58 protein-coding genes and 2 pseudogenes (1 of these 60 cut by a window edge) are annotated in these 57,088 nt (G+C 43.2%); 44 read left to right on the plus strand and 16 right to left on the minus strand.

The features are described 5' to 3' along the window. Nucleotides 1-92: 92 nt before the first annotated feature. The 3 genes from F6K63_RS18240 to F6K63_RS18250 all read right to left on the minus strand — a co-directional run bounded on the left by F6K63_RS18240 (nucleotide 93) and on the right by F6K63_RS18250 (nucleotide 2,963). On the minus strand, nucleotides 93-1,295 hold the full coding sequence (locus F6K63_RS18240) for an RNA-guided endonuclease InsQ/TnpB family protein (protein WP_287312819.1): 1,203 nt from the start codon (nucleotides 1,293-1,295) through the stop codon (nucleotides 93-95). A 140-nt stretch (nucleotides 1,296-1,435) separates the two neighbouring features. Then, nucleotides 1,436-1,711: a hypothetical protein gene (locus tag F6K63_RS18245; protein ID WP_287312820.1), complete on the minus strand. Its 276-nt coding sequence runs from the start codon at nucleotides 1,709-1,711 to the stop codon at nucleotides 1,436-1,438. A 184-nt stretch (nucleotides 1,712-1,895) separates the two neighbouring features. Further along, a complete protein-coding gene (locus F6K63_RS18250; protein WP_502708327.1) occupies nucleotides 1,896-2,963 on the minus strand; it encodes an Mrp/NBP35 family ATP-binding protein in 1,068 nt (355 codons plus the stop codon). Between the two features lie 266 nt (nucleotides 2,964-3,229). Here F6K63_RS18250 and F6K63_RS18255 point away from each other — a divergent pair, with 266 nt between their 5' ends. The 13 genes and pseudogenes from F6K63_RS18255 to F6K63_RS18320 all read left to right on the plus strand — a co-directional run bounded on the left by F6K63_RS18255 (nucleotide 3,230) and on the right by F6K63_RS18320 (nucleotide 15,319). Beyond that, on the plus strand, nucleotides 3,230-3,361 hold the full coding sequence (locus tag F6K63_RS18255) for a hypothetical protein (protein WP_287312821.1): 132 nt from the start codon (nucleotides 3,230-3,232) through the stop codon (nucleotides 3,359-3,361). Between the two features lie 214 nt (nucleotides 3,362-3,575). Next, a complete protein-coding gene (locus tag F6K63_RS18260; protein WP_287312822.1) occupies nucleotides 3,576-3,710 on the plus strand; it encodes a hypothetical protein in 135 nt (44 codons plus the stop codon). Nucleotides 3,711-4,068: 358 nt separating this feature from the next. Then, on the plus strand, nucleotides 4,069-4,248 hold the full coding sequence (locus F6K63_RS18265) for a methyltransferase domain-containing protein (RefSeq protein ID WP_287312823.1): 180 nt from the start codon (nucleotides 4,069-4,071) through the stop codon (nucleotides 4,246-4,248). Between the two features lie 30 nt (nucleotides 4,249-4,278). Beyond that, nucleotides 4,279-4,572, plus strand: a complete 294-nt coding sequence (locus tag F6K63_RS18270; protein WP_287312824.1) for a class I SAM-dependent methyltransferase — start codon at nucleotides 4,279-4,281, stop codon at nucleotides 4,570-4,572. Between the two features lie 94 nt (nucleotides 4,573-4,666). Beyond that, nucleotides 4,667-4,921: a hypothetical protein gene (locus F6K63_RS18275; RefSeq protein ID WP_287312825.1), complete on the plus strand. Its 255-nt coding sequence runs from the start codon at nucleotides 4,667-4,669 to the stop codon at nucleotides 4,919-4,921. Nucleotides 4,922-4,979: 58 nt separating this feature from the next. Next, complete coding sequence (locus F6K63_RS18280; RefSeq protein ID WP_287312826.1) at nucleotides 4,980-5,231, plus strand: 2-oxoglutarate and iron-dependent oxygenase domain-containing protein; 252 nt, start codon at nucleotides 4,980-4,982, stop codon at nucleotides 5,229-5,231. A gap of 42 nt (nucleotides 5,232-5,273) precedes the next feature. After that, nucleotides 5,274-6,761 (plus strand): MurL C-terminal domain-containing protein, encoded by a 1,488-nt coding sequence (locus tag F6K63_RS18285; protein ID WP_287312827.1) that lies wholly within the window; start codon nucleotides 5,274-5,276, stop codon nucleotides 6,759-6,761. Nucleotides 6,762-6,984: 223 nt separating this feature from the next. Then, complete coding sequence (locus tag F6K63_RS18290) at nucleotides 6,985-7,200, plus strand: 2-oxoglutarate and iron-dependent oxygenase domain-containing protein (RefSeq protein ID WP_287312828.1); 216 nt, start codon at nucleotides 6,985-6,987, stop codon at nucleotides 7,198-7,200. Further along, complete coding sequence (locus F6K63_RS18295; RefSeq protein WP_287312829.1) at nucleotides 7,184-7,852, plus strand: 2OG-Fe(II) oxygenase family protein; 669 nt, start codon at nucleotides 7,184-7,186, stop codon at nucleotides 7,850-7,852. Before F6K63_RS18290 ends, F6K63_RS18295 begins: the two co-directional genes overlap by 17 nt. A gap of 205 nt (nucleotides 7,853-8,057) precedes the next feature. Then, nucleotides 8,058-9,827, plus strand: coding sequence for a S8 family peptidase (locus F6K63_RS18300; RefSeq protein WP_008186187.1), 1,770 nt, complete (start codon nucleotides 8,058-8,060; stop codon nucleotides 9,825-9,827). Beyond that, entirely contained in the window at nucleotides 9,824-10,048 is a 225-nt protein-coding gene (locus F6K63_RS18305; protein WP_008186190.1) for a hypothetical protein, read from the plus strand. Before F6K63_RS18300 ends, F6K63_RS18305 begins: the two co-directional genes overlap by 4 nt. A gap of 425 nt (nucleotides 10,049-10,473) precedes the next feature. Next, a pseudogene (locus tag F6K63_RS18315) lies at nucleotides 10,474-11,783 on the plus strand (RNA-guided endonuclease InsQ/TnpB family protein). Nucleotides 11,784-12,790: 1,007 nt separating this feature from the next. Then, entirely contained in the window at nucleotides 12,791-15,319 is a 2,529-nt protein-coding gene (locus tag F6K63_RS18320; protein WP_008186198.1) for a CHAT domain-containing protein, read from the plus strand. A gap of 79 nt (nucleotides 15,320-15,398) precedes the next feature. Here F6K63_RS18320 and F6K63_RS18325 read toward each other — a convergent pair whose 3' ends face one another. Continuing rightward, on the minus strand, nucleotides 15,399-15,983 hold the full coding sequence (locus F6K63_RS18325) for a hypothetical protein (RefSeq protein WP_008186201.1): 585 nt from the start codon (nucleotides 15,981-15,983) through the stop codon (nucleotides 15,399-15,401). 64 nt (nucleotides 15,984-16,047) lie between these two features. Between F6K63_RS18325 and speA the strand changes: the two genes are divergently transcribed. Then, nucleotides 16,048-18,195, plus strand: coding sequence for a biosynthetic arginine decarboxylase (speA, locus tag F6K63_RS18330; RefSeq protein ID WP_008186202.1), 2,148 nt, complete (start codon nucleotides 16,048-16,050; stop codon nucleotides 18,193-18,195). Here the strand turns inward: speA and F6K63_RS18335 are convergent. Further along, nucleotides 18,195-18,419 (minus strand): annotated as a pseudogene (locus F6K63_RS18335) (helix-turn-helix domain-containing protein); the annotation flags it as partial. The gene speA and the pseudogene F6K63_RS18335 overlap by 1 nt on opposite strands. A 282-nt stretch (nucleotides 18,420-18,701) precedes the next feature. On the opposite strand from F6K63_RS18335, the gene F6K63_RS18340 reads away from it, so the two are divergent. Then, a complete protein-coding gene (locus tag F6K63_RS18340; protein ID WP_287312830.1) occupies nucleotides 18,702-19,811 on the plus strand; it encodes a homospermidine biosynthesis protein in 1,110 nt (369 codons plus the stop codon). A gap of 25 nt (nucleotides 19,812-19,836) precedes the next feature. Here F6K63_RS18340 and F6K63_RS18345 read toward each other — a convergent pair whose 3' ends face one another. Beyond that, nucleotides 19,837-20,874 carry an agmatinase family protein gene (locus F6K63_RS18345; RefSeq protein WP_287264934.1) on the minus strand — a complete coding sequence of 346 codons (1,038 nt, stop codon included), beginning with the start codon at nucleotides 20,872-20,874 and terminating at the stop codon, nucleotides 19,837-19,839. 205 nt (nucleotides 20,875-21,079) lie between these two features. Here F6K63_RS18345 and F6K63_RS18350 point away from each other — a divergent pair, with 205 nt between their 5' ends. Both F6K63_RS18350 and F6K63_RS18355 read left to right on the plus strand, forming a co-directional pair. Beyond that, the gene (locus tag F6K63_RS18350; RefSeq protein WP_287264935.1) at nucleotides 21,080-21,343 is read left to right on the plus strand and encodes a ParB N-terminal domain-containing protein; all 264 of its coding nucleotides are present in this window, start codon (nucleotides 21,080-21,082) and stop codon (nucleotides 21,341-21,343) included. Nucleotides 21,344-21,480: 137 nt separating this feature from the next. After that, nucleotides 21,481-21,960: a Dps family protein gene (locus F6K63_RS18355; RefSeq protein ID WP_287312831.1), complete on the plus strand. Its 480-nt coding sequence runs from the start codon at nucleotides 21,481-21,483 to the stop codon at nucleotides 21,958-21,960. 171 nt (nucleotides 21,961-22,131) lie between these two features. Here F6K63_RS18355 and rppB read toward each other — a convergent pair whose 3' ends face one another. Both rppB and rppA read right to left on the minus strand, forming a co-directional pair. Next, nucleotides 22,132-23,526, minus strand: coding sequence for a two-component system sensor histidine kinase RppB (gene rppB, locus F6K63_RS18360; protein ID WP_287312832.1), 1,395 nt, complete (start codon nucleotides 23,524-23,526; stop codon nucleotides 22,132-22,134). Further along, nucleotides 23,526-24,221, minus strand: coding sequence for a two-component system response regulator RppA (gene rppA / locus F6K63_RS18365; protein WP_287312833.1), 696 nt, complete (start codon nucleotides 24,219-24,221; stop codon nucleotides 23,526-23,528). Before rppA ends, rppB begins: the two co-directional genes overlap by 1 nt. 487 nt (nucleotides 24,222-24,708) lie before the next feature. On the opposite strand from rppA, the gene F6K63_RS18370 reads away from it, so the two are divergent. The 6 genes from F6K63_RS18370 to F6K63_RS18395 all read left to right on the plus strand — a co-directional run bounded on the left by F6K63_RS18370 (nucleotide 24,709) and on the right by F6K63_RS18395 (nucleotide 33,325). Next, a complete protein-coding gene (locus F6K63_RS18370) occupies nucleotides 24,709-26,373 on the plus strand; it encodes an efflux RND transporter periplasmic adaptor subunit (protein WP_287312834.1) in 1,665 nt (554 codons plus the stop codon). Between the two features lie 23 nt (nucleotides 26,374-26,396). Next, nucleotides 26,397-29,567, plus strand: coding sequence for an efflux RND transporter permease subunit (locus F6K63_RS18375; protein WP_287312835.1), 3,171 nt, complete (start codon nucleotides 26,397-26,399; stop codon nucleotides 29,565-29,567). 98 nt (nucleotides 29,568-29,665) lie between these two features. Beyond that, nucleotides 29,666-30,139 carry a hypothetical protein gene (locus F6K63_RS18380; RefSeq protein WP_008186218.1) on the plus strand — a complete coding sequence of 158 codons (474 nt, stop codon included), beginning with the start codon at nucleotides 29,666-29,668 and terminating at the stop codon, nucleotides 30,137-30,139. Nucleotides 30,140-30,155: 16 nt separating this feature from the next. Next, nucleotides 30,156-31,043, plus strand: a complete 888-nt coding sequence (locus F6K63_RS18385; protein ID WP_287312836.1) for a DUF8832 domain-containing protein — start codon at nucleotides 30,156-30,158, stop codon at nucleotides 31,041-31,043. Between the two features lie 163 nt (nucleotides 31,044-31,206). Then, a complete protein-coding gene (grpE, locus tag F6K63_RS18390; RefSeq protein ID WP_287312837.1) occupies nucleotides 31,207-31,842 on the plus strand; it encodes a nucleotide exchange factor GrpE in 636 nt (211 codons plus the stop codon). 130 nt (nucleotides 31,843-31,972) lie between these two features. Continuing rightward, the gene (locus F6K63_RS18395) at nucleotides 31,973-33,325 is read left to right on the plus strand and encodes an RNA-guided endonuclease InsQ/TnpB family protein (protein ID WP_287312838.1); all 1,353 of its coding nucleotides are present in this window, start codon (nucleotides 31,973-31,975) and stop codon (nucleotides 33,323-33,325) included. Here the strand turns inward: F6K63_RS18395 and F6K63_RS18400 are convergent. The 5 genes from F6K63_RS18400 to F6K63_RS18420 all read right to left on the minus strand — a co-directional run bounded on the left by F6K63_RS18400 (nucleotide 33,230) and on the right by F6K63_RS18420 (nucleotide 38,328). Further along, nucleotides 33,230-33,925: a DevA family ABC transporter ATP-binding protein gene (locus F6K63_RS18400; RefSeq protein WP_287312839.1), complete on the minus strand. Its 696-nt coding sequence runs from the start codon at nucleotides 33,923-33,925 to the stop codon at nucleotides 33,230-33,232. The two genes, F6K63_RS18395 and F6K63_RS18400, sit on opposite strands and share 96 nt — an antisense overlap. A gap of 50 nt (nucleotides 33,926-33,975) precedes the next feature. After that, nucleotides 33,976-35,124, minus strand: a complete 1,149-nt coding sequence (gene devC / locus F6K63_RS18405; RefSeq protein WP_287312840.1) for an ABC transporter permease DevC — start codon at nucleotides 35,122-35,124, stop codon at nucleotides 33,976-33,978. Between the two features lie 167 nt (nucleotides 35,125-35,291). After that, nucleotides 35,292-36,611, minus strand: a complete 1,320-nt coding sequence (locus F6K63_RS18410) for an ABC exporter membrane fusion protein (protein ID WP_071102355.1) — start codon at nucleotides 36,609-36,611, stop codon at nucleotides 35,292-35,294. A 216-nt stretch (nucleotides 36,612-36,827) separates the two neighbouring features. After that, nucleotides 36,828-37,355: a MarR family winged helix-turn-helix transcriptional regulator gene (locus F6K63_RS18415; protein ID WP_071102356.1), complete on the minus strand. Its 528-nt coding sequence runs from the start codon at nucleotides 37,353-37,355 to the stop codon at nucleotides 36,828-36,830. 232 nt (nucleotides 37,356-37,587) lie between these two features. Then, nucleotides 37,588-38,328: a phycocyanobilin:ferredoxin oxidoreductase gene (locus F6K63_RS18420; protein WP_071102357.1), complete on the minus strand. Its 741-nt coding sequence runs from the start codon at nucleotides 38,326-38,328 to the stop codon at nucleotides 37,588-37,590. Between the two features lie 637 nt (nucleotides 38,329-38,965). Between F6K63_RS18420 and F6K63_RS18425 the strand changes: the two genes are divergently transcribed. The 4 genes from F6K63_RS18425 to F6K63_RS18440 all read left to right on the plus strand — a co-directional run bounded on the left by F6K63_RS18425 (nucleotide 38,966) and on the right by F6K63_RS18440 (nucleotide 41,179). Next, entirely contained in the window at nucleotides 38,966-39,550 is a 585-nt protein-coding gene (locus tag F6K63_RS18425) for an IS607 family transposase (protein ID WP_287312841.1), read from the plus strand. After that, nucleotides 39,531-40,682 (plus strand): RNA-guided endonuclease InsQ/TnpB family protein, encoded by a 1,152-nt coding sequence (locus F6K63_RS18430; protein ID WP_287312901.1) that lies wholly within the window; start codon nucleotides 39,531-39,533, stop codon nucleotides 40,680-40,682. The genes F6K63_RS18425 and F6K63_RS18430 overlap by 20 nt, the downstream gene beginning before the upstream one ends. 47 nt (nucleotides 40,683-40,729) lie before the next feature. Then, on the plus strand, nucleotides 40,730-40,912 hold the full coding sequence (locus F6K63_RS18435) for a Sec-independent protein translocase subunit TatA/TatB (RefSeq protein WP_287312842.1): 183 nt from the start codon (nucleotides 40,730-40,732) through the stop codon (nucleotides 40,910-40,912). 69 nt (nucleotides 40,913-40,981) lie between these two features. Beyond that, nucleotides 40,982-41,179 carry a hypothetical protein gene (locus F6K63_RS18440; protein WP_287312843.1) on the plus strand — a complete coding sequence of 66 codons (198 nt, stop codon included), beginning with the start codon at nucleotides 40,982-40,984 and terminating at the stop codon, nucleotides 41,177-41,179. Here the strand turns inward: F6K63_RS18440 and F6K63_RS18445 are convergent. Beyond that, entirely contained in the window at nucleotides 41,150-41,854 is a 705-nt protein-coding gene (locus tag F6K63_RS18445; RefSeq protein ID WP_287312844.1) for a Crp/Fnr family transcriptional regulator, read from the minus strand. The genes F6K63_RS18440 and F6K63_RS18445 overlap by 30 nt on opposite strands. Here F6K63_RS18445 and F6K63_RS18450 point away from each other — a divergent pair. Further along, a complete protein-coding gene (locus tag F6K63_RS18450; RefSeq protein WP_287312845.1) occupies nucleotides 41,853-42,038 on the plus strand; it encodes a hypothetical protein in 186 nt (61 codons plus the stop codon). The genes F6K63_RS18445 and F6K63_RS18450 overlap by 2 nt on opposite strands. A 299-nt stretch (nucleotides 42,039-42,337) precedes the next feature. Continuing rightward, a complete protein-coding gene (locus F6K63_RS37305) occupies nucleotides 42,338-43,120 on the plus strand; it encodes a globin domain-containing protein (RefSeq protein ID WP_353813050.1) in 783 nt (260 codons plus the stop codon). 119 nt (nucleotides 43,121-43,239) lie between these two features. On the opposite strand, the gene F6K63_RS18465 is transcribed toward F6K63_RS37305, so the two are convergent. Continuing rightward, a complete protein-coding gene (locus tag F6K63_RS18465) occupies nucleotides 43,240-43,815 on the minus strand; it encodes a Uma2 family endonuclease (protein ID WP_287312903.1) in 576 nt (191 codons plus the stop codon). A 457-nt stretch (nucleotides 43,816-44,272) separates the two neighbouring features. Here F6K63_RS18465 and F6K63_RS18470 point away from each other — a divergent pair, with 457 nt between their 5' ends. From F6K63_RS18470 to F6K63_RS18535, 14 genes are all read left to right on the plus strand, one after another. Beyond that, nucleotides 44,273-44,896: a hypothetical protein gene (locus tag F6K63_RS18470; protein WP_287312846.1), complete on the plus strand. Its 624-nt coding sequence runs from the start codon at nucleotides 44,273-44,275 to the stop codon at nucleotides 44,894-44,896. A gap of 630 nt (nucleotides 44,897-45,526) precedes the next feature. Next, on the plus strand, nucleotides 45,527-46,096 hold the full coding sequence (locus F6K63_RS18475; RefSeq protein ID WP_287264945.1) for a Pvc16 family protein: 570 nt from the start codon (nucleotides 45,527-45,529) through the stop codon (nucleotides 46,094-46,096). Nucleotides 46,097-46,134: 38 nt separating this feature from the next. After that, entirely contained in the window at nucleotides 46,135-47,001 is an 867-nt protein-coding gene (locus F6K63_RS18480; protein WP_287312847.1) for a hypothetical protein, read from the plus strand. 24 nt (nucleotides 47,002-47,025) lie between these two features. Next, nucleotides 47,026-48,393: a phage tail sheath family protein gene (locus tag F6K63_RS18485; protein ID WP_287312848.1), complete on the plus strand. Its 1,368-nt coding sequence runs from the start codon at nucleotides 47,026-47,028 to the stop codon at nucleotides 48,391-48,393. A gap of 61 nt (nucleotides 48,394-48,454) precedes the next feature. After that, nucleotides 48,455-48,589 (plus strand): hypothetical protein, encoded by a 135-nt coding sequence (locus F6K63_RS18490; RefSeq protein ID WP_287312849.1) that lies wholly within the window; start codon nucleotides 48,455-48,457, stop codon nucleotides 48,587-48,589. Nucleotides 48,590-48,656: 67 nt separating this feature from the next. After that, the gene (locus F6K63_RS18495; protein ID WP_287312850.1) at nucleotides 48,657-49,121 is read left to right on the plus strand and encodes a phage tail protein; all 465 of its coding nucleotides are present in this window, start codon (nucleotides 48,657-48,659) and stop codon (nucleotides 49,119-49,121) included. Nucleotides 49,122-49,242: 121 nt separating this feature from the next. Beyond that, the gene (locus tag F6K63_RS18500) at nucleotides 49,243-49,725 is read left to right on the plus strand and encodes a phage tail protein (protein ID WP_287312851.1); all 483 of its coding nucleotides are present in this window, start codon (nucleotides 49,243-49,245) and stop codon (nucleotides 49,723-49,725) included. 2 nt (nucleotides 49,726-49,727) lie between these two features. Continuing rightward, the gene (locus F6K63_RS18505; protein WP_287312852.1) at nucleotides 49,728-49,931 is read left to right on the plus strand and encodes a DUF5908 family protein; all 204 of its coding nucleotides are present in this window, start codon (nucleotides 49,728-49,730) and stop codon (nucleotides 49,929-49,931) included. A gap of 9 nt (nucleotides 49,932-49,940) precedes the next feature. Beyond that, complete coding sequence (locus F6K63_RS18510; RefSeq protein ID WP_287312853.1) at nucleotides 49,941-50,660, plus strand: CIS tube protein; 720 nt, start codon at nucleotides 49,941-49,943, stop codon at nucleotides 50,658-50,660. Nucleotides 50,661-50,667: 7 nt separating this feature from the next. Next, nucleotides 50,668-52,308, plus strand: coding sequence for a type VI secretion system tip protein VgrG (gene vgrG, locus F6K63_RS18515; RefSeq protein ID WP_287312854.1), 1,641 nt, complete (start codon nucleotides 50,668-50,670; stop codon nucleotides 52,306-52,308). Continuing rightward, a complete protein-coding gene (locus F6K63_RS18520; protein ID WP_287312855.1) occupies nucleotides 52,305-52,457 on the plus strand; it encodes a hypothetical protein in 153 nt (50 codons plus the stop codon). Before vgrG ends, F6K63_RS18520 begins: the two co-directional genes overlap by 4 nt. A gap of 169 nt (nucleotides 52,458-52,626) precedes the next feature. Continuing rightward, on the plus strand, nucleotides 52,627-53,322 hold the full coding sequence (locus F6K63_RS18525) for a Uma2 family endonuclease (RefSeq protein ID WP_287312856.1): 696 nt from the start codon (nucleotides 52,627-52,629) through the stop codon (nucleotides 53,320-53,322). Between the two features lie 255 nt (nucleotides 53,323-53,577). Further along, nucleotides 53,578-53,985 carry a GPW/gp25 family protein gene (locus F6K63_RS18530; RefSeq protein ID WP_287264957.1) on the plus strand — a complete coding sequence of 136 codons (408 nt, stop codon included), beginning with the start codon at nucleotides 53,578-53,580 and terminating at the stop codon, nucleotides 53,983-53,985. Nucleotides 53,986-54,040: 55 nt separating this feature from the next. Next, nucleotides 54,041-54,355, plus strand: coding sequence for a hypothetical protein (locus tag F6K63_RS18535; protein ID WP_287312857.1), 315 nt, complete (start codon nucleotides 54,041-54,043; stop codon nucleotides 54,353-54,355). Here F6K63_RS18535 and F6K63_RS18540 read toward each other — a convergent pair. After that, nucleotides 54,352-56,496, minus strand: coding sequence for an ATP-binding protein (locus tag F6K63_RS18540; RefSeq protein WP_287312858.1), 2,145 nt, complete (start codon nucleotides 56,494-56,496; stop codon nucleotides 54,352-54,354). The genes F6K63_RS18535 and F6K63_RS18540 overlap by 4 nt on opposite strands. Nucleotides 56,497-56,617: 121 nt before the next feature. Between F6K63_RS18540 and F6K63_RS18545 the strand changes: the two genes are divergently transcribed. Next, nucleotides 56,618-57,088: the 5' portion of an eCIS core domain-containing protein gene (locus F6K63_RS18545; RefSeq protein WP_287312859.1), read on the plus strand. Its footprint extends 807 nt past the window's final position; 471 of the gene's 1,278 nt are visible here — the first part of the coding sequence; it begins with the start codon at nucleotides 56,618-56,620; its stop codon lies off the right edge, out of view.

Consider the following 57,088-nt stretch of genomic DNA (forward strand, 5'->3'; position numbering starts at 1 on the left):
TGTCACTCGGATTTCACGAGGGATGGATTTTCACCATCATGGTTATCAAGTTGTCATGGTTCTATAACCAAGCAGCTAATCCCCCAAATCCTTTATAGAATATGGTTTCTAGCTAACGAATCACACCTGGCTCCGTTGCAATCGGCGTTGACAATTTCATTATTGGCTGACCGATACAAGCCACGCCTAACCCGCTTCCCAGATTGCTTCCACCCTTGCGCTTTGGCGCACGCTACGCGAACGGGTTTTTCACCAAATGTAGGTAGAAAGTCATTATCTAGAAAACTAGCTTTGCTGGTATAGCTTTCTTCGGTCTCAATGAATTTGATGCCGTGCTGGATGCACAACTGTTCTAGCCGACCCCTTAATCTTGCTGTTGGAATCTGAACATACTGCTGAGTGTTCTTTTTTCCAATTTGGATACCGTCTTTATTGCCTTTGTTCCACCCAAATACTACGGTATCAATTCCGTTCCTTAAACACCAGTTAACAACAAACCTGGAAGCTTTATTGATATTGTCACGCATTTGCCTGTTACGCTTTTCAGTCAGAAAAGCTAACTGTTCGTCCCAGTAATCTTGATGCTTACTTTTTTTTAGTTTTGCGACCTTTTTGTTGTACCACTGGTTTTGAGATTTTACCTTTCTTCCGTCAACGATAAACGATTTTCCGGTCGTTGAGACGCAAGTTAACCAGTTACTTAGTCCCGGGTCAATGCCCAAGGTATTGTTGGTAGGCGAAACAGTTGGCAGATCTGGCTGTTTGTATACGAATTCCAAGTAGAAGTAATTGTTTCTCGGAACAAAACGAAATTCCCTAACTGATTTAAAATCAATATTAGAGGGCATAGGAAGGATGAAGTGGTCAATCCCAAACCATGCTTTAACCTGTTTCCCCAAGGGAAATTTAAGTTGACCATTGACTAGCTTTACCCATCGAGCAGGGTAACTAACTATGGCCATCCCACCTTTCCTTCTGTAGTTAGGAACTCTTGGCTTATTGGTCAACTTGCCTTTTTTATACAGCTTATTTAAGGCTTTGTAAGATTTGAAAGACTCAACAACTCCGTGCAAGGTTTGTTGAGCACAGGCAGACCTCATTGCTTTGAAGTGGACGTTAGTTTTCATTATTTTGTCCAGCTCTGCGTTGTTGAGATACTTACCTGCTTTAAATAAGATTTGCCGACAGTAATAAAGGCCGCAGTTCGTTAGCTTATTGGACTCAGAGCAAATAAACTCTATTACGGCTTTATTATCAGGAGTAGTAGTTATTAGGTGTTGCTGACAACCGTACATTTTGCATCGACCTTTTGCTGTGTTAATTTAATTGTATACCGCAATAATTAGGATGTCAAGTAAATGTCTAAACAAAATGTCAGAAAAGGAAGGCCAAGCCTCCACGGTGAACGAAAAAAATCGTACAGTGTATCAGTTACTCAGGAAGGCTGGAGCAAACTTAAAAAAATGGCAAAGGAATCCGGATTAAGTCTCTCAGAGTATTTTGAAATATTAGCAAGAACTGAACGACTTCCTTGATAGAACACGATAGCCGGGATGAATCCCGGCTCGCTCCACGTCCACTCAATGAATTGAGTGGCTAACTCTCGCTTAATACTTTCCTGTTTTAGCAATGGCTTTAGGCCAAAGGCCAAAGGCAAAAAGCCAAAGGCGTAAGCTGATAACTGAATGCTTACCAAAAGGCAAAAGGCCAAAGGGAACTGGTCTCTATCTTTTTTATTTTATTTCACTAATATACAGTTTAAATCTACAATAGTTTATTAGCCATTAGCGATTAAAAAATTGTTAATGGTGATTTTCCATTTTCTATTTTCGAGTTGCATCCCTTTTGCCTTTTGCCTACAAGCCTTTGTTAATTAGACAGGGCAGCAATGGAAGTTAATTAGACAGGGCAGCAATGGAAACTTTGGCAGCAATCTGAGATGCGATCGCTATCAGTGCTTTAGCCGAGGCTGACTCTGGATTGCCAACAGCGATGGGCAATCCTTGATCCCCTCCCTGCCGTAGGGAAATTTCTAGGGGAATACAACCGAGCAAGGGAATCCCTAGTTCTTTTGAGGTTTTTTCACCTCCTCCAGAGCCAAACAGGTCATACTGACGATCGGGCAAGTCTGGTGGGATAAAGTAACTCATATTTTCTATGATTCCCAACACCGGGACTCCCATTTGCTCAAACATTTTCAACCCTCGGCGGGAGTCTAACAGAGCGACATTTTGGGGTGTTGTCACAATGACCGCTCCTGCCATCGGTACTGCTTGGGCTAAGGTTAGCTGAGCATCCCCAGTGCCTGGTGGCATATCCACAATCAGATAGTCCAATTCACCCCACTCTACTTGATAGAGGAACTGGCGAATAATTCCATTTAACATCGGTCCGCGCCAAATCACTGGCTGGTCTGGATCAATTAGAAATCCCATGGACACTAGCTTGATACCGTGGTTGAAGGCTGGCTCGATCACATCCCCCTGTTTTCCTTTCTGAACCATGACTTTGGCATCAGCTAATCCCAGCATGGCTGGAGCATTGGGACCATAGATATCAGCGTCTAGGAGACCGACTTTAGCCCCCAACTGAGCCAAAGCAACTGCCACATTTACCGCAACAGTACTCTTACCGACGCCCCCCTTACCACTGGAAATGGCTAAAATATTTTTCACGCCCTCAATACCAGTGCGGTCAGGTAAGGATTTTTGCTGAGGTGTTTCAGCGGTAACATCGACTACTACATTTTCTACTCCCGATAGCTGTTTCACTGCCTTCTGGCAATCCTCTACAATAAATTCCCGCAAGGGACAAGCTGGGGTGGTCAACACTAGGGTAAAACTCACTATACCGTTGTCAACCTTGACATTGCGGATCATATTTAACTCCACCAAACTCTTCTGGAGTTCGGGGTCTTGTACCGGTCGTAATACGTCTAAAACTGAATTTGTATCAAGCATCACAGATAGGCGGGCATAGCGTGTGTTATATAAGGCCACGAGGAATGGGGCTACGGTTAGATTGTAGAGCTTTTACGAGGCGAAGTGATTCCCAATCAGACTAAGAAAACAGACCATTGAGGCGATCGTTAGCAACTGTCTCGAACTATTTTTGATTATTTTTATATTTGACTCACAGCCTAACACCTAAGGGGGGTTAGAGGTAATTCCTACTCCGTGAAAACTGAAAACTATGTACTTCAGGAAATCGCAAACCCCTATCAAATATCATGTCTATCGACACTATAGGGTTAATTATACTTATTAAGTACATTCAAGTTTATTATCCCTGTCTTGATGTAGTCGGTGATGGGTTAACCCCCTTTATGTCGGCGCACCCGTCACTACTCCCTACTCCCTAAAACCCACCGGGTTAAGTACCTCATGGGATTGATAAATGCTATAGGTGTTGCCTCCTGGTTGATAGTGAATAGCAACTATCGCCGAGGCCGACGTAAAATTTCGTAACACTAAAACTATCCCTTGTGATAGCTAGATTACAGCGCGATCGAAATTGCAAAATTGCTCAAAAATTTGGTCACTTGCACAAACTATGTTATTCTACGAGAGGCATAAATGCTAGGGAAAAATACGGGCTTAACGAGAGACCCCTTAAAGGAAGTTGTCTGGTGGAGCTATGCTACCAGTTGGGTCTGTGATCACGATGATTCCGATTATCCTGATCAACCATCCCTAGCCAAGATTAAGTAGTTCGACTTTGGAAAACAATGTTGTCATGGGGTTTATCAACCGATGATGACTAAAATTTTTGCAACTCTTCCGCACTAGAGGTTTCTCTTGATAGGAGTTGGGCTGATAACTACTTTCTAGCCCTCTAGACATCAGAGATGTCAAAAGTTGTCAACAACAAGAGGTATTTATTTTTAAGATAACCATTGCTGAACCCAAAAGTGCCAATACAGTTAATAGTTTTGATGCGATCAAGGAAGCCCAAAAGTTTTCTGGAAAGGCTGAAGATCTCAAGCAATACTATGATTAATGGTCAAGGGCTTATGACCAAGATGTTGAGAATGAAGACTATTGTGGCCCGGATTACATTGCTACCTATTTGGATTTGTTACCCAAGCAGGATGGCAAGTTTTTGAATTTACGGAATCCCAAAATCGAAATTTTAGATGCAGGCTGTGGGACAGGCCTTGTCGGTATTGCTTTACGTCGCAAAGACTATCAAAATGTTGATGGGTTTGATTTGTCCCATGGCATGGTTGAAGAAGCTGAAAAAACCTAGGTTTATCGCAATTTAACCGAAGGATGCGATATGACTAAAGCCATCGAAGCCTACCCGGATAATCGCTATGATGCTGCGATTAGTTGCGGAGTTTTCACCCTCGGTCATGTGCCTCCCACAGCCCTCGAAGAAATGATTCGCTTTACTAAGCCGGGGGGATTAGTGGTTGTGAGTACTCGTAAAAGTTATTACGACAGCACAGATTTTCAAGAGGTTTGCGATCAACTCCAAGCTGAAAACAAGGTCAAGCTTGTCAGCTCCATTATTGACGGCCCCTACCTTGCTGAACAAGGTGCTCACTACTGGGCTTTTAGGGTTTGGTGAAGGCTTAATGGTGAACACAGCAGCATAGGTGGCGAAGCCCGTAGGTTGGGTTGAAGAATGAAACCCAACATGATCCCCTTAGCTGGTGTATCTGTTGAGTTTTTTTAGTTCAATCCATCCTACGCAAAAGGGTAGTATAATTGCAGATATCGCAGCTGTACATCTGGCTCAAAGTACCTCAGAAACCCACTTGCGGGCAACTTGGTTATGCCATGATATGCTCACGGTTGACACAGCTACAGGTGGTGCCTGCAATCAAGGGGGTAAGACTTTTGCGCCAGAAGCTCGAGGGCTTGGTGTAGAGCCAAAACTTGATGTTTTGGGTGAGGCGATCGCGGTGTATCAATAACAGGTTTGTATGCAATCAAAAAGTCTACGAGATTAGGAGTAAAATTTTTAGTAATTTTATGGAAAACTTGCCAATTATTTACCTCAAAAAGTTAGGACAAGGAGAGCTGCACGAGATCGAACGATTGTATCTTGCTTGCGACCATCGCGGTTTTTTATATTTGAATGATTATGGTATTGCCAAAGAAGTTATAGAATACACTATCGCTGCTTCTAGGCAATTTGTTAACGCTATCGAGGTAATGCTGAAAGATTACCAATCAATTTGGAAAACCAATGAAGGAGCCGGTCGAGCAAAAGAAATAAGTTAAAATTTCAAGATTCAGGTAAGGTTTGTATAAAATAAAAGCAAAATGCAAATATTAGAAAATAAAAATCATTTCGACTGCCAAGAATTTGATGACTTTCTGATCGAAGAAGTGTACCTAGAAAAGGTTTTAGTGAAACCTGATGAAATATGGTTCCGCTATCTCCTAGACGGGGAAGAAATTGATTGTTCTATAAAGTATGACTCCATCAGTTTAGAAGATAAAAATTTAGGTTATTCTTCTCAGGTACAATGTTGGGCTGTCATTATTGCTGTACTATCTATCCTACGTTTTTCTTCTGTAGTTCCCCAAAAACTTGACTTCAGTAAATATAGTCAATTCATTGACAAAGAATTGCTTGATTTCCTGAAGAATATAATTCCTAAATGCTGGAGTGAAAAGCGCTATCAAGTCGGCAAACTTGCATTCCAAAGTCCAGAAATAAAAGTTAACGAATCAGTACTAGGTCAAGATATAACTTATCCTATTTTCAAGTTAAAAACCGAACAAGGCGCTGTAGATGCAATTATAGGTTCTGGTTCAGGTAAAGATAGTTTACTATGCAGTCTAATTTTACAAAAAGCTGGAATTAATTACGATATTTTAACTTGCTTATACAATGTCTATGGCGATCTTGAAGAACAAAAAGAACTTTTTACTCAAGCAAGTCAACATTTAAACTACAGAAAGCAACATTATATCTACTTTCAGGACTTTTATTACCCTTGGCTTGAACAAAGAGTTAATAATTTTAACATATCTGCTCGCACTCAAGACTATTTTGAGTACAAAAAACTTTTTGGGACTGCTGCTACTGGAGAATGTATCGTTTTACCTTTTATTCTAGCACCCATTCAGGCAATTCATAAAATTCCTCTGCTGCTAGTTGGTCACGAAAAAAGTGCTGATGCTCATAATTTAATTGATAAACATTCAGGAGAAGCAGTCAGACATCAATGGGAAAAAAGCTTAGAAGGTAGTGAAAAAACCGAAGAACAGATGGCAAGACTGTTTACCAATATTAATCATACCAGTTTAATCAAAGCCATTCACGATGTCAAAATATTTGAATTAGTTTTTAAATTAGGAGACCAGCTTCCTTACGCAACAAATTCCTGTAATATCCAAAAACCTTGGTGTTGCCGTTGTGAAAAATGCTGCTATGTCTTTGCTGGTTTCTGCGCTTATGGAGATAGGGAAAAGGTAATCAAAGCTTTTGGAAAAGACCTCTTCACCATGGAAGAAAATTTAGATATTTGGTCAGAATTACTAGGGCTAAAGGGTTACATTCCATGGGAATGCGTAGGAATGAACGAGGAAACTCAACTTTATTTTTACAAGCTTTATCAACAAGGTGTTACAAACCAAGCAATGGATCTCTTTGAAAGGGAAATTTTGACACCCTTACAGAATAGTGGTAAATCGGTAGAAAATTATTTTCAGCAAATTCAGAATCAATTTGGTAAAGTTTATGAAGACCACCATACAATACCAGAATGGTTGTGGAAAAAAATTAGTCCAGTTCTAGGTTAGGACTTGGTTCTCAGCTTTGTGTGCTTTCATAACGTTTGAGAATTTGCTCTAGTTGCGATCGCGTAGCGTATCGCGCTAATTGCTACATGAATCAGGAGATTTATAAATGAATACCTTACCCGTAATCTCGTTAACAAAATTAAAAGACCTCAATGGGTCTAAATCAGGCAACGAAGAACATAAGCGCCTCTACAACATCTGCTTATAACATGGTTTTTTCTATTTGAAAGATCATGGCATTTATGCCGATTTAGTTCAACAAACCATCGACAGCTCTCGTAACTTTTTCCAGTTGCCAGAGCAAATCAAAAAAGCCTACGGCCAAAACAAACAAACCGTTTATCCCAATACGTCTAGGGGCTACTTTCCCGTTTACGGCGAAATCCTCCATGAAGACGTTGGTCCTGATTCCAAGGAACTGTTTGACCAAGGCAATTGAACATCCACCTTCAGACAAGCCATTTACTGGCCCGACCTTGATTCCTGATGATACTGTAGCGCCTGGTTTTGCTGCATCCCACTATCAGCTTCAAGGGGAAATTATGACTAAAATTGTTCCCCACCTTCTCAGGGCACTGGCTGTTGCTTTGAACCTTGACCCGGATTGGTTTGACCCTTATTTTGACGATCCAATCCTGATCTATCGAGCCAATTACTATCCTCCTGAGTATGGCATTGCCGGAAAACACACAGATACCGGCATCTTCACCGTGTTAATCCAAGAGTATTTCCCAACCCCTTCCCTACGGGTTTATGCCAAAAATGCCTGGATTGATGCGGTTTGTTTAGAAGATGCTTTTGTGATTAATTTGGGGGATATGTTGCAATACTGGACGAATGGCTTATTTGTCAGCACTGCCCATGAAGTGATTCATACAAGCCCCAATAGTCGGGTTTCTATCCCTGTTTTTGTCTTCCCTAATTCCAATACAATTATTGAGCCAATGGGAACCAATGAAAAGATTAACTCTACCAACATTATGCTGGAAAACTTTAATTCAGTTTGGGTGACTAAAACAGGGGCAGGTCGAGCTCGGGAATTAAAGTATTCTGAACATGAAAAAACCAAACTAGCAAGGTTACCAAAGTAGCATGATTGGGATTTTGTAAATAAATTACAAAGATTCTAGCTGACCTGTTGCCCCTTCAGCCTTGGTTAACTGCTTTTGGCCGCGCTGCATCGCTACTCCCTACTCCCTACTCCCTACTCCCTACTCCCTACTCCCTACTCCCTACTCCCTTTGCTATATAAGTTATCGTGGTGATTAAAGACTCGCGAACCAGCGACAGATTGCCATGAGAAAATTTTTGATACTGTGTCTGTTTGTAGTAGGGCTGGGTTTTGCCCTGTTTAACTTTAAAGGATTGGCAAATCAGGGGAATTTTGAGTCGATTGTAATCGACTTCCGGGAAGATATCCCAGCTGCTCAACTTAATGAGCAATTGCAAGCGATCGCACAACAATACGAGGTTAATCCCCAACTCAATAGTGAATTTTCAGCAGCGGATCACATTTATATCCTAAAAGGAGATAAACAACTGCTGAATACCCTGAAACAATCAGGACTATCCCAAGCAACAGAATATATTGAACCGAACTATACCTATAGTGCCTTCGAGGTTCCCAATGACCCTGACTATAGTAAGCAGTGGAACCTGCGCAGCATTAATGTAGAATCTGCCTGGGATGAAACCAAGGGTAGTGGGGTAACAGTAGCAGTGATTGACACTGGGGTCAGCGCAGTCCCAGATTTGAAAGATACTGAATTTGTTGAAGGCTACGACTTTGTCAATGACCGGATTGAAGCATGGGATGATCAAGGTCACGGTACTCACGTAGCCGGTACTATTGCCCAATCTACCAACAATGGTTACGGTGTTGCCGGAATTGCTTACGAAGCTAGCCTGATGCCCCTGAAGGTATTGGCAGCCAATGGTGGTGGTACAGTGGCTGATATTGCGGAAGCGATTCGCTTTGCCGCTGATCATGAGGTAGATGTGATCAACATGAGTTTAGGGGGGGCTGGTGAAAGCAATCTGATGGCAGAGGCAATCGACTATGCCTACCACAAAGGTGTTGTCCTAGTGGCTGCTGCTGGTAACTCTAACCAAAATGCTGCCGCTTATCCCGCCCGCTATCCCCATGTTATTGGTGTTTCTGCCCTTGATTCCGCAGGTCTGAAAGCTCCCTACTCTAACTTTGGTGCTGGGGTAGATATCTCAGCCCCTGGTGGCAGTGAAAATGGTAAGATTTTGCAAGAGACGATTGATGGAGAAACAAGCACCCCTGTATTTGCTGGCTTCCAAGGCACCAGTATGGCATCGCCTCATGTTGCTGGTGTGGCAGCTTTAATCAAAGCTAGTGGGATTCAAGACCCTGCTGATGTATTGAATGTACTCAAGCAGTCCACCCGAGCTATAGAAGATGACCCCCTAAACCACTATGGTGCTGGACAATTAGATGCTGGTGCTGCCGTTCAACTCGCTCTGAAAGGACAAATTACCTTCCAAGACTTCTTCCGCTGGTTACGGGATAACGGCTATCTCAATCCTCGCTTTTGGATTGACGGTGGTGTGATCGCCCTGTGGCCAAAGATTGCTATGGTACTAGGTTCCTACCTGTTGGCCTGGTTCTTGCGCAATTATTTTCCCTTTACTTGGAGTTGGTCTCTTGCCACTGGCTTAGTAGCCGGGAGTTCAGGATTATTCTTCCTGAAAGGTTTGTATATCTTTGACTTACCCCAATGGCCCTTCCGAGTCATGGGCAGTTCGATTCCAGAATTGGGTAGCGCTATTGGCAGCAGCAGTTTTCTCAACCCTCTATTTGCCAGTGTTGTGATTCCATTTATTTTAATCGCCCTACTGTTAGGACATCCACAATGGAAGTGGTTAGCAGTTGGTTCAGCTCTCGGTGTGGCCAGTTGCCTAGCCGTGAGTGCTGTGGTTTCACCTGAGCTAATCTGGCTTGGAGGCGGGGTTTTGTCTCGGGTGTTCCTGATTGCCAATGCCTTGCTCTGTTTTGGACTAGCTTATTTAGCCGTTCAAGGGGAGAAACAATCAGCATGACGATCAGCATCACAGGCGTGATTGAGCGCAAAGAGATGGGGTCAGGAGCCTGGGCACTGGTTTCTGACTCAGGGGAAACCTATGAACTCAAGGACACTCCCCCAGAGTTAAAGCAATCGGGAATAAAGGTCACGGTTACAGGAGAGGTGCGAGAGGATGTGATGAGCTTTGCGATGATTGGTCCGGTGTTAGAGATCAAGTCCTTTGAGTTACTCGATTGAGGATCTTACCTCTTAAAGCAAGATAATCAGGACTTACCCATCAAGACCGTTAAAACCAGGTTTATAGTTGTCTTGATGCAGCCGCTCAAAGCTATCCTCAAAATTCACCTACGGATGGGGTGAAACCCCAAGACTCAGTAATTACCAAAAAACTGGGTCTAAAGCCCCGTCCTTGTAGGACGGGAGCATGTCAAATTCGTAGAATAAATGTACTAAAACGACTGATAACTGGTACTCAATCCCGGAAAACACTATAGTTCAAGAGTTTGTAGTTCAAGTGTTCTTACAAAATTGACCTGCTCCCTTCTAGGATTCTAGGACGGGTTTTTACTGAAAATTATCCTGACGATTTTCGCGCTCGTGTGGTATAATAAAATGTTACAGGTAAAGGTGGATATACCTTCGCGGAGCGTGACCTTAGGTAAATGATTATTTTAGAGTTTAAAGCCAAAGGTAAAAAGCACCAATACCAAGCCATTGATGAAGCTATTCGGACAATGAAATTTATCCGAAATAGTTGCATTAGGCTATGGATGGACAAGAAAGGGACTGGTAAATATGACTTAAGCAAATACTGCAAAGTTTTAGCTAAGCAGTTCCCTTTTGCCAATGAATTAAACTCTACTGCCCGCCAAGCTGCGGCTGAAAGGGCATGGTTAGAAGTTACCGTAAGAATAGTGGAGCCTTATTTCATGAGTTTTAACCCTTTTCTGCATAGCCTATCGCCTATAAAGGCTCCACTATTCTAAGGTTTCATCTCCGGTCATCGATATCCCGTTTCTACGATAATTGCCAGAAAAAAGTACCTGGAAAAAAGGGTTTTCCGAAGTTCCAAAAACACTGCCGCTCTGTTGAATACAAGCAGTCCGGATGGAAATTGTCCCCTGACAAAAAGTCGATAACGTTTAGGGACAATAAGGGTATTGGGAAACTAAAACTCAAAGGTACTTGGGACTTGTGGCGCTTCGACAAAAAACAAATTAAGAGGGTTAGGATAGTTCGACGGGCTGACGGGTACTACGTCCAGTTCTGTGTTTCAGTTGATATCAACGAAAAATTAAAACCAACTGGAAACACTGTCGGGCTAGATCTAGGACTGAAGGATTTCTATACGGATTCCGACGCCAATACACAACCCAACCCTCGGTTTTATAGAACGGGTGAAAAGCGTCTCAAGTTTTATCAACGTCGGGTTTACCGAAAAAATAAAGGCTCTGCTAACCGTCGAAAAGCCATTAACAAACTAGGTAGGGCACACCTAAGGATAAGTAGGCAACGTGAAGAACACTGCGCGAGCAATCCCTCGCACGTTGCGTAGCTCAGTCTAACGATTTGATCGCCTACGTTCGCGCAGCGTGCCGAAGGCAAGACCTAAGGGTAAAAAATCTGGTCAAAAACCACTGCCTTGCTAAGTCTATTAATGATGCAGGTTGGTATCAGTTTAGAAAATGGTTGGAGCATTTTGGCGATAAATATGGCAGGATAACTGTTGCAGTAAACCCTGCCTATACTAGCCAGAATTGTTCTAGTTGTGGTGAGGTGGTCACGAAGTCACTATTAACTCGAACCCATACCTGCAAGTGTGGTTGTCAGCTAGATAGAGACCACAGTGCCGCCATCAACATACTCGCGCATAGCCTTGGGTACGGTGGGGCACACCGGAACCTGGGTCGTAGACCCGAACACTTGTGGAGATTTGGCCTCTATTCCTTCTGGTTCCGACCAGATTGAGTAAGTCGAATCGTTGTTCGCGTAGCGTGGCCTACGGCCAAGCAAGAATCCCCAAGCCTTTCGGCAAAGCCGACGCTACGCGAACAGGCCGGGGAGTGTCAACGAGTCTTGTCAAAATCTTTACAAAAACCATAATAAAGCTCAAAGAATACCCCTAGAGCTTCTGCCTAAGACTGAAAAACTGCTTAATACCAAGGATTAGGCACTCTTGACCTGAATTAGCAAAGTTGAGGATCAGGCTGACTAAAATGCTCTGCAGACAGTGATGAAACCCCAAAAGAGTATCTTGGGCAAAATTTCAGATGTTAAGCTAGTTGATAACACGCTTATCATAGTATGGATAAACCTACACCCTAATCCTTCCTCCTGGAAACCTTACTGATTCAGTACATCCAAGGCTGGGTATGAGTACCAATTCCCGAGGGGGAAATTAGCTGCTTGCCAAAGCAATTTCACCTGTTTTAAGTGCTTAAAACCGTGTCTTGATGCAAAGCGCGAGTGGGGGAAACCACGGCAGTTGCTCATGGGTGGAACCCCCAAGACCGCACTGCCTCCCCAAGACCGCCCTGCATCGCTTAATCAGTTCGTGTTTAGAGGAAAAGGAGCAAGCAAACTAATCTATAGAGATGGCTACATATAGTGGGTAACACCTTACCACCCAGTGAAAAAAAATCCCCAGCTCACCAAAGTGAACCGGGGGTGTCAATCAGGGTGCATCTACCATTTCACTTTTCCGAGATTGGTGATAGCAATCCGGAAAAATCTGGGTAAAGTGGCACCCAAATGCTGGAATTAGGAAATTTTCTGATTCAAAACAATTAACAGAGTATGCCTTGGAAACCTTAAATAAAAAACGGCATCAATACCATGAGCCAACAAGAATTTTCCCCTAAAGGAATACTCCTCAATAAGCAAATACTAAACAAATATTCAAGAATTTTTAAACCTTCAGCCAAAGCTCGTCACTATGAGCAAAATTGATCCCTTGAAATTGAGCAAAATTGGGCAACAGTGGCACAGGAATTCCATATCTCCGTAACCCCCTTAGGAAAACATGATGATTATCTGGTGCGCATCGAACGAGTGGCACCGGGAGTCTCATTGGCAGAAGAACAAGTCAGTTGGCCGGTAGAAGAATGGTTAACCCAGGCCAAGCAACTGATGAATGACCCCCTATTTAGTGTCCTGCAGGGTAGGGCAGCTGGGGTGGATGGCAGTTTTGCCATGCCATCTTGGGGAGAACCGTACTCTCAATCCTCTTTAAACTTAGTTGCCTTGGGTCAGGAGCTATACAATGCCCTATTTAAAGGAAGCTTGCGCGATAGCTGGATGATGGCGCAAGCGATCGCTCAAAATCAACGGTCGGTTTTGCGGCTGCGTCTGGGATTGAAAGGTACAGAATTACCCCGCCTACCTTGGGAAGTACTCCATGCTGGGGATCGTCCCCTAGCCACAGGAACTGATGTGGCTTTCTCCCGCTACCAGATGACCAAAGGCTTGATTAGACCAGTTCCGAAGCCTTTGTCTCCACCGAATCAACCTCTGAAAATTTTGATGGTGATCGCGGGTCCAAGTGATCAAGAAAGTTTAGAACTCTTACAAGAAGCATCTCACCTGAAAGAAGAACTCCGCCATCGTTCACCCAATGGACCCCCAGCGATTCATCTGACAATTCTGGAACAGCCAGGACGGGAACAGTTAACCCAAGCCCTGGAACAAGGAAAATATCAAGTCTTCCACTATGCTGGTCACTCTAACCTAGGGGAATCAGGTGGTGATGTCTACCTGGTTAGTAAAAAAACTGGTTTGACAGAGACCGTAAGGGGTGATGATCTAGCGGGATTGTTAGTTAATAATGGTGTCCAGCTGGCTGTATTCAACTCCTGTCGTGGTGCTCATACAGCTGCTTCACATACCCAAGAAAACGGTAACGATCAAAATCTCGCCCAAGCACTGGTTAAGCGCGGTATTCCTGGTGTTCTAGCCATGGCAGAGCGTATTCCCGATGAGGTAGCCCTGACCCTAACCCGACTATTATACCGTAACATCAATCAGGGTTATCCCATTGACCTAAGCCTCTCGCGAGCTAGACAAGGACTCATTTCTGCTTATGGCTCGAACCAGCTTTATTGGGCATTACCTGTTCTCTATCTGCATCCGGAATTTGATGGTTTCCTGACCAATGATGACCACAGTTATGACCGAACTCAAATATTTAGTCTGCCCGATCCTCCTGGAATGTCTGTAGGGTTAGACCCAGAAGAGGCGTTTTTTACACCACCAGCAGATAATAATTCTACCACATTCTCAGAATTTGAGGAAGAGTCAGCTCTTGTCTCTAGGGGAGAAGCTGAGTATGACCATGAAAGTCTCACTGGTGTAACACCGGGTTTAGAATCCCATGAACTAGAAGCAGACGATCCCGCTGCTTTCATTAAGGGATTGCTGGATCAGCTCAATACAGAGGCTCAGGGTGGGGAATCACAAATAGCAGCATCGAATTTAGAGGGGTTATCCCAAAACCCTTACTCAGAGGCTGCTCAGAAGAACTTACCAGTCCATACCCCAAGTCAACTACCTGCTGCTTCGAAAGCTTCAGCTGCAACCCTGACAGCGGCTTTGTCTAGCGAGGGCTCAACCCAATCAGCTCCAAACCTTGAGGATTCTACAGCAGAACTTGAGGGGAAAAAGGTCACTAATCCTAAACAGAAGGGTTCAAGGTTACCACGTTCACCAGTGTGGATCGGACTAGGAGCAACGGGAACTCTGGCCTTGGTACTTTTGGGGGTTTGGTTTTTCCAGAACCCTCCTAGTCCTGGGCTAGGCAGACAATTACCACCAGGTCTCTCCAAACCTGTTGATTACTCAAATGTGAATTTGACAAAGGCTAAGACTAAGACCGTCACAGCGATCGCAATTCAAGCATTCAGTGAGGGGAATATTATTCGAGGAACCGAAGCTGTCAGGGCATTGCTAGACCGGGGTGCATTACCCCAGGCTTCTGCTGCCCTTCAGGAAGTTCCCTCAGAACAATTGAATAAGTCAATGGTGAGTTTTTTAAGAGGGCGTCTGGCATGGCAGTCGATCCAGACAGGCTCGGATGAATACAGTTTCGATGATGTCAGACGTTATTGGGAAAGAGCAGTCAAACAAGAACCTGACTCTTGGACTTACCGCAATGCCCTAGGGTTTGCCTATTACGCTGAAGGCAAATACGAGCGAGCTAACCAAGCTTGGTATGATGCATTGTACAGGAGTAGCAACAAGAAACCTACAACAGTTGGATCTGGAAAATCCAGCAATTCCCAAAAATGGAATACCTATGCTGGCTTAGGGCTAGGCTTGTGGAAATCGGCTCAAGAACAAAACGGATCTAAGCGGGCGAGCTTGTCCCAACGATCCCTCAAGCTACGGCAACTGGTGCTCACCAATGACCCCATTAACTTCAAACCTGATGCCTTGAGCAAGAACTGGCTTTGGTCACAGCAAGCGATTAAAGATTGGCAATCCCTGTTAGAGGTTAGAACTTCTAACAATTGACGGTTAACCGTCAAGCGTCAAGAGTGAACAAAGGGCAAATTAAGGGCACATTAAATAAATCACCACTAGCATCAGCTGATTATTGATCCCGCATCAAGGAAGACAGAGAGCGGCGCTTACGCATATCCATCATGTTGGCAAGAGTCTCGTCTTGAGGATTGGTCTGATCAGTAGGCTCTGGTGGCAAAACCGTTACCTCGGTCTGTTGGTCATCACTCTTGTTTTGTGATGGTAATAATGGTAATGATTTGACTGGTTGTTGTTTGCTAGTAGCCTTACGGCGTCTAGAATTACGGCGTCGCCTTCTACTGCTGACACTAGATGTTATCGGTCTTTTCGGTTTCGTTTTCCGGCTTGGAAATTTTAGAGCCTGAGTAAGCAATAAGCAACCGCTGGCGCAGCCTACAGCAACAACACCAAACAAAGACAGAGGCACAGCCTCTTTGGCCGCTGATGCCCGCAGTTGAGCCAGAGCTGGTTGTGGATTATTGGCTTCTTCCTCAATCGGTCCAGGATCAATCAGACCAATAGTTGCTATGCTACCGGCTAAGACCATAACAACCCAAAGCCCAACCCAAACAGCAATCTGATAATTGTATATTAGCTTTTGGATGGACTGGAAATAATCTTGCTTTTGAGCCTGATGACCAGATGGTTTAGACATCGACGCTCACGATTAGTTAAAAAACACGCTGACGGCATTTTAGCATGGCTTGTCAGTTCGACCAATGTCTTTAAGGAGGTTATTGGTGACACTACAGCGTAAATCCCAGTTTCAAGAGTATTTAACCCCTGAGACGACTACTGAGACTACTAATGAGACTACTACAGGGTTCTCGACTCAAAATCCTACAGATTATGGTGTTAAGTTGATAGACTCATCCTGTTCTCAAATCCCTAACCAGAACCAAGATCAGAAGACCTCTAAATCTTGGACAATTGAGAAAAGTGAGGAGCTTTATCAGATCCAAGGCTGGGGAGAACCCTACTTTGCCATTAACACTGCTGGTCATATCATGGTTTCCCCTAAAGGCAATGGGGGCGGCTCGTTGGATTTGTTGGAACTGGTAGAATCCCTGAAGCAGCGCAACTTGGGACTACCATTATTAATCCATTTTTCAGATATCTTGGCAGACCAGATAGCGCAATTAAACGCCTGTTTTGCCCAAGCCATTACTCGCTACAAATACCCTGGTCGTTACCAAGGAGTCTTTCCGGTTAAATGCAACCAGCATCGACATGTGGTAGAGGATGTCGTGTATTTTGGTCAACCTTATCAATTTGGTTTAGAAGTCGGTTCTAAACCTGAATTGATGATTGCTCTAGCAACATTGCTCACTCCGGATTCCCTAATTATTTGTAACGGCTACAAAGACCGGGAATATCTTGAAACTGCCCTTTTAGCTAGGCGATTGGGACATAATCCGATAATTGTCCTAGAACAGCTAGAAGAAGTGCAGCTAATTATCGAGGTAGCTGCTGAGTTAGGAGGCATCACACCAGTGCTGGGGGTGCGAGCCAAACTGAGTACACAAAGCATGGGTCGTTGGGGAAACTCTGTAGGAGATAGAGCTAAATTTGGTCTGAAAATTCCAGAAATACTCCAAACCATTGACCAGCTACGAGAGGCTGGAATGCTTGAGTCATTGCAGCTGTTGCACTTCCACATCGGCTCTCAAATCTCTGCCATTAGCGCAATTAAAGATGCTATTCGCGAAGCCAGCCAAATTTATGCTGAGCTCAAGGGATTAGGGGTGAATATGCAGTATCTAGATGTAGGTGGTGGGTTGGCAGTGGATTACGATGGCTCCAAAACAAACTTCCATGCCTCCAAAAACTACAACATGCAGAACTATGCCAATGACATTGTGGCTGCGGTGAAGGAAGCTTGTGAGGAACATCAAATTCCGGCACCAACACTCATTAGTGAAAGTGGTCGTGCGATCGCATCCCATCAATCAGTCCTGATCTTTGATGTTTTGAGTACCAGTGATGTCGAATCTCAATCCCCTCCACTGGCAACGGAACAAGACCATCTAATTATCCGAAATCTTTGGGAAACTTACTGTACTATCGACCTTGAGAATTACCAGGAAGCTTATCATGATGCCATCGAGCTTAACCAAGAAGCAAAAAGCCTGTTTAGTTTAGGCTATCTGAGCATTACCGAGCGGGCTAAAGCCGAGCAGCTTTATTGGGCGTGCTGTCAAAAGATTCGGGAAATTATCAGAACACAAGACTATGTTCCTGAGGATCTAGCAGACCTGGAAACGATCATGGCATCAATTTATTATGTCAACCTATCAGTCTTCCAATCAGTGCCAGATTGCTGGGGAATTAACCAGCTATTTCCGATTATGCCCATCCATCGGCTGGATGAAGAACCAACTCAAAGGGGGATCCTGGCTGACCTTACCTGCGATAGTGATGGTAAGATTGACCAATTTATTGACCTGCGGGATGTTAAATCGTTGCTGGAACTACATCCTTTGCGCAAAGCCGAGGAGCCAGAGAGAATTTCTAATTCCAAATCCCAAATCCCAAATCCCAAATCCAAAGAACCCTACTATTTGGGTTTCTTCCTAGTCGGTGCCTACCAAGAGATTATGGGGAATTTACACAATCTTTTTGGTGATAGTAACGCAGTTCACATCAAATTAAGCCCCAGAGGGTATGAAATTGAACACGTGGTTAAGGGAGATACAATCACGGAAGTTTTGGGTTATGTGCAGTATGATGCTGAAGATTTGGTGGAAGGTATGCGCCGCCGCACAGAACAGGCGTTGCAAGAGAACCGAATTACTTTGGCAGAATCTCAACGGCTGCTGGAAAATTATGAGCGGAGTTTGAGGAGTTATACCTATTTGAGTTCGTGACTATTTTGTTGAAGATGGTAGCTAGGGAACGGAGTATCAGCTGGGATGATGTATTCCTTTGACAAAGAACATCTATCCACATCACACTTTCGACTTGCCAACCAGTCTTTCAACTCCCTCAGAGCGTAGTTGTAGACGCCGCGACAAGTCTCTAACCACTCAAGTATTTGAACTTGCTGGCTCGCACTTGGATAGATTCGGTAGCGATAGTTCATCATCAACATACATTACAGTCTACCATCAATACACAAATTCGTAGATGTATTTTTCTCACCCCTTGAAGGGGTGAGAAAAATACTGGGGGAGTCGATGTATCCCCCAAACCCCCTCGCAAGTTAAGCTCAGGACTTACCTAGTAACTCTAATTGTAGGGAAAGCTAAAAAAAATTATAGAGTTTGGTGCTCAGTTTCATGAATCATGAACCATCAATCTTGAGATTACAGAATGTTGCTCATTAAGTTATAACGGTCGTTAAGCGCAAGTTTTCTCCAGTGATTTGACTAACATGCCCACCAAAGAAAATCGCTTTTTGCAAGGGCGTAAAATCGCTCCCCGTCCGATTACGGCACAAATCCCAATCACAGAGTTGATCGACCAGACGTTTCTAGCCTACAATTCTGGTCGATTACGAGAAGGCTGCCAATTATTGGTAGAGCGGATGTTGCAGCCCAACGTAACGGTGGGTTTAAGTTTGACAGGAGCATTAACCCCCGCAGGCTTAGGAATGGCCGCAGTGATCCCACTGATGGAGGCAGGGTTTGTCGATTGGATAGTATCTACGGGAGCCAATCTCTACCACGACACTCACTTTGGCATCGGATTGGAACTCCATCAAGGGCGGCACGATATCAGTGATGTGGTATTGCAGAAAGAAGGGGTTGTTCGGATCTATGACATTTTCTTCGATTATGACGTGCTGCTATCAACGGATAAGTTCTTTCGTCAGATCATTGAACAGCCTGAGTTTAAGGGTCGAATGGGAACGGCAGAGTTTCACTACCTCTGCGGTAAGTACATTGCTGCACGGGAGCAGACATTGGGACTGAAAAACCAATCCCTGCTGGCGGCAGCTTATCGGTTAGGAGTCCCCATCTATACCTCCAGCCCTGGAGATAGTTCGATTGGGATGAATTTAGCAGCGCTAGGGTTGCAGGGAACCGGACCAGTCATTGATGTGTCCTTGGATGTGAATGAAACGGCAGCAATTGTACTGGCAGCTAAAAACCATGGGGGAGCCAGTGGAATTTGGATCTTGGGAGGTGGCTCGCCGAAAAATTTTATGTTGCAGACGGAACCGTATCTTCAAGAAGTCTTGGGTATTGATGAGAAGGGGCATGATTACTTTCTTCAGGTAACTGATGCCCGTCCAGACACAGGGGGTTTGTCAGGAGCAACCCCATCGGAGGCGGTCTCTTGGTGCAAGCTTGATCCACAGAAGTTATCAGAAACAGTAGTGGTTTATTGCGACTCGACTATTGCTATGCCCCTACTGACAGCTTACTGCCTAGCAAAGGTAGCGCCTCTTCCTCTAAAACGCCTCTATGACCAACGAGAAGCTTTACTGGAGCAGTTGAAAGAGGCACATTTGACTACCCAGGCGACAGGAGTCAGATAAAAATTTAGTGATGGTGATTTTTTGATTAATTAGTCCTATACCTCGTCAAACAGGCAAGCTTGTACAAAATTCTAGCCCCAACATTGCCATCCCACTCATCCCCAGAGTCTCCGGGAGCAACTTCGCACAGATCAAAACCAATAATAGTTTTTCCAGCTTTGACTAGCGATCGCACTAAATACATTGCCTGATTAAATTCTAATCCTCCCGGCACAGGAGTACCTGTATTGGGACAATAGGCGGGGTTCAATCCGTCAATATCAAAGCTAATATAAACTTTATTCGGTAAATTAGCAATAATTTCCTGACACTGGGCTGCCCAGGTTATACCTTCGTAAGTGTTAGCTTTGAGCTGCCAGTCATCAAACACTACAATCCGGCGATCGCTGTTTGCCCAAGACATTTCCTCTTCACAAACATCTCGGATGCCAACCTGAACTAAACGATTAATCTGAGGTAGGGTCAGGGCATTGTACATGATCGAGGCATGGGAGTAAGTAAACCCCTCATAGGCTTGCCGGAGATCGGCATGGGCATCAATTTGTAAAATCCCGTATTCATCGTGTTGCTGTGTTAGGGCTTGCATTAACCCAAGAGGAACACTGTGATCGCCACCGACGATGGCAACCAGCTTGCCTTGCTCCAGCAGTTCCAGTGCCTGAGTGTAAACCCAGTTGTTGAGACCAGCACAGGCTTGATTAACGATTGCTAACTGTTTTGCGATCGCATCATCATCCACATTGCCACCAGCTTCTAAATACTGAATAATCTCTTTAGCTATCAACCTCATGGCACGATTTTGGTCAAGGAGAGCTGAGTTAATCGGTATAGTTCCACACCTCGTTTCCCAAGCTTGGGGTACATCAAAGTCGTACCAATCTAACTGTACCGAAGCATCTAAAATTCCTTGGGGACCGTTTGCTGCGCCCTCTCGGTAAGATGTGGTCACGTCCCAAGGAACAGGCAGGAAAACGATTGAAGCCTCCTCAACCGAATAGGGCAAGCCAAAGAAGCAGCCATTGGGCACAGTAATCTCATTAGGATTAAAACTGGCTTGATTCATTAGCCCTTGGTAAATTTTTCCTATTCTACCCAACCCTTGTCCCTACGGGCATCCTTGTATTAGGGATTAGGCACGCTTACATTAGGGACACTTACATTAGGCACGCTTACATTAGGTACTAAAACCCTTAACCCAACCCCTAACCCCTAACCCCTAACCCGCAACCCCATTACCATCAAAACTAAATTGACAAATTACTAGCACTATGATATACATCAAAGAAATTCCCCTAGAGCAAATCCGCCGTCCCCTACCACCACAAAATGATCCAAACAAGGTGGCGGCGCTAATGGAATCAATTGCCAAAGAAGGTTTGCTCGAACCCATTGATGTGTTAGAAGTAGATGGGCAATACTATGGTTTTTCCGGTTGCCACCGTTACGAAGCACACCAGCGTTTAGGAAAAAAAACCATTAAATGCCGCGTGCGTCGCGCTCCTCGGTCGGTCTTAAAACGGCATTTAGCCTGAAAATTAGCAATTTTGGGACAAAAATAGCTTCATCCCTTGGGTGTATTCCCAAGGAAACCAGAATTGCTTAAAGTTAAGCTGTTTAAAGCTTACCGTCGCTACTATTAGTTTTGAGTAGGAACCTTTAGGAGAGTACTATGGCAACGATTGTACCTGTCAATATTGGTATTGATGAACAAGACCGCAAAGAGATTGCTGAGGGACTGTCTCGTCTGCTAGCGGACACTTATACCCTATACCTGAAGACCCATTACTTCCACTGGAATGTTACTGGACCAATGTTCAACTCCCTACACCTGATGTTTGAGCAACAGTACAATGAGTTGGCTTTAGCAGTAGATGCGGTAGCAGAGCGGATTCGTACCCTAGGCTATCCTGCTCCTGGCAGCTACAGTCAGTATGCGCAATTATCCTCCATCCCCGAAACCAGCGATGTTCCGGATGCTGAGGAAATGGTGCGCTTGCTAGTGGAAGCTAATGAGGCAGTGGTACGAACTGCACGGTCTGTTTTCCCAGCCGCTGAACGTGCTAACGATGAGTCCACAGCTGACCTGTTGACCGAACGGATGAGCATACACGAGAAAACGGCTTGGATGCTGCGCAGTATTTTAAAATAAGCTTATGAAGGATTAAGTATGAAGGATGAAGTATTAGGTATTAGGTATTAGGTATTAATCATGAAGGATGAAATAGTCTAATTTATTGGTTGTTAAATAACTGGTATGCTTTGACATATATCTATTTATCCCTCAATATTTTCCTTTCTTCCTTTATCTTTCATGCTTCACTTAGGAGTTTGATTGGAAAAAAACTGGAGCACTAAAGTGTTCCTTATCGAAGGAAGTAACTGGCTTGGGCAATCGAAGAGTAAACCTACTACCAACACCTCGTTCGCTGTATACTTGCAAGCTACCGTGGTGGGCAATAGCGATCGCATTAGCAATTGCCAGCCCTAATCCAGAACCTCCTGTGTGACGAGAGCGATCGCTATTGACTCGATAAAACCGATCAAAAATTCGCCCTTGGTCTTCTTGGGCAATACCAATCCCCGTATCTTCTACCTGGATCACCGCCTGTTGGTCGCTCTTGTCTAAAATAACAGTTACTTTACCACCCACAGGGGTGTATTGGATACCATTAATAATTAAATTAGAAACTAGGCGATAAAGCTGCTCAGAATCACCCACAACCTCCAGAGGAGTTGGCACTCGCACCGAAGATGTCAGTGTAATTTCGGAAGCGATTGCCAAGGCTGCCAATTCCTCAACTAAATCGCTAACCAGGTCATTGAGACAGCATGTCTGGTGACGTACAGATGCTGGTTGTCTATCTAAGCGAGACAACAACAACAAATCCGCAACTAACTGAGTCAGCCGCTGATTTTGACGTTCAACAATTTCAAGAATGTTTCGTGCTTCTTGTTGATCCAAGCTAGGCATCAAAAGTGCCGACTCAACCGTTGCCAGTGTCGCAGCTATCGGTGTCCGTAGCTCGTGGGCAGCATCAGCGGTAAACTGTTGAATCTGTCTGTAGGATTGGTAAATAGGTTGCATCGCCAACCCTGCTAACCACCAACTGCCACTGCCGACTAAGATCATTGCCATTGGCAGCCCCAATACCAAGATTAATTTTACCGTATTGAGGTACTCCTTGAGGTATTGGAAAGAGTGCCCCACCTGCAAATACCCCCAATCCCGCTGATCTTGAGTATGTAGCGATAGAGAAATTTGGTGATAGGAGTTGCCCTTACCATCGGACAGGGTTTGCCAAGGTGCTTGATTAAACACGTGGGGTAATCCCTCTGGGTAAGTTCCTGCAATGGCAATTAAACGTCCTGAGGTATCAAATAGCCGGATGTAGTAGTGAGCTTGGCTAACAGCACTGAGGATGTGGCGTTGGGGACTAACCAGTGGTTTAGAACAGTTAACTCCAACGATACACAGATTAGGTAAAAGTTCCCCAATTATTGGCTCTACCCGTCCCGGTTCCTTGAGTTTCCATTCCAGACTATCATGGAGTGTCCCCGCAACGGATTTTAACTCCCGGTCTGAAGTGACTAAATGGGTATGAGCGATCCCTCTGTAAACACCAAATCCCAACAAGCTCAAAATAAACCCCATGACAATGGCATAGGAAAGTGCTAATTTTCCACGAGTCTGGTTAAATAGCTTATTTTGATTCATTATTTTTTCAGATTGAGACGATACCCCAAACCATGCACAGTTTCAATGGGAATGCTGGAGTTGATTGATTCGAGTTTCCGACGTAGCAGGCGCATTTGAGCCGCCACTACGTTACTAATTGGTTCTGCATTCACTTCCCAAAGTTGATTGCGAATTTGGTTGGTGGTCATCACCTGATTGGGATGCTTCATAAAATACTCTAAGAGCTGGAATTCTTTATTCGTGAGTGGAACGTGGAGTTTCTCACCGTTAGCAGCAAGACGATAAACCGTTCGGTTACCATAATCTAGAATAAGGTCACCCACCTGAAGTTGTTGGGGCTGGAGTAGGGGTGTTCGCCGGTGCAAGGCTCTAACTCTTGCTAGCAACTCTGCCATTAGGAACGGTTTCACTAAATAGTCATCGGCTCCCGTATCCAAACCCATCACTCTATCTTCTAAGCAGTCTTTTGCCGTTAGCATCAAAATAGGTAAGGGATTATTACGATAGCGTAACTGACGCAGTAACTCTAGTCCGGATAGCCCTGGTAGCAACCAGTCGAAGATAGCTAAGGTATATTGGGTTTCGTGGTTGTTTAAATAACCCCAAGCTTCAGTACCGTTAACAACCAAGTCCACCACATACTTCTCTATATTCAACGCTCGCTTAATTGCAGCACCCAAGTCTGGCTCATCTTCAACTAGCAGTACTCTCATCTTTCTTTTCCCGCTGGATACTTTGTCTATAGTAGCGATATGCGGGAAAGAAAGCGGCGCAACGCTTAACTTTCCTTGGATAAATTAGCTTAAAGCTGCACGCACCTATAGTCAATGTATGTAATAGCAAAGGGAATTTCGGAGCAGGGAATAGCGAGTAGCAATTCTAGAATATGGCATCAAAAAGTATCACAATTACTACACGTAGCCTAAACCATTAATTCTAAAACATAGAATTAAATTGTGACATTAATTAAAAAAATTAATTAACAAATCAATTTCCTACTCTCAGAAGCTGAAGGCTTACCAAAGTCCTAAAAAAAATAATTTCATTGATACCTAAAATTTCATCCTGATTTCATATTTGCTTGTGATACTTAATCAAGACGACAGCAAATGACCATCTGGATGCAAACCTTAGGTATCTGGGTGGAGGCTATGGTGACTACTTGCACCCTCTGCTGAGCATCAAAAGCACTGATCCATTATGCACAAGACAGAAAAAATCCTGGCTTCAACGTTTACCTTTTTGCTGGTGATAGCGATCGCACCAGTTGCTGTTTTCGCCCATGCCGGGCATGGAAATGAGTTCCAAAGCGGAACCGAAGCCACCAGCAATCCCGAAGGAATTAAGGTAGATGCCACAACCGCTAGTCAAATTGGGATTAAACTCCAATCCGTCTCTAGGCAGTTTTTGGATATTGGTATTCAAACCACGGGGCAAATTGAAACCCAGCCCAACCAACAGGCGCAAGTAACAGCACCGATTCCCGGTACAGTTGCTAAACTTTTGGTCAAACCAGGTCAGAGGGTCAATAAAGGTCAAGCGGTTGCTGTCATCTCTAGCTTGGAGTTAATTGAATTGCGGGTTGAGTCTCTCGACAGACTGACTGAAGCTAAGGCAACATTGGGAGAAGCTCAGGCAAATCTGGAACTAGCTAGGGAAAATTTAGAACGTCAGCGTCAAATTGCTGCTGCTGAAATCGATGAAGCTGAAACTCAGCTAGCAGTAGCCCAAGAAGAGTACGATAAAGACCTAGCATTAGCGATCGAAGGTGCTCTGGCTCGACGTCAGATGCTAGAGTCGAAAACTAAACTAGCAGAGGCTAAAACGTTACTGAAAAGAGCATTTAGCCGTCGGGAGGTTCTGGAAGCAGAAGCAGAACTAAAACGGGCTCAAACAGCGGTTAAGGCTGCCAAATCTCGGGTTCAACTGAGCGATACTACCTACAAAACCCGACTACAACAACTTAGTAATTCTGCTAATGAGCAAGGAAGGGTAACGGTGCTTGCTCCAATTTCCGGTACAGTAGCGCAGTGGAAAGTAACCTTGGGTGAATCTTTTGAAGACGCAGGTGGGCAATTGATGACGATTGTTAACAATAATCAAGTCTGGGCAACTGCTAATATTTATGAAAAAGATTTATACAAGGTAAAAATAGGTCAAAAGGTTAGATTAGAAGTTTCTAGTCTGCCTAATCAGACTTTTACAGGTCAAGTTAGCCAAATCGACCCGATAGTGGCAGGTCAGACACGAGTAGTGCCAGTCAGGGTAAGGTTGGATAATCCTGGAGGGCAACTAAAACCAGGAATGTTTGCTCAATTAAATATTCTTACTGATAAAACCAGTGTAGCTACTTTAGCGATTCCTCAAGATGCTTTGGTTGATGCTAATGGTAAACAACTGATTTATGTACAAAATGGTCAGAACTTCTATGAACCTGTAGAACTTACTCTCGGTTCAACTTTTGGGGATTTGGTGGAAGTCAAGAATGGTTTATTTGAAGGTGACCAGATTGTGGCTGAAGGGGGGGTGATGTTGTATGCCCAATCCTTAAGGGGTGGCTCTAAAGCTGATCACCATGAACATGAGCAAGAAGAACATAATCATCAGGCAACATCGACTAACCTTAATGTTGCTAGCCTACCCTGGTGGTGGGTTTTTCCTGTAGGAGGGGTGATTACAGCTGGTGCTTTTATGCTGGGACGCCGCACTGCTTCACAACCAAGACCAGCACCTATAGAAATTTCCTATGAACCGACCAATAATAGCTATCATTCCACTGCTGATGTAAAAGCAAATGGGCAGAGCAATGGAGATGGCTATTTAGATTCCGCCATTCCTAATAGTTTCGCAAACAAGCAATCATAAGCAAGGGTATAGGTAAGACCAAAATGCTTAACTCCATCCTGAAGTGGTCTATTGCTCGACGCTGGCTAGTTGTAATTGGCGCTATCATCGTCACAGTTTGGGGATTTCGCATTGTTTCCCAAATGCCCTTAGATGTATTTCCCAATTTTGCTCCTCCCCAAGTTGAAATTCAAACGGAAGCACCGGGATTGGCTCCAGAAGAAGTAGAATCTTTAGTCACAATGCCTGTCGAAAGTGCGATCAATGGCATTCCTGGATTGACTACAGTACGCTCCTCTTCGGGAGTGGGCATTTCCGTAGTAAAAGTTATTTTTAAATGGGATACTAATATCTATCAAGCTCGCCAGTTAGTAACTGAACGGTTACAACAAGCTGCTGCCAGATTACCGGAAGGAGTAGAATCACCACAAATTTCTCCCCTTTCCTCGCCCATTGGTACCATTCTTTCCTACGCTTTTACCATTGACGACAATCTAGAGACAGGAGATGTCCCCTCTAAAATTGACCTAATGGCTGTGCGTCGATTGCTTGATCGAGATATTACCAACCAATTATTGGCCGTACCGGGGGTAACTCAGGTAATTGCCTATGGGGGAGATGTGCGTCAGTATCAGGTACTGGTTGACCCTGCCAAGTTAACCGCTTTTGATGTTTCCTTAACAGAAGTTACGGAAGCAGCAGCAGCAGCAAATACTAATGCAGCGGGTGGCTTTCTGATTAGTCCAGACAAGGAACTATTAATTCGAGGCATAGGACGAGTTGAGTCAATAGAGGATTTAGAACAATCGGTGGTAGTGGCACGTAATGGCACACCAGTGCTGCTTTCTGATCTCGCTGATGTGCGCATTGGTGCTGCCTTGAAACGGGGTGATGGTAGCTTGGATGGGAAAAAAGCGATTGTGGTGCTAGTTAATAAGCAGCCTCTGGTTGATACTCCTACTGTTACCAAAGCCGTAGAAGCAGCCATGGAGGAAATTAAAGGGGGTTTGCCGGAGAATGTCAAGGTTACTGTTACCTTTCGCCAATCCGATTTTATTGATGCCTCAATTAAAAATGTCAGGAATGCCTTGCGCGATGGCATCATCATTGTTTCTATTATTCTGTTTCTGTTCTTGATGAACTGGCGCAGTGCCATTATTACCCTCAGCGCCATTCCTCTGTCTTTGTTGATTGGGATGATGCTACTCAATCTCTTTGGTTTGGGAATTAATACAATGACTTTGGGAGGACTAGCTGTAGCAATTGGGTCAGTGGTAGATGACTCGATTGTGGACATGGAAAATTGCTACCGGGGATTACGGAAAAATCAGCAAGCAGGAAATCCTCTCAACCCATTACAGGTGGTTTATAACACCTCAGTGGAAGTGCGAGTGAGTGTGCTGTTTTCTACGGTAATTATCGCTGTAGTCTTCGCACCAATTTTCACCCTTACTGGTGTTGAAGGTCGTATCTTTGCACCGATGGGAGTAGCCTATCTCGTATCAATTTTTGCCTCTACATTTGTAGCCCTGACCCTGAGTCCAGCTTTGTGTGCTTTCTTGCTTGCTACTGTACAGTTACCGGAAGAAGAAACTTGGGTAGCGCGGTTTTCCAAGAAACTATATCAGCCATTAATTCGGTTTTCTCTTCATGCTCCCAGTCTAGTTTTGCTAACAGCAGTAGCAGGGTTTGTCGCTTCTCTTATTATTTTTACCTCTCTAGGACGAGTCTTCTTACCAGAGTTTCAGGAGCGATCGCTTGTGAATGCTTTCACTCTCTATCCCGGTGTCTCTCTGGAAATGACGAATCGGGCTGGTTCAGCCATGCAACTAGCTCTCAAAGATGACCCCCGGTTTGAGTCAGTGCAGTTACGTTCAGGCCGTGCTCCCGGTGATGCTGATGCTGGTAGTGTTACTCTCGGCCATTTGGATGTGGAAATTTCAGAGGAGGGGATGAAAGACCGAAAAGCAACCATTGAGAAACTGCGTGAGGAATTTGCTAAGTTACCCGGGGTAGCCCCTAGTATTGGTGGTTTTATTTCCCACCGCATGGATGAAGTCCTCTCAGGAGTCAGGAGTGCGATCGCAGTAAAAATTTTTGGTCCGGAACTTTCCGAATTACGAACTATTGGTGCTCAAGTTCGAGATGGGATGCAAGATATTCCTGGTGTGGTGGATCTAATTCTTGAACCCCAAATTCCGATCAAACAGGTGCAAATTAAGTTTGACCGCGCTGCTGCTGCTCGTTATGGTCTTAGTGTTGGTCAGCTTGCAGACATTGTTGAAACTGCTCTCAATGGTAGAGTTGTCTCGCAAGTACTGGAAGAGCAACAGTTATTTGATTTGGTAGTGTGGTTGAAAGCCGAATACCGCAATAATATTAATACCATTAGCAACCTGCTAGTTGACACTCCCACGGGTACTAAGATTCCTCTTGCCCAAGTTGCTAACATTAGTTATGGTAAGGGACCCAACACCATCAACCGCGAAAATGTTTCTCGTCTGATTGTGGTCTCAGCTAATGTTGCTGATCGAGATTTAGGTAGTGTAGTTGAAGAGATTAAAGCCACAGTCAAGGAGAGAGTACAATTACCTTCCGGCTACTTTATCCAATATGGAGGACAGTTTGAATCAGAACAACGAGCATCTCAAAATTTACTAGTATTCGGTACTCTGGCACTGATTGTGATTGCTGTTTTAATGTACTTTGCTGTCAAGTCAATTTCAGCAACAGTGATGATTATGCTCAATCTACCTCTAGCATTAACTGGGGGAATTTTTTCCGTTGCCCTCGGTGGTGGTATTGTCTCGGTTGCTTCCATGGTAGGGTTTATCACTCTCTTTGGTGTTGCTACCCGCAATGGTTTACTTCTGGTAGATAATTACAACAATAAATTGGCTCAAGGAATGCCTTTGAAGCAAGTCATTATTGAAGGTTCAACGGAACGATTAGTGGCAATTTTAATGACAGCTTTGACTTCAGCTTTAGGGATGGTTCCTCTCGTAATTGGCACGGGGGCAGGTAAAGAAATTTTACAGCCATTGGCAATAGTTGTTCTGGGAGGATTGTTTACTTCTACAGCTTTAACCTTATTGGTATTACCAGCTTTGTATGCTCAGTTTGGTCGCTTTTTCATATCTAAACCAATCAATCCAGGGATTTCACCTGAAGAATTAAATTCATCCTTTAAATGTGGTTCAGTGCTGGGTAAATAGGTAAGTAGTCAGCTATCAGCTGTCAGCGGTAAGCTTAGTCAGTATCAACTTTTTTACTGGTTATCAAAAAAATAAATTAGTTTGAAAGGAGTAAAACTATGGGTTCGTGGTTGCAGTCAAATTTAATTGTTCTATCTAGTTTGGGATTGATATTTTTAGCCTCCTGTGGCAATAGTACAAAAGAGACTACTCAAACTACCTCTTCAGAAACTGTCACCAAAACTGAGAAGGTTGATTCCTCCAGCCATGGTGATGGTTACTCCCAAGGTGGTCAAATCATTGAATCTGGCCTTTATCATTTAGAATTGTTGCCTATTGTCGAAAAACAGGGAATTCACTTAGACTTTTTTCTACAACAGGGTGAGGAACACAAAAGTGTATCTAATGCCAAAGTCAAGGCTCAAATCCAGTTACCAAATGGTGAACAAAAGAATCTAGATTTCAGCTATGATCAGGCTGGTAAACATTACGCTGCTTTTTTACCTGGGAAAGCTACTGGGGAATATAAGGTGGTCATTCAAACTGACATTAACGGTAAAAAAATCAACGGTCGCTTTTCCTTTAAACAATAAATATTGAATAACTTTTGTGGGTAAAGACATCATGAATCGTTTGGTTAGCGCATTACTAGTTAGTTCTACTTTATTGCTGGCTCAAAGTTGTTCAACACTAGGGCAATCTGGAGATGCATCTGTTGAGGGAGATAAACACCATGGTCACCATAATCACAATGAGCATGGTCATCACCATGGTAGCCATGGTCACGGAAATAAACCATCAGTAAAGACTAAAGCTATACTAACGACTCCCTCAACAATTACTTTAGATAAACCAAATAATTTGGTAATTGATATTCAAGACTCTGAGGGAAATGCTGTTCCTGATTTTGAGGTTTTCCAAGAGAAATTAATGCATTTAATTGTAGTCAGTGATGATCTTGATTTTTACGATCATATTCATCCGGAATACAAAGGTAATGGAAGGTTTGAAGTTGAAGCTAATTTTCCTAAACCTGGTGATTATACTCTTTTTAGCGATTACAAACCAACTGGAAATCCAGAGCGAGTTTCGGTGGTAAAAGTAAAAGCACCAGGCATTAAGTCATCTCTAAATGATATAGAAATTAAAAATACTAAAGTCTTTGGCAATACCAAGGTTGAGCTGAGTTTTGATAAACCCAAAGTTCAGGCGAATGAAGAAGTGATGATTAGCTTTAATTTAAAGGATGCTGCTAATAATAATCCGGTGAATGATTTACAACCTTATTTGGGAGAATTTGGTCATTTAGTAATTGTTAAACAATCAGAATCTATAACAGCATCTGATTATATTCATGCTCACGCACTTCCAGGTAAAACTACTGAACCGATACGTTTTGCTACCCAATTTCCTGAAAAAGGCACATATAAAGTGTGGGGTCAATTTAAGCGTAATGGTGAGATTGTAACCGCTGATTTCTGGGTCAATGCACTTTGATAAAGTATCTAATTTGGTAAGCACTCAGTAGTTGGCGATCAGCGATTAGCTGATCGCACTTACCAATAATCACAATAAGGGATATCATAATTACTCTACTGGAGTTGATCAGATTTCTAAATCTTCTCCTGTCATCCTTTATCCTTGATACGTCAGCCTGGAAATGACCGAGTCTTCCTATCCCAATTACAGTGAACAGTTGCGACAACTTATGGCACAAGTGGATATTCCTAGTTTTAGGCAACTCAGTCTCAGGGCTGATGTTTCCGAGTTGCAACTGAGGCGTTTGCGGAAAGGTCAGGTCTCGCAAATGCAGGTAAAAACGCTGCTGAAAGTTGCTGAAGCGTTGCAGGTGTCGCTTAATCAGTTACTGGTTATGTTTTTGCCAGATTCTGTTTCTACGTTACAGCAGGAAGACTCAACATTAAAGCAGGAGTACCAGCGTCTGGAACAGCAGTTGGAACAGCAGCGCGAGACTTTAATGCAGGAGTTTCAGCAATCTAGTTTACAAGTGTTAGAATCCTGGCTAGTGCAATGGCCCACTGCTGCTTATGCGGCACAACAGAATGAGCAGTTACCAGCTGTGAGATTATTGCCCCTGGTAAAGCCAGTGGAACAGTTGGTACAAAAATGGGGTGTGGATGCGATCGCATCTGTGGGGGAAGAACTCCCTTACGATCCACAACAACACCAACTTATGTCAGGCACTGCTCAACCAGGTGATCGGGTTAGGGTACGTTACACTGGCTACCGCATTGGTGATAAGTTGCTGCATCGTGCTAAAGTTAGTCCAGTTTAACAGAGTGAGCGGGAATTCCCCTTCCTCGCGCTAGCAGGTGGGGGATGAGAGCGAACACCAGGATTTTATTTTTGCCCGGAATATAGTTATAACAAATTGTATATAATAATAACAAGGAGGTGATCAAAAGATGAGACACTACGCAATCAAAGTCAGGATCTATCCGAGCGATGAACAAAAAGAAATATTAGCTCAACACTTTGGTTGCGCTCGGTGGTGGTGGAATTATGCTCTAAACCATTGCATTGAAACCTACAAATCCACAGGGAAAAGTGTAAGGCAATCTAGTCTCAATGCCCTGCTTCCAAAGCTTAAAAAAGCCGAGGAAACAGAATGGCTAAAAACCTGTTATTCTCAGGTGTTACAAGCTGCTACCTTAAATCTGGTCACGGCTTATAAAAACTTCTTTCAAGGTAGGGCTAGGTTCCCTAGATTTAAGTCAAAGAAGCGTAAACAATCTATTCAATATCCCCAAAAGGTAAAACTAGTTAATGGTAATTTGAAATTTCCTGGGAAAGTTGGTGTAATCAAAACCAAGTTTGACAAACGTCCAATTGAAGGAGAAATCAAAACTGTTACTATTTCCATGACACCATCTGGGAAATATTTTGCATCTATTTTGACTGAGTTAGAAGGGGATAATCCTCAACCTAATCATGAGGGAAAAGTAGCAGGTGTAGATTTAGGGGTTAAAGATTTTGCCATAGTTAATGATGGGAATCAAACCTCCAAGTTTGCTAACCCTAGACACTTGTACAAATCCGAGAAAAATTTAGCCAGAAAGCAAAATAAATTATCTAGAAAACAAAAAGGTAGTAACACCAGAAACAAAGCCAGAAGAATAGTTGCTAGGGTTCACGAACGTATTAGCAATACCCGTCAAGACTACTTACATAAGCTATCAAGAAAGCTTGTTGACGATAACCAAGTCATCGTAGTTGAAAACCTCAATACTAAGGGTATGCTATGCGCTACGCGCACGCTACGCGAACGGAACCACAATCTAGCTAAAGCAATATTGGATGCCGGATGGGGGATGTTTGTCAATTTCTTGTCTTACAAATTAGAAAAGGAAGGCAAGGTACTAGTGGAAATTGACAAATGGTTTCCTAGCTCTAAAACATGTTATAGTTGCCTTTATCAAGTGAGTGAAATGCCATTAGATATCAGGGCTTGGAAATGTCCTAACTGTGGCGCTCACCATGATAGAGATGAGAATGCAGCCAAGAACATTAGAGCAGAAGGTATCAGGATATTACAATCCTCTGGGACGGGGGATTCTGCTAGTGGAGGGGATGTAAGACCAAAGCGAGGAAGTAAACCCAAGCTAAGGCAATCCCCTGTGAAGCTGGAAACCACCTGCTTGCTACGCAGAGCAGGTGGTAGTTCATCTAACTGCTTTGATACCATTCAGACACCCATCTTCCATATTAACAATCCGGTCAGCAATATCGAGAATTCGATTGTCGTGAGTAACGAGTAAAATTGTACAGCCCTGTTCTTTAGCTAACTGCTGCATTAAATCGACCACTTCACGACCGGATTTACTGTCTAGTGCTGCTGTTGGTTCATCTGCTAAGAGTATCTTTGGATTACCCACTAAAGCACGAGCGATCGCGACTCGTTGTTTTTGCCCTCCAGAAAGTTTATCTGGGTAGTAATTCACCCACTGACCTAACCCCACTGCTTCCAATATAGCTACTGATTTAGTAATAGCATCTTTAACAGAAAGTTCTGGGTGTAGTTCTGCTGACATTTGCACATTTTGGCGAGCTGTTAAACTCTTGAGTAAGTTATGAGCCTGGAAAATATAGCCAATATGACGCCGCACTGCTATCAAGCGACGTTTATTGGCTCCCAGCAGTTGCTCTCCTAGGATTTTGAGACTACCAGATTGAGGCGATCGCAATCCTCCAATTAGGGTTAGTAATGTGGTCTTACCCGATCCAGAAGGACCAGTCATCAACACAATTTCTCCTTGGTGGATGTCTAGGTCAATATCAAACAAAACCTGTTTCCGTAGGAAACCCTTACCAAAGTAATGGTTAAGATGCTTAATGGATACAACTGCTTCATCCACCATGACAGTTTTCGTTCCTAGCTAGTTATTGATGATTGATATATAGGGATAGTTTAAAAAATATCAGCGGGATCGGCTGCTTGGAGTTTCCCGATCGCGATCGCACCGGAAATACAACACATGATAACCGTCATAATCAACACTGTTACTGCCCTAGCTAGACTCATGGCTATGGGTAAATTGGTAGCATTTTTCGTTAAACTATACAACCCTAAGGCTAGTCCATATCCGGGAATATAACCTAAAATTGCCAGAATTATAGCTTCTTGAAAAACGACAATCAATAGGTAGCTGGTTTTATAACCCATGGCTTTTAGGGTAGCATACTCAGGTAAATGATCCGCGACATCAGTATATAGAATTTGATAAACAATCACTGTACCCACGATAAATCCCATAGCGCTACCGAGGGTAAAAATAAAGCCAATGGCTGTAGTGCTTTGCCAGTAAGCTTTCTCCCAATCAACAAACTCTTCCTTGGATAAAACTCTAACATCCTTGGAAAGTTCGCGCCTCATCTTCTCTATAACTATCTCCACATCTAACCCTGGTTCTAATTCAATCAAACCGATATCAATTAGTCCTCTATGGCGGTCAGGGAAAAGGCGGAAAAAGTTTAAATCACTGGTGATCACATTTCCATCTGCTGCAAAGGAAGCCCCTAGGGTGAATAAGCCCCCTACTCGAATGCGACGTTCTTTGACTTCAGTGGTTATCTCTTTGCCCTGATTAAACTCTTCCGCAATAGGACCATATTCAGGTCTGGAGCTGTCATCGAACAAAACTACATCTGGTATTTTTATCGTATCCAGATTGCTGGTTACTCCAGATAAATTGAAGACGTTGTCAGTAGGATTAAACCCAATCACAAGTACATTACGAGTTTCACGGGTTTGAGGATTTTTCCAGAGGCCATAGTCCATATATATCCCACGGATCGATTTGACCCCATCAAATGCAATACTTTGATACAACCTGCGACTAGGAAAACTTTTCATAGTGATTGTTGCTTGGGACTGGGGACTAATCAAAAAAATATCACCCTGTAAGCTATTATGTAGTGTCACATTACTTTCAAACAGGGCATCCCGAAAACCCATTTGCATAAACATTAAAATATCGGCAAAAGCAATTCCTGCCAGTGCCACCAGCAAACGCATTTTTTCATGGCTCAATTGTAACCATGCTAAAGGTATTTTCATGATTAATAGTTACTGGTTAATTACTATTTTTTAATTCAAAATTCCAAATTAAAAATGAATAACCTTATACTTTGTAAGTGTTTCCACCGGATACAAGCCCACGAATTAATTTATAGGTTAGTTTTGAATTTTGAATTGATAATTTTTAATTGGAGCAAAGCGATTGACTAATCACTAATCACTATTTTTACGATGACTTGGGAGTTAGTTAAATCAGTAACGGTCTTGCTGTCTTCTGGATTGAGACGAATATCTACTTCGACAACTCTGGCATCTACGTCAGCGGCTGGATCAGTGTCAAGAACATCCTGTTTGTCAATTTGTTGCCCAATTCTAACTACACTGCCATTGAGTTTACCTTCAAATGCCTTGCTTTCACTAATAATTGTTACTTTCTGTCCTAGCTTGACTTTACCAATATCACTTTCGTAGACTTCAGCAACAACCATCATTTGGTCAGTTTGCCCTAGTTCCACAATTCCCTTTTCTTGATCTACGGTTTCTCCTGGATAAGTGTTAATTTTCAAAATTTGACTATCTAGTGGAGAATGGACGTAAGCAAATTTTAATTCTGCTTCGGCTTGCTTGACTTGTGCCATAGCCATTTCTAGCTCCGCTTCAGCCTGTGTAATATCTACTAGACGTACTTCTTTAATCTCTTCGAGGGTAGCTTTGGCTTCGTTAATCTGTGCTTCTACCACAGCTAGGGTTTGGTTGCGGTTGACAATAGCTTCTTTGAGTTGTTCCCTGAGGGTGCTTATAGTTTGGGTGCGGTTGGCTATGGCTTCACTGACGCTCTCTTGGGCGGTTTCTACGTTTAGGCGGCGGCTGTCCAATTCGGAAATTGCGATCGCACCGTCTCGTTCTAACTGGTCATAGCGCTGAAAATCTGCTTGCACATTCCTTAACTGAGCCTCTAATCGCCTGACTGTGGCATCTTTTTCTTGTTGTGTTTCTTGCAGCTGAGTCTGTAAACGGTCAATTCGAGTTTGTTGCGCCTCCTTTTGCCCCCGATACTCTGCCTCTAGTCGTTTAATCTTAGCTTCCTGAGCAGCAATGGTGCCACTTTTAGCACCAGCTTTGACTTTCTCCAAGTTCGCACGGCTTACTTTAACCTCCGCTTTCGCCCGTTCTAAATCCGCTTGTAAGCGTCCGCGATTTTCCATGATCGCAATCAATTGATTGGCACCTACTCTATCCCCTTCTTTAACAAGTAACTGAGCCACCCTTGGTGCTTGAAAAGTCGTTGGAGCAGCTAATTGAATGACTTCCCCTTCAGGTTCGAGACGTCCTAGAGCAGTTACAGCTCGGATAGCTGGGGTTGTACTGGGGGATGGCACTGGTTCTGGCGGGCGCTCACGAACCATTTCCAAACTGTATCGGCTAGCGACCACAGTTGCCAGAATCCCAACACCAGCAAGTACAATCACCCAACGGCTTAGGGGCTTTGATAATCCCTGATCTTTTATGCCAATCTTTGGCTCCATGACTCCTCCGGTTATATCAACTTCTCAACAGTTAATCCTTAGTTAATCCATCAACAATGAACAAGGTTCAACGTTTACGTTATCAATGAACCCAATTGGGTTATATGAGCCATGATGATCTCTTGTGTGCCATATTATATGGCTCCTTACTATTAAAATTAGCATAAAGTAAAGGCTAGATGAGCACCGCTAACAAATTTTTTGACCAATCCCTTATTACTGGGTCAGCTGAAATTCAGCAGAGTGCATAGCAGGGGTTCCCGCTCGCAACTTTGCTAAAAGTTTAACGAAGGTTTTCTTTTCTGCGCCAGTCAGGTGAGCCATCAAACCTGTCACCCGATTAAAGTGGTCGGGAAGCATTTCCTTCAAGAACTGCCAACCCTTTGGAGTCAGCTGAACCATAAGCATCCGTCGGTCATCTGGGTGAGGCTGGCGTTTAACTAACCCTTGACGTTCGAGACCATCAAGCAGACCTGTGATCGTCCCACGAGTAACACCAGCCTGTTGAGCACATTCGGAAGGAGTCAAGCCTAACGAACCCGCTTTGTGTAATAGCATGAGTACAGTAAACTTACCGATTGATAACTCGTAGCGACCCAAATGAGTGTCAATCGCTTCGTAGATTTCAGTGGTAGTTTTCAGGAACGACAGACAAGTAAACACTGATGCTATATCTAGTTCAGGGTACTGTCTCGCGAAATTTAGCAGTTCCTGCTCTGAGGGAAGGTCACGTTTAGTGAACATAGTCTATCCCCTTAAAAAAGTTTGCCGACTTATTATTATCGTGCCTTACTATAGTATTTCTCAAATAGGTGAGGTATACAAGTTGTGGATTTTAGGGAACAGGGAACAGCTAACAGGGAACAGGTAACAGGAAAAAAATCCTGTGTACCTCATTAATATGAGAACCGCTATCATCCATTGCTCCATCCCTAAACTAATCAGCAAACTAATCAGCTTTACGATTGATTAAGTATCAAGATACTGGCAAGTCAAATAGTACCGAGGTCATATAGTTCTCTGCCCATTCAACACCAAAAGCTTTTTCAAGCACCCGCCGGGTTTTGTCATTCTGGCGCTGCTTGCTGCAATAATAGTGTTGACTAGCAATAATTTCTGCTTGCTTTTCTCTAGAGACCGGTAGGGCATTAGCAGCATGGGCACAGTGAATCTGTAATAAATCATCCACCCATGCCAGGAACTGTGCTTCTTCTTCTGGACCATTGGGACGCACAAAAATGCAAAATTCTGAAAAAATGTCTGCCCAAGGTGGTAAGTCACGGGGCTGTTTAAACTCAGGTTTTGGTAGGTTCTCTAAAGAACAGTGATAGGCTTCTGGTAAGGTACGTTTAGGGTTGAGTGGAGAAAGGTCTGCGATCGCAGCGCTGATTTGTCCTCTAGCTGCCACCACATCACAGCCAAACATGGGCAGAGCATAGTCTGGACGAGGAAACATTACACAGTGTAAAATGTCCAACATCTCACCTACTTTTGCCAATTCCAGGTGCATTTTCCGAAACTGAGGTGTCTGATAGCAATGGTTTTCGATAGTCAGTTTCTCTCCCTCAAGCCGTCCTTGTACGTAGCCTAACTCGGCTGGTAAATCATAGATCGAAAGGTCGAAGTAGCGCCGCCAGTTCGACTCAATACAGTCCGCCAGCTTAGCGCACAGAGGGTTTTGTTGGGTTCTTAGGGATGGCGTGGAAGTGGTTGACATTCCTTAACACTTAAAGGCTATGGGTAAAATTGAGGCAACAGGCTTGCAGACAAAAGGGTTGGATGGGTTCTCCCCCCATTATCCCCTTTAAGAAAAGGGGTAGGCAAAAGATAAAAGGCATGCAAGACTTGAAGTATCAACCATTGCATTGATTGTAACCTTTGCAAATGGTATATTTTTATACTTTATCTTTCCTCCTTCATCCTTCGACCTCTATCTTCTCACCTTATCGGTCACCATCAATTGCAGCAAGATATCCTAGTATGGACTTCGGATAAGCTTAGGATATCAGCTTGCCATGGGCAATCCTTTAGCGCTACACAAAACTTTGTTACTGCTGGGATTGGATCTAGGATTTTGTTTGCGATCGCATAAAATTCCTTGCTAGTAGCATGGACTAGCGGGGCATTGCTGAATCTTCGGATGAAGGTGAGTGGGGTGGGCATCCTGCCCGCCCGAAAATCACTACATTGAGTGGGCGACCGAGATTGACTTAGGTTGATTGTGCGCCTGGTAAAACCGTAAAGTAGATTTGTTAGAGAATTTTTTGGCTTTGCCGTGAAGTAGGGCAAGTATAAAGTTAGTAAAATTGTCACACATCCTACCAGATAATACCAAAAAATGGTAGGATAGAGCCATGACATTAGTACCACTCCGTAAGGCGGTCGAACTTACGAGACTCTCTAAGAACACTCTTCGGAAGTATGCAGATAATGGCACTATCAAATGCGAACGAACCCCAAGTGGAAACAGGCTCTTTGACACACAAAGCCTGCTTAGCCTGGGGAAACGAAAACCGAGACAACCGGCCACTATCTGTTACTGCCGAGTCAGTAGCAGTAAGCAAAAAGACGATCTTACCAGGCAAATCGCCTACATGCACAACCTCTTCCCGGAAGCGGAAATCATCAAAGACATCGGATCAGGACTCAACTATAAAAGGAAAGGTCTTCGAGCCATACTGGAACGACTTATGCGTGGAGATAAACTCACAATTGTTGTTGCCTGTCGAGACAGACTTACCCGATTCGGGTTTGAACTCTTTGAGTACTTGGTCAGTCTCAACGGTGGAAAGATCTTGGTTCTCGACAACCCTGAAAGTTGCCCAGAATCAGAACTTACCGCAGATCTTCTCTCCATCATTCATGTCTTCTCCTGCCGAGTCCACGGCCTCAGAAAATACGGTAAAAAAATCAGCGAAGATGCGAGTGTTCCTAAATAAGGAACAGAGATCAATGATTCGTCGGTGGTTTGGAGTCTCCCGTTACGTTTTTAACAAGACCGTCAAAATTTTAGAAAATGGCGAAGTCAAAGCAAATTGGAAAGCCATTAAAACTGATATATTGAATGACCTCCCCGAGTGGTGTAAGGCAGTGCCTTATCAAATTAAATCTATAGCGATTAAGGATGCCTGCACTGCTGTTAGGGAGGCCAAAAAAAAGTATAAGAAAACTGGACAAATTAATCGGGTTAGATTTAGATCTCGCAAAAACCCCGTTCAGTCTTGTTATATTCCTAAGTCAGCTGTCTCGGTTAAAGGTATTTACCACACAAAGTTAGGTGAGTTAACCTTTGCTGAGACACTTCCCGGCAATATATGCGATTGTAGATTGACTAGCACCAACGGGAACTATTATTTAGTAGTTCCCCATGAAACAACTCAAGTTAAAACCGAAAACCAAGGTAGAGTGGTTGCTTTAGATCCTGGTGTTAGGACTTTCTTGACATTTTTTAGCGAGACTTCCGTTGGGAAAATTGGCCATGGCGACTTTTCTAGAATTCAAAGACTTTGTCAACATTTAGATAACCTGATCTCAAAAATCAGCAAAGCTAAAGGCAAGACAAAGTATCGAATGAGGAAAGCTGCCAGGCGGACAATAATTAGAATCCAGAACCTGATAAACGAGTTACATCATAAGGCTGCCAGGTTTCTGGTTGACAATTTTGACGTAATATTGCTTCCCACATTTGAGACATCTAAAATGTCCAAAAAGCATAACAGGAAAATTAGATCTAAAACGGTTCGTAATATGCTCTCTTTTGCCCATTATCGGTTTAAAGAGTTCCTTAAGCATAAAGCAACCGAAACTGGGAAAGTTGTTGTTGATGTCTGCGAAGCTTATACCAGTAAAACCGTCAGCTGGACTGGTGAACTAATTAATATTGGTGGCAGTAAAATCATCAAGTCAAAACTTGATGGCCAGATGATGGATAGAGACATCAATGGTGCTCGTGGAATTTTTCTGCGGGCTTTGGTAGATACACCCTGGCTGAGTGATTCGGCAAAGCCGACACTTCGTGAACAGCTTGCATTGGCGAGCCATAATTTGCCTTTGGTAGACTCTGGTAGCTAAAAAGTATCGGTTAATTCAAAGTTAACAGGAGTTTGGAGAAAATTGGTATGTTTGGTTTAGGATGGCCGGAAGTTATGATTATTGGTGTTGTGGCAGTTGTGATTTTTGGACCGAAGAAGATTCCTGAAATCGGCAGCGCCCTAGGGAAAACCCTCAGAGGCTTCAAAGACGAGATGAATAATCCGACATCAGAAGCGGAGGAGTCACAAACTGAGCAAAAAGATTCATAATTAACAAAACTTTCGACGGTGCATTCATCCCACGCTGACTTTACGGTTTAGACATGGTTATGGAAGGGGTTGGAAGCTATAGCAATTCCTGCAATCAGCGCGTTTCTCATAGTAACGAGCTACAAACGAGGTACACAGGATTTTTTCCCGATTCCCGACTCCCTCGGTGCGCTTACAGTCGTCGAATTAAATTCGCCACGGGTCGCACCGCTCCCGACTCCCTACTCCCTAGTCTTTTCATCCTTCGTTGTCCGCGATCGCATCTAACTGCTGCCAGTCATTGATAATAATTTTGCCTCCCCGCTTGTAGGTAACTACTGTTTGTATCGAATTGATCTTTTTGAACAAACGCACGCATTCTTCATAGGTTATACCTATACTGCGAGCAATTTGATAGTACGGAAGGTTGATATTTAAGGAGTCTCCCTGAGCAACAGACTCAGTTCCATAGCGACTTGCATAGTATTGCAGCAGACGCACCAGTCGTACAATTGCCCTTTCAGAAATTAGTCCATGTACCGTGTTATGAATTTGTTGCAGGCGTTGATTAAAGACTTCCAGGATTCGCAACGCTACTTCTGGGGTATGGCGAATGGTCTCTAACAGCGCCTCTCGTTCTATGGTTAGCACTAGGGAGTCCACCTGACAAATAACTGTTGCCGGAGCAATACCATTACCAAAAATTGCCGGAGCCGCAAAAATATCCCCCTCAGGGATGATGCGCAAAAGGCTTTCTTTACCACTCGTCCCGGTTTTTTTAATTTGCAGGGTTCCCTTGATTAAGGCATAGAGTTGGCAGGGGAGGCGATCGCCCTCGTAGATCACAATCTCATCCCGCAAATAAGTCCGTACTTTGGTATAAGGCTGAAGATTCTCTAGCGCTGAGGTTTCTAGGTCTTTCAGCACCCAGACTTGAGCTAATTGTTCTATCGATGAGACCATGCCTACCAGTCCTTTGAGAGTGTTTGATAGTTATAGTATTTCTGAATTCGGTAGAGAGCAGGGAACAGGGAGCAGGGAACAGGGAGCAGGGAACAGGGAACAGGGAACAGGGAACAGGGAACAGGGAACAGGGAACAGGGAACAGGGAACAGGGAACAGGGAACAGGGAGCAGGGAGCAGGTAAAAAATTATGTGTACCTCATAGTTATGAAAACCGCTCTATGATGAACAATTTTAGAGATCCGTGTAGGAATTGTGAGAATTTTTGTTCCCGACTCCCGACTCCCTCGGTGCGCTTTCCGTAGGCGAATTAAATTCGCCACGGGTCGCACCGCTCCCGACTCCCGACTCCCTTTGCTTTTACTTCCTTTATGAGCTAGCTCAAGGACAGCGCGAACTATTTCTGTCACAGTAAAAGTACCAACGAGTTCAGAGATATTTCCAAATCTTAGAACTTTCTAAAGTTGTGATGAGGAAAAGATAATGGTTAATGCGATCGCTACAGCAAACACATCGTTTAGCACTTCCCTACAAAAATTAGCTGACTATCCAGATACAGGGATGATTAGCAAAGTTTTGCTCAAGGATAACAATTGCCAATACACCCTATTTTGTTTGGCAAAAGGTACAGCAATTGACGAGCATAGTTCACCTCGTAATGCCGCAATCACGGTCATTGAAGGGAAAGGAATTCTGACCTTAGACCAGAAAGAGATTACCTTAGAAGCAGGAGTTTTTATCTTTATACCTGCTAAAGCACCTCATAGGTTACAAGCCCAAGAGAATCTGAAATTTGTGCTAACCCTCTCGGAAAAGCCTAAACCGGTGAATCAGGTTAGCCAAGAAACTATAGATATCATCAAGTCAACAGCTCCCCTCCTCAAAAAGCATGGTAAGCAAATTACTACTCGGATGTATGAAATCATGTTTCACAACCATCCAGAGGTAAAAGCACAGTTTGATATGTCAGCTCAAGCCAATGGTTCTCAACCAGCTAAGTTAGCTACAGCAGTCTATAGTTATGCTACCAAAATTGATAATATGGAGGCTTTAAAATCCATGGTTGAGGTGATTGCTCATCGTCATGTAAAAACCCATGTTAAACCAGAACAATATCCCATTGTGGGAGAGAGTTTACTACAAGCGATGAAGGATGTGTTGCATGAAGCGGCGACAGAGGAAATGATAGCAGCTTGGACAGAAGCTTATCAGATATTAGCTGATATTTTTATCAACCGAGAACATCAAATTTATGAATCATTATAGCAATCTAGGAGTCGGGAGTCGGGAGTCGGGAGTCGGGAGTCGGGAACAGCGATGCATCGCTTCTGCCTTCTGCCTTCTGCCTTCTGCCTTGCTGTTGTGCATTTTAAATGCACAACAACTTAGTTTAAATTACCAGCAGTCAAAACTTGCTCAACGGTTAACATCAGCTCAGGAAACGTAGGTGATGTTAACCGTTGATTTCCAGTTAACACTGTTTCCTGATATAACCCTTCCTCTAACACCAGCAGTGAAACCTTTTTCTTCGGGGGGTCAACAATCCAATATTCAATGATTCCCAAGGCAGCATACTCTGAACGTTTGTAACGATAATCTCGCTTAACAGAATCAGGACTCACCACCTCTACTGCTAATAATGGAGGAGTATCACATACTGCTGAGTGATCTAGCAATGCCATTACCTGATCTTTGGTTACCACATAGACATCACTTAGCCGTGACTTGCGCCATCCTGTCCGAATTCCTGCTTCTTTAAAACACAGCCAAGGCAAACCCAAACGATTAATTTCTGCTTCCAATACTTGTTCAATAAACTTAGCAATCAGCAGATGCCTAAAGGTTGGTGGATTCATGATTTCTAACCTCCCATCCACCAATTCATAGCGGTTGTCGGTACCATCATCATAGTTGAGGTATTCTTCAAAGGTGTATAATCCTTCTGTGGTTATAGTTGTCATGTTGAGCAATCCGGGAAAGTTTACATTTGGTAATCTATAGCAAAGGGAACAGGGAGTAGGGAGTAGGGAGTACGGAGTAGGGAGTAGGGAGTAGGGAGTAGGGAATAGGGCATCACAAATTCTCACAATTCAATTAGGATACCTATATATAGGGTTTATAAATAGGTCATGAACAATCTTGCTGATTTTTAAGAACACCAAAAAATCATCCAAGCTCTTTCCTACTGCTCCGAACGCGCCCCGCGTGGCCTACAGTCCCTGCTCCCTCCTCCCTGCTCCCTTTTCCCATCAATCCTATATTCACAACTCAAATACAAACGCTATATATACCAATCCTAATTGAAACCTCAGAGAAATTAGTCCCACCTAAAAAGCAGTAAGGGGGCGGACGGCTATACCCGTTAGGCTAAACCCAACTGCCCACCAGGCAATAGAGATGGCGTTGCTTAATAATGGAATGATTTTAAGAGTTTTGTGGAACGGGCATGTTGGCGGAACGGGCATGTTGGTGGAACGGGCATCTTGCCTGTTCCTTAGATTGTCGGGCAGGCAGGATGCCGGGCATGTTGGTGGAATGGGCATGTTGGTGGAACGGGCATCTTGCTGGAACGGGCATCTTGCTGGAACGGGCATCTTGGTGGAATGGGCATGTTGGTGGAATGGGCATGTTGGTGGAACGGGCATCTTGCTGGAACGGGCATGTTGGTGGAACGGGCATCTTGCTGGAACGGGCATCTTGCTGGAACGGGCATCTTGGTGGAACGGGCATGTTGGTGGAATGGGCATCTTGGTGGAATGGGCATCTTGCTGGAACGGGCATCTTGGTGGAACGGGCATCTTGGTGGAACGGGCATCTTGCTGGAACGGGCATCTTGCTGGAACGGGCATGTTGGTGGAATGGGCATGTTGGTGGAATGGGCATGTTGGTGGAATGGGCATGTTGGTGGAATGGGCATGTTGGTGGAATGGGCATCTTGCCCGTTACAATTCCCAGACGGCCAGGATGCCCACCCCACTCCTATTCATGGGAAGATTCAGCAATTGCCTTGCATTCAGCTATCAGCCATTGGCCAACGGCTGACTGCTGACTGCTGACGGCTGAATGCTTACGAAAAATAATCCGAGTTGAATATTCCTAAAAATATTACGATATATTTCATTGTTGAAAATCCCGAAAAATATTACGATATATTTCATTTTTATGGATTTGCTCTCTTTCTTTGTTTTTCATGTTAGTGTTATTTTGGTGGCAGTTAGAAGTATAGAAAAGGTATTTCCCTATTCCATCATTCAACTCCAAGGGTACTCCCGTTATAGTCGAAGACTTAGCGGTAGGGGAATTGGAGAATGAATTTGTAGCGTATCTTGCCTATTTTTGTTAGGATAAGATTACACGATTAGCAAGATTGCTATCGATCACAATCCCAAAATTAAACGATTAAGGGACACGAAGCAATCAGAGTTTTCTCAGGTTCCAATATATGCATTAAAAGACAAGCTGAAAAGCCTATGTCGCATAGAATTAAGCTGATCATAAACATACAAGTAACCCCAAGGATTTTATCGGAGGGTCTAGAGGCTGTTTGGTTCAGCCGTATAGGGTTTTATACTCTTAAGAATCCCTCGCTATAATCTTCGATTTAGCGACGGGAGTATCAAAGTCTTCTTGTCAAGATTATCCTCCAATTATTAGGCGGGATAGATACTAGCTATGTTGGAACATGTTCTCTCGTTTCTTAAGGAACAACTCAACAGCTACATCCGAGTAAAAACCGGAGGTCAGGCTTTTGAGGTCTTATTTCTTCAGGATCGCAACGGGAAAGAAGTTTCCTTAGAAGAGAATGCCATTACTACCTTATTAGTTAACTTAGAAGAAGACTATACCTTTCGTTCTGGTGCTGCCTATGACAGGATGCCTAATCAGGGGGGGAAGCAGCAAAACAACCCTAATCTTTACCTCAATTTATACGTTCTCTATGCTGCTAATTTTACTAATTACAGCCAATCTTTAAAGTTTTTGTCCCTAATTATCAAATACTTTCAAAGTCATCGGTTATTTGATTGTCGTAACTCTCCAACCCTCAGTGCTGAGATCCAAAAATTGACCATCGAACTGGTTAATTTGCCTTTTACTGAACAAAGAGAGGTTTGGTCTGGTTTAGGCATGTCTTATATGCCTTCAGTCATTTATAAAGTCAGAATGGTTGTCTTTGCCGATGGGGATACGGTGGAAATTGGCTCTGATGTAACTGATAGGGAAGTTAGTAGTTCAAGAATCTAGTATCGCCGCCAAACTCAAACCCAAGGGTCATCTAGATTATGCGTTATAAGCAACTCTTTGAATTGAGTATTCTTCACGACTATTATCGGGATAAAGTCTGCCCGGACTTAAGTGTTGAACCAACACCTGAATGTAGCAGGGTACTTAGGGGTCATCGTCTGATTGTTAAGAATAAAGTTAACGGAATAGTGGTCATTACCCCAGTATATTCAGAAAATTCAGAAAATTCAGAAAATTCAGAACAGAAACCCTGGGTAGAGCTTGCTGATAATTTGCAGTTTACTTTTATATTAAAACTCAAAAATCAAGATTTTATAGATTTCACAGATATTGACTGGAAACCCGTTGATAATGTTAGTTATCATTTTAGTAATGAAAATAATAATGAAAATAAAGCGTCAGATTTAGATATAATTCATACTCAATGGTGTTACATAAAAGTGCCCAGGGTACAAACTATTTTTGGCATTGTGGATATTTATAATAACTCCTCCATGTCTAAAGATTTGAATCAGGGGAGTGACTATAAAATCACCTTTCAAGCCAAAAAACAACCGTGGTACTATTACCTGGTAACGGATCAGTTAACTAATGGCGATGAATTCTTGATTGAAGATAAAGATCCGACCAGGAAACCAGAAATTAAATTTACTAGATCTACGAGTGCCGACGCTAAAGAAACAGATCCAATATTTTCTGCTCTTAACCAACAATTTACTCAATCTCAACAATATTGCTTTAAATCTGACTCAGAAATTGCTTGTCAGGAAGCTGGGAGACAAAACATTCAACTTTTAATAAAGAAAAAGAATGAACTTGGCGATCCCTCTGTGTGGATTGACCATTTACCTAATCCCCCTAATCATAACGGAATTCAAGTCATTAATGCCCTGAAATACCTATAAAAATTGAAACGTAAGGATTGAACCATGGTAACTTATAAAACTCCCAATGTTTATGTCGAGGAAATTTCTACATTTCCCCCTTCAGTCGCTGAGGTATCTACAGCGATTCCAGCTTTTATCGGTTACACAGAAAAAGATGGAATAGACCGCCAATTAAACAATAAACCCACTCGAATTAGTTCACTGCTTGACTATGAAACTTTGTTTGGTAAGGCTGAAGCAAGCGAGTTTTCTGTTACAGAGAGCGCAGGTGTAATCGCACCCATTAGCGCTCCCACACTTAACTATTTAATGTATTATGCCTTGCGGATTTATTTTGATAACGGTGGGGGCAGTTGTTACATTGTTTCAGTGGGTAAATACAACGAACCTAAACAAAAGGATCATTTTATAGAAGGCTTAAAAGCTTTAGAAAAAGAAGATGAACCCACTTTAATCATGCTTACCGATGCGGTAACTTTAGGTGATCCCGATTATTACGGACTTTGTGTAGAAGCTTTGATGCAATGCAATAAGTTAAAAGATAGGTTTGCTGTTTTTGACGTTCTGAAAGAGAAAACAGACGGAACAGGCACAGGGGGAGTTGATGAATTCCGACAGGGAATTGGTACAGCATATTTAAAATATGGCGCAGCTTATTATCCCGACCTCCAAACATCACTCAACTACTATTACACCGACGATTCTGTAACTATTAACCAAGGTGGAGGAACCACTAATTCAAAGCTGACTGAGTACAACGACCCACAAAGCTCGCTTTACAACACCGATCTCTACAACAAAATTTTGGCTGAACTAGCTAAACAGCGAGTTATCTTACCTCCAAGTGCAGCCGTAGCAGGGGTATATGCCAGGGTAGATCGGGACAGGGGAGTTTGGAAAGCACCTGCTAATGTCAGCTTGGCATCGGTACTTGCGCCTACGGAAAAAATTACCAACGAGGAACAGGAAAATCTCAACGTTGATCCCACCGCTGGTAAATCCATCAATGCTATTCGCAGTTTTACCGGAAAAGGAACTTTAATTTGGGGAGCAAGGACTTTAGCGGGTAATGACAATGAATGGCGCTATATCCCTGTGCGCAGACTGTTCAATCTCATTGAAGAATCGATTCAGAAAGCCACTGCATTTGTGGTCTTTGAGTCTAACAACACTATCACCTGGCTGAAAGTGAAGTCCCTAATTGAAAATTATCTAGAGGGATTATGGCGACAAGGTGCCCTGGCTGGTAGCACTCCTGAACAGGCTTTCTTTGTTAATATCGGACTGGGTAAAAGCATGAGAGCACAGGACATTTTAGAAGGACGGATGATTGTGGAAATTGGTCTGGCAGCAGTTCGTCCGGCTGAGTTCATTATCCTGAAATTCTCCCATAAATTACAGGAAGCATAGGGGGAATTGAAAATTCAAAATTCAAAATTCAAAATTCAAAATTCAAAATTGTAAGCATTCAGTGGTCAGCGGTCAGCGGTCAGTGGTCAGTGGTCAGCAGTCAGTGGTCAGTGGTCAGCGGTCAGTGGTCAGCTTATTTTATTCAAAAGCACCGATTGCGCTACGCGCATTAGCTGTTCGCGTAGCGTGCGCGTAGCGCTTAAGCTGATAGCTGAATGCTGAATGCTTAAACTAAACCTAAAGTAATTAAGGATAAATAAATCATGGCAGACACAGTAGAACAAATCAAAAATACTTATCCAATTCCCGTATTTTATTACCGAGTCACCATCGCTGGAGATAATTCCTATGCTTTCTCAGAGGTATCGGGATTAAGCATTGAATTTGAAACGATTACTTATCGAGATGGCCTGAGTTATAAAGAAGGGGCAAAGTACATGCCAGGATTAGACACACCCATTAACCTAACCCTACAGAAAGGAATTGTCAGAGGAGACAGCTATTTATTTGATTGGTTTAACACGATTAAGCTCAATACTGTCGAAAAGCGAGATATTACTATTGAATTGTTAGACGAGTCAGGTGAACCAGTTGTATCCTGGGAAGTTATAAATGCTTTCCCTAAGAAATTAGATGCACCGTCATTTAATGCCACTAGCAATGAAGTGGCTATTGAAAGTTTAGAACTAATGGCTAATACTCTCAAGGTTAATAACCCTCCATTATAATCATTAGACTTCCCTGCTCCCTGCTCCCTGCTCCCTGCTCCCTGCTCCCTGCTCCCTGCTCCCTGCTCCCTGCTCCCTGCTCCCTGCTCCCTGCTCCCTGAATTGAAAACCGCTGTAAGTGATGGCAGATAATTTCCCCATTCCGGAACTTACTTTGACTGAAAATCCCCCGGTTGGATTTAATTTTATGGTCGTCTTTTTCCTTGCTGGAATTGTGCCTAATCCCTTAGATATTCGCTTTCAAAAGGTATCGGGAATTTCTGCGGAAATAAGCACAACGGACATCCGTGAAGGGGGTGAAAATATTTTCAGACATCGTTTGCCTAATCAGGTTACCTATAATAATCTGGTTTTAGAAAGAGGAATGGTGATTGGCTCTCCTCTGAATATAGAGTTTAACGTTGCTATGAGTACCATGAAATTTGCTCCCAGCAATGTCTTAGTCATTTTGCTTAATGAAAACACTGCTCCTGTTTCTAGTTGGTTATTTAAGAGAGCTTATCCAGTCAAATGGACGACATCTGACCTAGATGCTAATGCCAATGCTGTGGTTATAGATACGATGGAATTAGCCTATGCAAGATTTCAAAGTGTGAGGATTTAGCTATGCCAGTGGAAATCAAAGAATTAATTATTCGTGCCAACATTGTGGATAATAGTGAGTCTAAGCATGGAAATAGTGATAATGGAAATAGTGAAGATCATAATTTAGATTACCAGACGGGAGAAAAGTCTGAACAAAAAGAGGAAATAATTGCTGCTTGTGTCGCCCAGGTACTGAAGATACTGGATCGGAAAAAAGAGAGATAAGGTAAATCTATGCTAAAAAATCCTTTCAAATTAGAAAAGCTGAAGATTCGTGTTTATAAAGATGGAAAACGGACTGGAAAGGGAGAAGATACCTTTGAAGTCATGTTTAATCCGGAATCCTATTCCTTAAAATACGAGAATGTTTATCAAAATAAGCAGGGTATTAATACCCGTGGACGCGAAGCAAAATATACTCTCAGCAAACCCAGGAATTTGTCCCTCAAGTTAATTTTAGATGACACAGGAGTAGCAGATTATGGAGGTTTAGGGTTTGCAGGAGCTTCATTACTTGGCAATCTTTTAGGGACGAGAGATGTTTACAAGCAAGTAGACCGCTTTCTGAAGCTAACAACATTTATGGATGGAAAAATCCATGAGCCTAAATATCTCAAAATTGAATGGGGAGACTTAATTTTTGATTGTCGTCTCGAATCTGTAAATGTTAAGTATACACTTTTCAACCGTAGCGGACAACCGATACGAGCTGAGTTAGATACCGTTTTTAAAGGTGATCTAGAAGATTCCAAGCGAATTAAACTAGAAAATAAAAGCTCACCCGATCTCACCCATACTAAAACAGTAAAAGCTGGAGATAAGTTGGCTTTGATGGCTCAAGAGGTATATGGTGACTCGGCTTATTATATCCAGCTTGCCCGTGCTAATAATGTCAATAACTTCAGAAAGTTAAAAACCGGAACAACTATCAACTTACCGCCAATAGAGAAGTAAAAAAAAAATGAGTGGTGTCGTCACAGCAACAATTTTGAGTGATACTGGGGAAGTAATGAACCCAGAATACAACCTCATGTCGATTGACATTATCAAAGAGGTGAATAAAATCCCGATAGCTCAAATAATTTTATTAGATGGTGAGGCGGCAAAACAAGAATTTCCTATTAGCAACACGGAGTTTTTTAAACCAGGCCAAGAAATTGAAATAAAGCTTCGCTATGAAGGGGAAAAACAAAAGGAAGCAACAGTTTTTAAGGGAATTATAGTTAGACACTGTGTGCAAGCCGATCGCTATAGTTCTCTGCTCACTGTTGATTTAAAAGACGCAGCATACAAACTAACCACCCAAAGAAAAAGTGCTGTGTTTCGAGATATGACAGACAAGGATATTATCGACAAAGTCATCAAAACTGGGGGGTTAACAGTCAAATCTATTGCTGTAACTAAACCAAAGCATAAGGAAATGGTGCAATATTACTGCACTGACTGGGATTTCATTTTATCTCGTGGGGATGTCAATGGTCTGTGGGTTTTAGTTGATGATGGCGAAATTACTGGGGTCGAGCCTAATCTAAAGGGGAAACCAAAACATACCTTTGAGTATGGCAAAGATGAAATTTACCAGTTTGAAATGGAAGCTGATATTTGCGATCAGAAAGCGTCGGTAGAAAGTACAGCTTGGGATATCAAAACACAGAAATTATTACAATCACAAAAAGCCAAAGAGTTTTCTCTAGATCAGGGTAATTTAAAAGGAGATGAATTAGCAAAAACCATTGGTGCAGATAACTATCAATTAATTAGTTTAGCTCCCTTAGATGACCAGGAAGTAAAAGCTTGGGCAGATGCCAAGTTACAAAAAAGTCGTCTGTCACTGTTTAAAGGTCGCTTCAATTTACCTGGATTTGCTGATATTAAACCAGGAGATATAATAAAAATTGATGGAATAGGAAAGCGCTTCAATGGCAAAACTTTAGTAACGGCTATTCGACATCAATTTAGTAGACAAGGCTGGCAAACGTATGTACAATTTGGCTTGTCAGCTAGCTGGTTTTATCAACAAAATAATGATATTTTTGATACACCAGTGGCGGGATTGATTCCAGCTATTCATGGGTTGCAAATTGGGATTGTGGATAAGTATGAAGCGGATCCAGAAAAACAGTTTAGGGTAAAAGTCAGAATCCCCTCAATTGAAAAAGATGGTATTGTTTGGGCAAGATTAGCTTCCGTTGAGGCTGGTAATAAAAGGGGTATTTTCTTTAGACCAGAAACCGGGGATGAGGTTATTCTCGGTTTTATCAATGATGACCCTAGACAAGCCATAATTCTAGGAGCAGTGCATAGTGTTAAAAATGCTTTACCAGCAGGTTTAACAGTAACCAAGGAAAATAATAAAAAAGGAATAGTTACCAAAGAATCCCTAAAAATTATATTTGATGATGAAAATAAGTTAATCGAAATTAGTACATCCAAAGGCAATACCTTAAAATTATCCGAGCAGGATAAAGGGATTAAATTGGAAGATGAAAATGGTAATACAATCACGATGGATAATCAAGGAATTAAAATAAAATCAAGTAAGGACCTTGTGATGGAGGGTAAATATATCAAGATTAAAGGCGAGAGAGTGGATATTAATTGAGGCAACGGTGGGGAGATGGGGAGATGGGGAGATGGGGAGATGGGGAGATGGGGGAGATTTTGATTAAGGGTAATTATCCTGACATGATACAAGAGGCATGCATACAAGAGGCAAGAGGCAAGAGGGAGGCAAAAGGCAACAGTCCGTAGGGTGCGAAGCGCGATCGCGTAACCCACCAAAATCCCGAGGGTGTGTTAGTAATAAGCTAATGCGCATTTAAATTGATTTTTCCCTGTTCCCTGTTCCCTGTTCCCTGTTCCCTTTGAGCAATTTAGGTATCCTAATCTAAAAGCCAAAGTCAGTACTGCTAAAAAAACCATGTCTCAAACCATATTAAAACCCAAAACTACAATTCCTCCTCTTGAAAGTGGAGATCAACTAACTAGGCAAGAATTTGAACAGCGTTATGCACAGATGCCTGATGTCAAAAAAGCGGAATTAATTGAAGGAATTGTTTATATGGCATCGCCTTTAAGAATGACCCAACATGCTAATCCCCATGCTCGTATTATGACTTGGTTAGGTACATATTGGTCAGCTACACCAGGGGTAGAAGTGGGAGATAATGCGACTGTACGTCTAGATGCCGACAATGAACCTCAACCGGATGCTTTACTAAGACTAACGGTAGATGGACAATCAAGGATTAGTGAAGACGGCTATGTAGAAGGTGCGCCAGAATTAATCGTAGAAATAGCAGCAAGTACGGCCTCTATTGATTTAAATGATAAATTAAAAGCTTACCGACGTAATCAAGTTCAAGAATATTTAGTTTGGCGGGTTTATGACGGAGAACTTGATTGGTTTCGGTTAAGGGAAGGAAAATATATTAAACTAGAACCGAATGATAAAGGCATTATCTGTAGTGACTACTTCCCTGGGTTATGGTTAGCCCAAGACGCTTTACTTACCGGAGACTTAGCCCAAGTATTAGCCATTTTACAGGAGGGATTAAAATCACCGGAACATGAAAACCTAGTCAATAAATTGACCGATAAGGAGAAGGTTGAATAAAACAAAATTCAAAATTCAAAATTTAAAATTCAAAATTAAGTTATTGTAGGGTGGGCAAAGGTCGATGATTTATGATTACATGGTCAGAGGTACATTATTTGTCCACCAAATTTTTTTAATTCAAAATTCAAAATTTAAAATCAAGTCCGTAGGGTGCGTTACGATGTCGCTAACGCACAAATTCGATACAATAGTGCGTTACGCTAAAAGCTAACGCACCCTACAAAGACTATTAACGCAAGAGGCAAGAGGCAAATGGAAGAAAACAGCTCTTTTTTAGGGACAGGATGGAGTTTTCCCCCTACATTCAACCAGGATACAGGAACGGTTGAGATGGTTTCTGATGAAGAGGATATTGTCCAAAGTCTGGAAATTATCCTGTCAACTCGTCCAGGGGAAAGGATTATGCAGCCTGATTTTGGTTGCGAATTGAGTCAGTTTCTGTTTGAGGAAATTACTCAAGGCTTAATTACGGGAATAAGAGGCACGATTTCTGATGCTCTGTTGAACCATGAGCATCGTATAGATGTAGAGGAGATAACTATAGAGGACAGTGAAATAGAGGGATTGTTGTTAATAAGTATTACCTATACGGTGCGAGTCACTAATTCTAGGTTTAACCTGGTTTATCCTTTTTATATTAATGAGGCTCAAACGGTTTGAGTAATTAAAAATTAAAAATTAAAAATTAAAAATTAAGTTATTGTAGGGTGGGCAAATGGACCCGATTCGAGATCTTATTGTCAGAGAGTCAGCATTTGCCCACCAAACCCCACAGTCAGGGAAGGTGGGCAAATGGACCCGATTGGAGATATTGTTGTCAGAGGGTCAGCATTTGCCCACCAAACCCCACAGCCGGTCAGGGAAGGTGGGCAAATCGACAGGATTCGAGATATTGTTGTCAGAGGGTCAGCATTTGCCCACCCTACTACCTCCCCATTCCCGATTCCCGATTCCCGATTCCCGATTCCCGATTCCCGATTCCCGATTCCCGATTCCCGATTCCCGATTCCCATTAACTCCCCACAACTAAAACCAGCCTTCAATCTCTTCGTTTGTCAACATTTTCTTCAACTTTTGATATTCCCGTTTTGTGGCTTCGTAGATTAGTTCCATGTTCACGGCTTCATCGGCGGCGGCGGCCAAAAAAGCGGCATTTAGGGCAATATTGCGAATATTTCCGCCTGCTACTTTGAGTTGACCGAGTTTCTGGTAATTTAAGTTTTGGGTAGGTGTCATAGTCGGAAAAATCCGTTGCCAAATTTGGGTACGGATTTCGGGTCCGGGAAACGGAAACTCGACCACAAAGCGAATGCGGCGCTCAAAGGCACTATCGAGTGCGCTTTGGAAATTGGTGGTCAAAATAGCTAAACCTTGATAGGCTTCCATTCTCTGCAGCAAATAGCTGACTTCGATGTTTGCGTTGCGGTCGTGACTGTCTTTAACTTGGGTACGCTTACCAAACAGGGCATCGGCTTCGTCAAACAGCAGAATAGCACTTCCGGTTTCAGCAGCATCAAAGATCCGCCGCAGATTCTTTTCGGTCTCACCAATATATTTACTGACTACTCTACTTAGGTCGATGCGATAAAGATCCAGGCGAAATTCGTTGGCTAATACTTCTGCTGCCATGGTTTTACCAGTACCGCTAGCACCGTAAAATAGGGCGCTGATGCCCAAACCCCGATGGCCTTTTTGGGCGAAACCCCATTCCTGATAGACTTTATACTTGTATCTGAGATGAGTGGCAATATCGCTTAGAAGCAGCCGTTGTGGGGTTGGTAATACCAGATCCTCCCAGGTAGCCGTAGCATTTATCGGTTGCGCTAAGTGTTCTAATTGATTACGGCTGATTTGGCGGCAGAAATCCCATAATTGAGTGGGTTGGTGGGTTTCGTCTCTGAGATTTTTGCCCCCATTATCCGAGATCCCCCTTCCGTCCCCCTTAAAAAGGGGGAAACCAGAGGAGGCTTCGCTGTTTGTTCTTTGGGGACTTTGAAATCTGTTTCCCCCAGGTTCCCCTCCTGGGAGGGGGTAGGGGTGGGTTAGGGCGCTCTTGGGGCTAGATCCGGGATTTTGTGGGAATTTTGAATTTTGAATTTTGAATTGATCACAGGCGGCTTGAATACTAGCACTACTGAGGTTAAACTGTACGGCGATGCGCTCAATTTGACCGTTAAGTTCGGCTGCTGCTGACCCTATATGGCTTTCCCACAGGTCATATTGTTCCTGGTGGCTCAATGGAGGGATGTCTAGGTTAATAACAGTCCGCTGACAGTCAATTTTTCTGTCATTGCTGCTGAGGATTAAACGAGTATTGTTACTATCAATAAATTGGCTCAGAGCATACTCCCGCCCAGGCTCGGTAAAATTATAACTATCCCAGTCAATCAACAGGACACTATTGCTTAGTATTGCTTCCCTTTGCCAACGCTTCGCGAGTTGGTATACTTCCTGGGGCTTGGTGGTCAGAGCGGCAGGTTCGAGAGTATGTAAACTATACCCCAAACCCATACAAGTGGCGGAGGCAATTTGGTATTTAGTGCTACGCTCCGACCCAGATAATTGCACCACGGGATAGCTATTTCTCCCCTCGCTGCCAGACCAAATGCTGATCAATTGCGACCCTATACTTAACTGAGAGCATGGCATTATAAGAGGGTTGGTCTGAGGCGGTAGGGGAGTGATCTTGCCTGCTAATTGCTGGTCTATGGCATATTCTCCTAACAGAAAGCAGAGGATACGCTGGTCAATTATTAGGGGGGACTTGGTTAGGATTAAACCTGGTTCAATCTGGAGCAGTTGCCAGTATTGTAAAGGGCTTTGGGGAGAAAGGACATGCCAACTGGGTCCGGGCAGGGCGTCAAGAGCTAAACTTATTGTAGGATAGTTTTTGTGAGGATGATTTTTTTGGGCTTTGGCAAACAAGGACTGGAACATAGGTTCTATTTCCTGGCCCACGCACATTAGCAGGATATCCCTTTCAATTGGGGTTAGATGGAAGTTGTTACAAAGTTGAGCCAGGGCAGAACTATCGTCAACAATTTCAGTAACGATTTGTTGATTTTCTTTACCTTCTATGTAATTTTCTAAATAGTTACGAACTCGATCGATTTCTTGAAACAGAGAACTAAGATTAGAGTGATACCAGTTGGTTTGAGAAAGGGGTGTCATGTCGCGCTCCTGGAAGACGGATGGATCGACTGATATTGTTTTCTAATAGGGTACAAGGAAAAAAGAAATAGCTATGCGCACTACTCATACCTATAAACCGAAATATTCTCACTCTACTTCAGTGTCATTTGATCAAAATAAGAAAGACTCCAGACGGAATGGTTATCGTGATATTTTGGAAGCAGAGGAAAGGGAGTGGAACGCCGAAGATGCGGTGGGGGAATGGGGAAGTATCAGTGCGAAGGTGATGCGCACCTTAGAATCAGGACAATACCAGCCCGACACGGGAAGGTATAAGATGGGGCTGCAAGCAAAGTTGTCTTGTGGACAGCCGGGAGATAGAAGCAGGCAAGGGGCGAATCACGGTGGGCAAATGGTAGTGCAGCCGAAAAGGAATATGGTGCAGCGAGCAGCACAACCGTTGACGGGGGATACGTTGACCTATGGCGAAAGCATGAGGGCATTGAGGAGGGATTATGAAAACAAAACTGGCTTGCCTGATCGACTCAAAGCAGGAATAGAGAACCTCTCTGGCTACTCGATGGATGATGTGAGGGTGCATTACAACTCGGTCAAACCGGCACAATTGCAG

The organism is Moorena sp. SIO1G6 (genome assembly GCF_010672795.1).
GTDB classification, from domain to species: Bacteria; Cyanobacteriota; Cyanobacteriia; order Cyanobacteriales; family Coleofasciculaceae; genus Moorena; species Moorena producens.

What these genes read in the sequence shown, in the direction of transcription:
- F6K63_RS18260 (WP_287312822.1), top strand. Translation starts at nt 3,576, where the DNA reads ATGCTAGGGAAAAATACGGGCTTAACGAGAGACCCCTTAAAGGAAGTT.
- F6K63_RS18530 (WP_287264957.1), top strand. Translation starts at nt 53,578, where the DNA reads ATGGAAGAAAACAGCTCTTTTTTAGGGACAGGATGGAGTTTTCCCCCT.
- vgrG (WP_287312854.1), top strand. Translation starts at nt 50,668, where the DNA reads ATGAGTGGTGTCGTCACAGCAACAATTTTGAGTGATACTGGGGAAGTA.
- F6K63_RS18465 (WP_287312903.1), bottom strand. Translation starts at nt 43,815, where the DNA reads ATGACAACTATAACCACAGAAGGATTATACACCTTTGAAGAATACCTC.
- F6K63_RS18395 (WP_287312838.1), top strand. Translation starts at nt 31,973, where the DNA reads ATGAGACACTACGCAATCAAAGTCAGGATCTATCCGAGCGATGAACAA.
- F6K63_RS18495 (WP_287312850.1), top strand. Translation starts at nt 48,657, where the DNA reads ATGGCAGACACAGTAGAACAAATCAAAAATACTTATCCAATTCCCGTA.
- F6K63_RS18355 (WP_287312831.1), top strand. Translation starts at nt 21,481, where the DNA reads ATGGCAACGATTGTACCTGTCAATATTGGTATTGATGAACAAGACCGC.
- devC (WP_287312840.1), bottom strand. Translation starts at nt 35,124, where the DNA reads ATGAAAATACCTTTAGCATGGTTACAATTGAGCCATGAAAAAATGCGT.
- F6K63_RS18410 (WP_071102355.1), bottom strand. Translation starts at nt 36,611, where the DNA reads ATGGAGCCAAAGATTGGCATAAAAGATCAGGGATTATCAAAGCCCCTA.
- F6K63_RS18280 (WP_287312826.1), top strand. Translation starts at nt 4,980, where the DNA reads ATGGAAAACTTGCCAATTATTTACCTCAAAAAGTTAGGACAAGGAGAG.
- F6K63_RS18400 (WP_287312839.1), bottom strand. Translation starts at nt 33,925, where the DNA reads ATGGTGGATGAAGCAGTTGTATCCATTAAGCATCTTAACCATTACTTT.
- F6K63_RS18535 (WP_287312857.1), top strand. Translation starts at nt 54,041, where the DNA reads ATGGACCCGATTCGAGATCTTATTGTCAGAGAGTCAGCATTTGCCCAC.
- F6K63_RS18420 (WP_071102357.1), bottom strand. Translation starts at nt 38,328, where the DNA reads ATGTCAACCACTTCCACGCCATCCCTAAGAACCCAACAAAACCCTCTG.
- F6K63_RS18375 (WP_287312835.1), top strand. Translation starts at nt 26,397, where the DNA reads ATGCTTAACTCCATCCTGAAGTGGTCTATTGCTCGACGCTGGCTAGTT.
- F6K63_RS18485 (WP_287312848.1), top strand. Translation starts at nt 47,026, where the DNA reads ATGGTAACTTATAAAACTCCCAATGTTTATGTCGAGGAAATTTCTACA.
- F6K63_RS18285 (WP_287312827.1), top strand. Translation starts at nt 5,274, where the DNA reads ATGCAAATATTAGAAAATAAAAATCATTTCGACTGCCAAGAATTTGAT.
- F6K63_RS18435 (WP_287312842.1), top strand. Translation starts at nt 40,730, where the DNA reads ATGTTTGGTTTAGGATGGCCGGAAGTTATGATTATTGGTGTTGTGGCA.
- F6K63_RS18255 (WP_287312821.1), top strand. Translation starts at nt 3,230, where the DNA reads ATGTCTATCGACACTATAGGGTTAATTATACTTATTAAGTACATTCAA.
- F6K63_RS18340 (WP_287312830.1), top strand. Translation starts at nt 18,702, where the DNA reads ATGCCCACCAAAGAAAATCGCTTTTTGCAAGGGCGTAAAATCGCTCCC.
- F6K63_RS18305 (WP_008186190.1), top strand. Translation starts at nt 9,824, where the DNA reads ATGACGATCAGCATCACAGGCGTGATTGAGCGCAAAGAGATGGGGTCA.
- speA (WP_008186202.1), top strand. Translation starts at nt 16,048, where the DNA reads ATGTCTTTAAGGAGGTTATTGGTGACACTACAGCGTAAATCCCAGTTT.
- F6K63_RS18480 (WP_287312847.1), top strand. Translation starts at nt 46,135, where the DNA reads ATGCGTTATAAGCAACTCTTTGAATTGAGTATTCTTCACGACTATTAT.
- F6K63_RS18450 (WP_287312845.1), top strand. Translation starts at nt 41,853, where the DNA reads ATGCCTACCAGTCCTTTGAGAGTGTTTGATAGTTATAGTATTTCTGAA.
- F6K63_RS18540 (WP_287312858.1), bottom strand. Translation starts at nt 56,496, where the DNA reads ATGACACCCCTTTCTCAAACCAACTGGTATCACTCTAATCTTAGTTCT.
- F6K63_RS18445 (WP_287312844.1), bottom strand. Translation starts at nt 41,854, where the DNA reads ATGGTCTCATCGATAGAACAATTAGCTCAAGTCTGGGTGCTGAAAGAC.
- F6K63_RS18325 (WP_008186201.1), bottom strand. Translation starts at nt 15,983, where the DNA reads ATGTCTAAACCATCTGGTCATCAGGCTCAAAAGCAAGATTATTTCCAG.
- F6K63_RS18370 (WP_287312834.1), top strand. Translation starts at nt 24,709, where the DNA reads ATGCACAAGACAGAAAAAATCCTGGCTTCAACGTTTACCTTTTTGCTG.
- F6K63_RS18475 (WP_287264945.1), top strand. Translation starts at nt 45,527, where the DNA reads ATGTTGGAACATGTTCTCTCGTTTCTTAAGGAACAACTCAACAGCTAC.
- F6K63_RS18510 (WP_287312853.1), top strand. Translation starts at nt 49,941, where the DNA reads ATGCTAAAAAATCCTTTCAAATTAGAAAAGCTGAAGATTCGTGTTTAT.
- F6K63_RS18425 (WP_287312841.1), top strand. Translation starts at nt 38,966, where the DNA reads ATGACATTAGTACCACTCCGTAAGGCGGTCGAACTTACGAGACTCTCT.
- F6K63_RS18270 (WP_287312824.1), top strand. Translation starts at nt 4,279, where the DNA reads ATGACTAAAGCCATCGAAGCCTACCCGGATAATCGCTATGATGCTGCG.
- rppA (WP_287312833.1), bottom strand. Translation starts at nt 24,221, where the DNA reads ATGAGAGTACTGCTAGTTGAAGATGAGCCAGACTTGGGTGCTGCAATT.
- F6K63_RS18430 (WP_287312901.1), top strand. Translation starts at nt 39,531, where the DNA reads ATGCGAGTGTTCCTAAATAAGGAACAGAGATCAATGATTCGTCGGTGG.
- grpE (WP_287312837.1), top strand. Translation starts at nt 31,207, where the DNA reads ATGACCGAGTCTTCCTATCCCAATTACAGTGAACAGTTGCGACAACTT.
- F6K63_RS37305 (WP_353813050.1), top strand. Translation starts at nt 42,338, where the DNA reads ATGGTTAATGCGATCGCTACAGCAAACACATCGTTTAGCACTTCCCTA.
- F6K63_RS18525 (WP_287312856.1), top strand. Translation starts at nt 52,627, where the DNA reads ATGTCTCAAACCATATTAAAACCCAAAACTACAATTCCTCCTCTTGAA.
- F6K63_RS18470 (WP_287312846.1), top strand. Translation starts at nt 44,273, where the DNA reads ATGATTTTAAGAGTTTTGTGGAACGGGCATGTTGGCGGAACGGGCATG.
- F6K63_RS18380 (WP_008186218.1), top strand. Translation starts at nt 29,666, where the DNA reads ATGGGTTCGTGGTTGCAGTCAAATTTAATTGTTCTATCTAGTTTGGGA.
- F6K63_RS18240 (WP_287312819.1), bottom strand. Translation starts at nt 1,295, where the DNA reads ATGTACGGTTGTCAGCAACACCTAATAACTACTACTCCTGATAATAAA.
- F6K63_RS18415 (WP_071102356.1), bottom strand. Translation starts at nt 37,355, where the DNA reads ATGTTCACTAAACGTGACCTTCCCTCAGAGCAGGAACTGCTAAATTTC.
- F6K63_RS18500 (WP_287312851.1), top strand. Translation starts at nt 49,243, where the DNA reads ATGGCAGATAATTTCCCCATTCCGGAACTTACTTTGACTGAAAATCCC.
- F6K63_RS18350 (WP_287264935.1), top strand. Translation starts at nt 21,080, where the DNA reads ATGATATACATCAAAGAAATTCCCCTAGAGCAAATCCGCCGTCCCCTA.
- rppB (WP_287312832.1), bottom strand. Translation starts at nt 23,526, where the DNA reads ATGAATCAAAATAAGCTATTTAACCAGACTCGTGGAAAATTAGCACTT.
- F6K63_RS18300 (WP_008186187.1), top strand. Translation starts at nt 8,058, where the DNA reads ATGAGAAAATTTTTGATACTGTGTCTGTTTGTAGTAGGGCTGGGTTTT.
- F6K63_RS18505 (WP_287312852.1), top strand. Translation starts at nt 49,728, where the DNA reads ATGCCAGTGGAAATCAAAGAATTAATTATTCGTGCCAACATTGTGGAT.
- F6K63_RS18345 (WP_287264934.1), bottom strand. Translation starts at nt 20,874, where the DNA reads ATGAATCAAGCCAGTTTTAATCCTAATGAGATTACTGTGCCCAATGGC.